The 57671-nt window shown below is 70.8% G+C and carries 45 protein-coding genes, 1 tRNA gene and 2 pseudogenes; 26 read left to right on the top strand and 22 right to left on the bottom strand.

Annotation, left to right across the window (positions count from 1 at the left end; all coding sequences use genetic code 11):
* Window positions 1-260 precede the first annotated feature (260 nt).
* The 7 genes and pseudogenes from AB0C46_RS04750 to ssd all read right to left on the bottom strand — a co-directional run.
* A pseudogene (locus tag AB0C46_RS04750) lies at window positions 261-494 on the bottom strand (Rv3654c family TadE-like protein); the annotation flags it as partial.
* A gap of 13 nt (window positions 495-507) precedes the next feature.
* Window positions 508-903, bottom strand: coding sequence for a TadE family type IV pilus minor pilin (locus AB0C46_RS04745; protein ID WP_362825661.1), 396 nt, complete (start codon window positions 901-903; stop codon window positions 508-510).
* The gene (locus AB0C46_RS04740; RefSeq protein ID WP_362825660.1) at window positions 890-1105 is read right to left on the bottom strand and encodes a DUF4244 domain-containing protein; all 216 of its coding nucleotides are present in this window, start codon (window positions 1103-1105) and stop codon (window positions 890-892) included. Before AB0C46_RS04740 ends, AB0C46_RS04745 begins: the two co-directional genes overlap by 14 nt.
* Before the next feature lie 239 nt (window positions 1106-1344).
* Window positions 1345-2187: a type II secretion system F family protein gene (locus tag AB0C46_RS04735; RefSeq protein WP_362825659.1), complete on the bottom strand. Its 843-nt coding sequence runs from the start codon at window positions 2185-2187 to the stop codon at window positions 1345-1347.
* Window positions 2188-2200: 13 nt separating this feature from the next.
* Window positions 2201-3121 carry a type II secretion system F family protein gene (locus AB0C46_RS04730; RefSeq protein ID WP_362825658.1) on the bottom strand — a complete coding sequence of 307 codons (921 nt, stop codon included), beginning with the start codon at window positions 3119-3121 and terminating at the stop codon, window positions 2201-2203.
* On the bottom strand, window positions 3118-4284 hold the full coding sequence (locus AB0C46_RS04725) for a TadA family conjugal transfer-associated ATPase (protein ID WP_362825657.1): 1167 nt from the start codon (window positions 4282-4284) through the stop codon (window positions 3118-3120). The genes AB0C46_RS04730 and AB0C46_RS04725 overlap by 4 nt, the downstream gene beginning before the upstream one ends.
* On the bottom strand, window positions 4281-5528 hold the full coding sequence (gene ssd / locus AB0C46_RS04720; protein WP_362825656.1) for a septum site-determining protein Ssd: 1248 nt from the start codon (window positions 5526-5528) through the stop codon (window positions 4281-4283). The genes AB0C46_RS04725 and ssd overlap by 4 nt, the downstream gene beginning before the upstream one ends.
* A gap of 459 nt (window positions 5529-5987) precedes the next feature.
* Between ssd and AB0C46_RS04715 the strand changes: the two genes are divergently transcribed.
* Window positions 5988-6896, top strand: coding sequence for an HAD-IB family hydrolase (locus AB0C46_RS04715; RefSeq protein WP_362825655.1), 909 nt, complete (start codon window positions 5988-5990; stop codon window positions 6894-6896).
* Window positions 6897-7264: 368 nt separating this feature from the next.
* Here the strand turns inward: AB0C46_RS04715 and AB0C46_RS04710 are convergent, their stop codons facing one another.
* Window positions 7265-8149 (bottom strand): oxidoreductase, encoded by an 885-nt coding sequence (locus tag AB0C46_RS04710; RefSeq protein ID WP_362825654.1) that lies wholly within the window; start codon window positions 8147-8149, stop codon window positions 7265-7267.
* Window positions 8150-8250: 101 nt separating this feature from the next.
* Here AB0C46_RS04710 and AB0C46_RS04705 point away from each other — a divergent pair, with 101 nt between their 5' ends.
* From AB0C46_RS04705 to AB0C46_RS04675, 7 genes and pseudogenes are all read left to right on the top strand, one after another.
* A complete protein-coding gene (locus tag AB0C46_RS04705) occupies window positions 8251-9237 on the top strand; it encodes an ATP-binding protein (protein ID WP_362825652.1) in 987 nt (328 codons plus the stop codon).
* Between the two features lie 532 nt (window positions 9238-9769).
* Window positions 9770-12100, top strand: a complete 2331-nt coding sequence (locus tag AB0C46_RS04700; protein ID WP_362825651.1) for a SulP family inorganic anion transporter — start codon at window positions 9770-9772, stop codon at window positions 12098-12100.
* Between the two features lie 153 nt (window positions 12101-12253).
* Window positions 12254-14253 (top strand): annotated as a pseudogene (gene acs / locus AB0C46_RS04695) (acetate--CoA ligase).
* Between the two features lie 399 nt (window positions 14254-14652).
* Window positions 14653-16047: a Na+/H+ antiporter NhaA gene (nhaA, locus tag AB0C46_RS04690; protein WP_362825650.1), complete on the top strand. Its 1395-nt coding sequence runs from the start codon at window positions 14653-14655 to the stop codon at window positions 16045-16047.
* 44 nt (window positions 16048-16091) lie between these two features.
* Window positions 16092-16550, top strand: a complete 459-nt coding sequence (locus AB0C46_RS04685; protein ID WP_362825649.1) for a phage holin family protein — start codon at window positions 16092-16094, stop codon at window positions 16548-16550.
* Complete coding sequence (locus tag AB0C46_RS04680) at window positions 16547-17485, top strand: alpha/beta hydrolase (protein WP_362825648.1); 939 nt, start codon at window positions 16547-16549, stop codon at window positions 17483-17485. Before AB0C46_RS04685 ends, AB0C46_RS04680 begins: the two co-directional genes overlap by 4 nt.
* Before the next feature lie 246 nt (window positions 17486-17731).
* Window positions 17732-17929, top strand: a complete 198-nt coding sequence (locus AB0C46_RS04675; protein WP_362825647.1) for a hypothetical protein — start codon at window positions 17732-17734, stop codon at window positions 17927-17929.
* Window positions 17930-18063: 134 nt separating this feature from the next.
* On the opposite strand, the gene AB0C46_RS04670 is transcribed toward AB0C46_RS04675, so the two are convergent.
* Genes AB0C46_RS04670 through nth form a run of 3 tightly spaced genes read right to left on the bottom strand, consistent with a single transcriptional unit; the run spans window position 18064 to window position 21099 of the window.
* A complete protein-coding gene (locus tag AB0C46_RS04670) occupies window positions 18064-19263 on the bottom strand; it encodes a MarP family serine protease (protein WP_362825646.1) in 1200 nt (399 codons plus the stop codon).
* Between the two features lie 13 nt (window positions 19264-19276).
* The gene (locus AB0C46_RS04665) at window positions 19277-20005 is read right to left on the bottom strand and encodes a CoA pyrophosphatase (protein WP_362825645.1); all 729 of its coding nucleotides are present in this window, start codon (window positions 20003-20005) and stop codon (window positions 19277-19279) included.
* A gap of 53 nt (window positions 20006-20058) precedes the next feature.
* Window positions 20059-21099 carry an endonuclease III gene (nth, locus tag AB0C46_RS04660; RefSeq protein ID WP_362825644.1) on the bottom strand — a complete coding sequence of 347 codons (1041 nt, stop codon included), beginning with the start codon at window positions 21097-21099 and terminating at the stop codon, window positions 20059-20061.
* 445 nt (window positions 21100-21544) lie between these two features.
* Here nth and AB0C46_RS04655 point away from each other — a divergent pair, with 445 nt between their 5' ends.
* On the top strand, window positions 21545-22219 hold the full coding sequence (locus AB0C46_RS04655; protein WP_006604164.1) for a Crp/Fnr family transcriptional regulator: 675 nt from the start codon (window positions 21545-21547) through the stop codon (window positions 22217-22219).
* A gap of 156 nt (window positions 22220-22375) precedes the next feature.
* A complete protein-coding gene (locus AB0C46_RS04650; RefSeq protein WP_362825643.1) occupies window positions 22376-23185 on the top strand; it encodes a nucleotidyltransferase in 810 nt (269 codons plus the stop codon).
* Window positions 23186-23260: 75 nt separating this feature from the next.
* Here the strand turns inward: AB0C46_RS04650 and AB0C46_RS04645 are convergent, their stop codons facing one another.
* The 4 genes from AB0C46_RS04645 to AB0C46_RS04630 all read right to left on the bottom strand — a co-directional run bounded on the left by AB0C46_RS04645 (window position 23261) and on the right by AB0C46_RS04630 (window position 25784).
* On the bottom strand, window positions 23261-24097 hold the full coding sequence (locus AB0C46_RS04645) for an MBL fold metallo-hydrolase (protein WP_362825642.1): 837 nt from the start codon (window positions 24095-24097) through the stop codon (window positions 23261-23263).
* On the bottom strand, window positions 24094-25041 hold the full coding sequence (locus AB0C46_RS04640) for an NUDIX hydrolase (RefSeq protein ID WP_362825640.1): 948 nt from the start codon (window positions 25039-25041) through the stop codon (window positions 24094-24096). Before AB0C46_RS04640 ends, AB0C46_RS04645 begins: the two co-directional genes overlap by 4 nt.
* Window positions 25042-25164: 123 nt before the next feature.
* On the bottom strand, window positions 25165-25629 hold the full coding sequence (locus AB0C46_RS04635; protein WP_362825638.1) for a RidA family protein: 465 nt from the start codon (window positions 25627-25629) through the stop codon (window positions 25165-25167).
* The gene (locus AB0C46_RS04630; RefSeq protein WP_003967454.1) at window positions 25626-25784 is read right to left on the bottom strand and encodes a DUF4177 domain-containing protein; all 159 of its coding nucleotides are present in this window, start codon (window positions 25782-25784) and stop codon (window positions 25626-25628) included. Before AB0C46_RS04630 ends, AB0C46_RS04635 begins: the two co-directional genes overlap by 4 nt.
* Window positions 25785-25992: 208 nt before the next feature.
* On the opposite strand from AB0C46_RS04630, the gene AB0C46_RS04625 reads away from it, so the two are divergent.
* Together AB0C46_RS04625 and AB0C46_RS04620 are read left to right on the top strand one after the other, a co-directional pair.
* Window positions 25993-27051 carry an ArsA-related P-loop ATPase gene (locus AB0C46_RS04625; RefSeq protein ID WP_362825637.1) on the top strand — a complete coding sequence of 353 codons (1059 nt, stop codon included), beginning with the start codon at window positions 25993-25995 and terminating at the stop codon, window positions 27049-27051.
* Window positions 27048-28442 (top strand): ArsA family ATPase, encoded by a 1395-nt coding sequence (locus tag AB0C46_RS04620; protein WP_362825636.1) that lies wholly within the window; start codon window positions 27048-27050, stop codon window positions 28440-28442. The genes AB0C46_RS04625 and AB0C46_RS04620 overlap by 4 nt, the downstream gene beginning before the upstream one ends.
* 277 nt (window positions 28443-28719) lie before the next feature.
* Here AB0C46_RS04620 and AB0C46_RS04615 read toward each other — a convergent pair whose 3' ends face one another.
* Window positions 28720-29061: a WhiB family transcriptional regulator gene (locus tag AB0C46_RS04615; protein ID WP_362825634.1), complete on the bottom strand. Its 342-nt coding sequence runs from the start codon at window positions 29059-29061 to the stop codon at window positions 28720-28722.
* Window positions 29062-29443: 382 nt separating this feature from the next.
* Here AB0C46_RS04615 and AB0C46_RS04610 point away from each other — a divergent pair, with 382 nt between their 5' ends.
* Window positions 29444-31642, top strand: coding sequence for a transglycosylase domain-containing protein (locus tag AB0C46_RS04610; protein ID WP_362825632.1), 2199 nt, complete (start codon window positions 29444-29446; stop codon window positions 31640-31642).
* A 92-nt stretch (window positions 31643-31734) separates the two neighbouring features.
* Here AB0C46_RS04610 and AB0C46_RS04605 read toward each other — a convergent pair whose 3' ends face one another.
* Complete coding sequence (locus AB0C46_RS04605; RefSeq protein ID WP_362825631.1) at window positions 31735-32199, bottom strand: GatB/YqeY domain-containing protein; 465 nt, start codon at window positions 32197-32199, stop codon at window positions 31735-31737.
* A 127-nt stretch (window positions 32200-32326) separates the two neighbouring features.
* Here AB0C46_RS04605 and AB0C46_RS04600 point away from each other — a divergent pair, with 127 nt between their 5' ends.
* The 7 genes from AB0C46_RS04600 (at window position 32327) to AB0C46_RS04570 (ending at window position 43292) form a co-directional block, all read left to right on the top strand.
* Complete coding sequence (locus tag AB0C46_RS04600; RefSeq protein ID WP_362825630.1) at window positions 32327-33253, top strand: metallophosphoesterase; 927 nt, start codon at window positions 32327-32329, stop codon at window positions 33251-33253.
* Between the two features lie 221 nt (window positions 33254-33474).
* Window positions 33475-34203, top strand: coding sequence for a Pr6Pr family membrane protein (locus AB0C46_RS04595; protein WP_362825629.1), 729 nt, complete (start codon window positions 33475-33477; stop codon window positions 34201-34203).
* A gap of 12 nt (window positions 34204-34215) precedes the next feature.
* A tRNA-Pro gene (locus AB0C46_RS04590) sits at window positions 34216-34289 on the top strand.
* 736 nt (window positions 34290-35025) lie between these two features.
* Window positions 35026-39027 (top strand): AAA family ATPase, encoded by a 4002-nt coding sequence (locus tag AB0C46_RS04585; RefSeq protein WP_362825627.1) that lies wholly within the window; start codon window positions 35026-35028, stop codon window positions 39025-39027.
* A 479-nt stretch (window positions 39028-39506) separates the two neighbouring features.
* Entirely contained in the window at window positions 39507-40295 is a 789-nt protein-coding gene (locus AB0C46_RS04580) for a GntR family transcriptional regulator (RefSeq protein WP_362825626.1), read from the top strand.
* 5 nt (window positions 40296-40300) lie between these two features.
* On the top strand, window positions 40301-41059 hold the full coding sequence (locus AB0C46_RS04575) for a glycosyltransferase (protein ID WP_362825624.1): 759 nt from the start codon (window positions 40301-40303) through the stop codon (window positions 41057-41059).
* Between the two features lie 595 nt (window positions 41060-41654).
* Complete coding sequence (locus AB0C46_RS04570) at window positions 41655-43292, top strand: glycosyltransferase (RefSeq protein ID WP_362825622.1); 1638 nt, start codon at window positions 41655-41657, stop codon at window positions 43290-43292.
* Between the two features lie 30 nt (window positions 43293-43322).
* Here the strand turns inward: AB0C46_RS04570 and AB0C46_RS04565 are convergent, their stop codons facing one another.
* The gene (locus AB0C46_RS04565; protein ID WP_362825621.1) at window positions 43323-44246 is read right to left on the bottom strand and encodes an FkbM family methyltransferase; all 924 of its coding nucleotides are present in this window, start codon (window positions 44244-44246) and stop codon (window positions 43323-43325) included.
* A 242-nt stretch (window positions 44247-44488) separates the two neighbouring features.
* Here AB0C46_RS04565 and AB0C46_RS04560 point away from each other — a divergent pair, with 242 nt between their 5' ends.
* Window positions 44489-45016: a hypothetical protein gene (locus AB0C46_RS04560; RefSeq protein ID WP_362825619.1), complete on the top strand. Its 528-nt coding sequence runs from the start codon at window positions 44489-44491 to the stop codon at window positions 45014-45016.
* Window positions 45017-45124: 108 nt separating this feature from the next.
* Here the strand turns inward: AB0C46_RS04560 and AB0C46_RS04555 are convergent, their stop codons facing one another.
* Window positions 45125-46342: an amidohydrolase family protein gene (locus tag AB0C46_RS04555; RefSeq protein ID WP_362825618.1), complete on the bottom strand. Its 1218-nt coding sequence runs from the start codon at window positions 46340-46342 to the stop codon at window positions 45125-45127.
* 189 nt (window positions 46343-46531) lie between these two features.
* Between AB0C46_RS04555 and AB0C46_RS04550 the strand changes: the two genes are divergently transcribed.
* Window positions 46532-46981, top strand: coding sequence for a DoxX family protein (locus AB0C46_RS04550; protein WP_362825617.1), 450 nt, complete (start codon window positions 46532-46534; stop codon window positions 46979-46981).
* 93 nt (window positions 46982-47074) lie between these two features.
* Entirely contained in the window at window positions 47075-47641 is a 567-nt protein-coding gene (locus AB0C46_RS04545; protein ID WP_362825615.1) for a hypothetical protein, read from the top strand.
* Between the two features lie 129 nt (window positions 47642-47770).
* Here the strand turns inward: AB0C46_RS04545 and AB0C46_RS04540 are convergent, their stop codons facing one another.
* Both AB0C46_RS04540 and AB0C46_RS04535 read right to left on the bottom strand, forming a co-directional pair.
* The gene (locus AB0C46_RS04540; protein ID WP_362825614.1) at window positions 47771-49048 is read right to left on the bottom strand and encodes an LCP family protein; all 1278 of its coding nucleotides are present in this window, start codon (window positions 49046-49048) and stop codon (window positions 47771-47773) included.
* Between the two features lie 225 nt (window positions 49049-49273).
* Complete coding sequence (locus tag AB0C46_RS04535; protein ID WP_362825612.1) at window positions 49274-51370, bottom strand: bifunctional polysaccharide deacetylase/glycosyltransferase family 2 protein; 2097 nt, start codon at window positions 51368-51370, stop codon at window positions 49274-49276.
* 606 nt (window positions 51371-51976) lie between these two features.
* Here AB0C46_RS04535 and AB0C46_RS04530 point away from each other — a divergent pair.
* Both AB0C46_RS04530 and AB0C46_RS04525 read left to right on the top strand, forming a co-directional pair.
* Complete coding sequence (locus AB0C46_RS04530) at window positions 51977-52750, top strand: helix-turn-helix domain-containing protein (protein WP_362825611.1); 774 nt, start codon at window positions 51977-51979, stop codon at window positions 52748-52750.
* 282 nt (window positions 52751-53032) lie between these two features.
* Window positions 53033-54322, top strand: a complete 1290-nt coding sequence (locus tag AB0C46_RS04525) for a cytochrome P450 (RefSeq protein WP_362825610.1) — start codon at window positions 53033-53035, stop codon at window positions 54320-54322.
* Window positions 54323-54591: 269 nt separating this feature from the next.
* Here the strand turns inward: AB0C46_RS04525 and AB0C46_RS04520 are convergent, their stop codons facing one another.
* Window positions 54592-55425, bottom strand: coding sequence for a class I SAM-dependent methyltransferase (locus AB0C46_RS04520; RefSeq protein ID WP_362825608.1), 834 nt, complete (start codon window positions 55423-55425; stop codon window positions 54592-54594).
* A 246-nt stretch (window positions 55426-55671) separates the two neighbouring features.
* On the opposite strand from AB0C46_RS04520, the gene AB0C46_RS04515 reads away from it, so the two are divergent.
* Window positions 55672-57498 (top strand): prolyl oligopeptidase family serine peptidase, encoded by a 1827-nt coding sequence (locus tag AB0C46_RS04515; protein ID WP_362825808.1) that lies wholly within the window; start codon window positions 55672-55674, stop codon window positions 57496-57498.
* Window positions 57499-57671 lie beyond the last annotated feature (173 nt).

Genomic DNA, 57671 nt, shown 5'->3' with positions numbered 1-57671 from the left:
CGGGCACCGGCCGGGGCCAGAGCCGGGGCCGGGGCCAGGGCCGGGGTCGGGGTCGGGGCCGGGGCCGGGGCCGGGGTCAGAGCCGCGGCCGGGGTCAGGGTCGGGGCCAAGGCAGGGGTCAGGGTCGGGGCCAAGGCAAGGGCCCGGGTCGGGGTCGGGGTCGCCGCGGCTCGGGCCCGCGCCGGGTCACCGCGTCCCGGCGGTCCGGCCCGCGCCCGTACCCGGGAGGTGAACGGGCGGCTGCCCGCCTCGGCCGAGACATCCGCGACCGGCCCGGTCACCACGCAGCGCACCAGACGGGTGTGCTGCGCGGCCGCCACCCGGCGGGCCGCCGCGCAGGCCACCGGCGGGCCCCGCAGGGCATGATCCGCGGCGGCCAGCGCCGCCAGGTCCGCGGCGCCACCCGCCCGGTGCCGTGCCGTGACGGCCTGGCCCACGCCGATCAGGGCCACGAAGACCGCACAGAGCGCCGCCGCGGCGAAGACCGTCCACACCGTCGCCGAGCCCTCATCGCCGCACCGTCTCCTCCGCAAGAGCCACCGCCTCCCCCGTGACCTGCACCGTCAGCCGCCCCACGCCGGGCAGCTCGGCCGCGACCCGTACACGCACCAGATCGCCCTCCCGTGCCAGGGCGATCCGCGCGCGCCGTGGAGCCGCGCCCCGGGCTGCCGAGATCACCGCCGCCCGCGGCTCCGACCGTGCCGCGGCACGCGCCCCGGCCCGCGCCGCGTCCACACACTCGATACGGGCACAGACCGCCATCAGCCCCCAGATGAGCGTCGCCACCACCGCCACCAGGACGGGTAGGGCCACGGCCGTCTCCGCCGTCACGAATCCGGCGTCGCGAGTCCGCGGGGTGCCCCGGGCCCGCAGGCCCGGGGCACCGCCGTCAGAACTGGACATTGATCGCCCGCTCGAGCGTCGACCGCAGCAACGCCTGCACCGGTCCGCTCGTCACGACCTTGTAGAGCACCGCGGCCAAGGCACACGCCGCGAGCGTCCCGACGGCGTACTCCGCCGTGGTCATCCCCCGGTCGTCGGCCCCGATCGCGCGCAGCTCCGCCCACCACCGTCGCAACCCTCCGCACCTTGCACCCCGAAACATTCGAACCCCCTTTGAACGGCCCTGATCCATGGCCTCTGATGAATTGACCTCTGATCCATTACTTCTGGTGAATGGCTTGGTGAATTGGCTTCTGACATGCCGGTTGAACTGGCCTCCGGCATGGCTTCCGGCATGGCCCCTCGCATGGCCGGTGAGCCGGTCCGTCCGTCGGCCCCGTTCCGGTCCACGGGCCTCGCCGCGATCTCCGCAACGGCCCGCGAACGCGCTGTGTCCGCCGCTCAGTTACGTCCCAGCAGGCCGCTTGCCAGGCCGATCAGCACGGGTGCCACCCCGAGCGTCAGGAACGCCGGCAGGAAGCACACCGACAGCGGCAGCGTGACCAGCACCCCGGCCCGCCGGGCCTGCGCGGTTGCCGCCCGGGCCTGCTCCGCCCGGAGTTCGGCGGCGATCCGGGACGCCGACTCGACGGCCGGTACCCCGGATATCCCGGCGCGCTCCATACAGCGCGCCAGTCCTTCGGCGCCGGGGAGAGCCGCCAACCGTGGCCAAACGGCCGCCGGTTCACCGCCCAGGCGCAGTTCCGCCGCCACCTGGCGCAGCCGCTGTGCGACCGGCCCGTCGAGCGACCGGCCCACCGCCTCCGCCGATTCCCGTGGTCCGGCCCCGGCCGCGAGGCAGGCCGCCAGCAGATCGCCGGCCGGGGCCAGCTCCGCCCGTACCTCCGCGACCGCCGAACGCACCGCCTCCGCACCCCGTTGGCGGGCCAGGTAACGCTGCGCGCCGTAGCCCACGGCGAGTCCCACCAGGATCCCCGCCATGCCACCGACGAGGATGACCACGAGGCCGGCCGCCCCCAGGGGCCCGGCCCACTCCCCCAGCCGGCCGTTCCGTGGCGCGCCGTCCCTCACCGTCCCTGCTCGCCGACGCCACCGGACACGGGCGAAGGATCCGGTCCGGGCCCCGTCCCTCCCGCCCCGGTCCTGTCCGGTGGCCCACACCGCCGGGACCCGTCTCCGAACGGCGCGTCCGCGGTGTGCCTCCCGCACCAGCGCCACGGCACACAGCACCGCTGCCATGGCGGCGACCGCCATCCCCACCCTGTGGACAACTTCCGCGCTCACACCGATCCCCTCCCTACGCGTCTTCCGCGGCCGCGACGATCCGCGCCGTCCAGGCCACCCCGCCCCACTCCAGAAGCCCGCCGACCACCAGGCAGCCCCACCCGACCGGGGTGTGCAGCAGCACCCGCAGTGGGTCGGCTCCCAGGGCGCTGCCCATCAGGAGCCCGGCCGCCGGCAGCAGTGCGAGCATCAGCGCGGTGGCCCGGGGACCCGCCAACTGGGCACGCAGCTCGTCGCGCTGATCCCGCTGCGCCCTGAGCCCGGCCGCGATCCGCTCCAGCCCCGAGGCCAGCCCCGCGCCGCCCTCCACGGCCACCTGCCAGCAGGCGGCCATGCCGGTCAGTCCCGCTGCCCCCGGCTGCCGCGCCGCCGAACGCAGCGCCTGGGGCACATCCCCGCCGTACCGCGCGGCCGCCAGCACCGCCGAGCCCGCCGCTCCCAGGCCCGGCGCCCCCGCGGCGAGCAGGGCCTGGGCGGGCTGCCGCCCGGCCCGCAGCTCGCCCGCCACCGCCGCGCACAGCCCGATCACCGCGGCGGCGCGCCGTTCGCGCACACGCCCCGCGCCACGGGTGACCAGCCACCGGCGGACAAGGAAGACGGCGACCACGGAAGCGACCGCCGGGAACACGGATCCGCCCAGCACCCCCAGCGCCAGACCCGCGGGCAGACACCAGACCTCCGGCCCCAAGTCCCCCCAGCGGCCGATGCTCCAACGGCGCCCCGCTTCCCCCTCGACCAGCCGCCCCGCGCACCACTTCCGTGCCCCCTCACCCCGCAACCAGGCCCGCCATCCCCCTGCCGACTCCGCCTCTCCGCGGCCCCCGAGCAGCGCCCGGGCCCGCCGCCTTACGTCCTCCGGCCGGCCACCCGCCGACCGGAGGGCAGCGCCCGCGCAGAGCACCGCGACCACCAGCGCCACCCCGGCCACACTCATCGGGACACACCCCCGCCCCGCTCACACAGCTGCCTCAACCGCCCCCAGCCGCGCCCCTCTTGGAAGCCGCACGGGCCCCAGACGGCAGCCGGCACGGTCACCACGAACCCCTCGCGGTCCCGCTCCAGGACATGCAGCTCGGCGATCCGGCGCCGCCCCGTCCGGTCGCGTACGAGATGCAGGACGACCGCGAGCGCGGCCGCCAGCTGGCTGTGCAGCGCGGCGCGATCCAGTCCCGCGGTCGAACCCAGGGCCTCCAGGCGGGCGGGGACATCACATGCGGCGTTGGCATGGACCGTGCCGCAGCCGCCCTCATGGCCCGTGTTCAGGGCCGCCAGCAGGTCCGTGACCTCAGCACCGCGCACCTCGCCGACCACCAGCCGGTCCGGGCGCATCCGCAGCGCCTGGCGTACGAGGTCCCGCAGCGTCACCCGGCCGACGCCCTCCTGGTTGGCGGGCCGGGTCTCCAGCCGCACCACATGCGGATGGTCCGGCCGCAGCTCCGCCGAGTCCTCGGCCAGGACGATCCGCTCGGCAGGGCCGACCAGGCCGAGCAGCGTGCTGAGCAGAGTCGTCTTGCCGGAGCCCGTACCGCCGCTGATCAGGAACGACAGCCGGGCCGCCAGCAGCGCCCGGAGCAACCGGTCGCCGCCCGGCGGGACCGTGCCGGCCGCCACCAGCTCCGCGAGGCCGAAGGCCCGCGGCCGCAGCACCCGTAGGGACAGACAGGTCCCGGCGACGGCCACCGGGGGCAGCACGGCATGCAGCCGGGTGCCGTCCGGAAGGCGGGCGTCCACCCATGGCCGGGCATCGTCCAGCCGCCGGCCGGCCACCGCCGCCAGCCGCTGGGCGAGTCTGCGTACCTCTGCCGCGTCCCGGAAGCGGACGTCCGTACGCTCCAGCCCACCACCGCGGTCCACCCATACCTCGTCCGGCGCGGTGACCAGAACGTCCGTGACATCGGGCGCGGCCAGCAGCGGCTCCAGCGGCCCGCTGCCCACCATCTCGGACCGCAACGCGGCCACCACGCCCAGCACTTCGGCGTCCCCCAGCAGCCGCCCCTGCTCGCGCAATGCCACGGCCACCCGGGCGGGTGTCGGCTCCGCCCCGGCCTCGGCGAGCCGCCGGCGCACCACCTCCAGCAAGTCCTGTCCCTGGCTCATGGCCGGCCTCCGCCCCGGCCGGCCACACGGAATGCCACCGGGTCGACCGCAGGGCCCTTCGCGCCGGTGCGAGGTCCCGTGCCCCGCCCGGGGCCGCCGCCCGGTCCTGGCTCCGGGGCGGCCGGCGGCCCGCCGCCGTCGCCCCCGCTCTCCGTCAGCCGCTCCCAGAACGCCGTGCAGAACCTCGCCAGCGGTCCGCGCACCTGCGCCCCCGGTGGCACCCCTCGCGACAGATCCGCCAACAGGCCCGCCTCCCAGGGCACTTCACCGGCCAAGGGCAGCTCCATGAGGCGGGCGATCTCGTCGGGCGGCAGGCCGTGCCCATGGCGTCCGGGAGCCCCGCGCGCCACCACGCGCAGATCGCCGAGCACCTTCTGCACCCCGGCGGCCACCCGCTGCGCCGCCGCGACCGCGCGCAGCTCCGTAGGGACGAGCAGCAGACCCATGTCCACCTGGACCAGGGCCTCCATCACCGACACGTCGACCCTGCGCGGCAGGTCCACCACCACGACACCGCCGCGCCGGCGCGCCGCGGCCATGACCGCGCGCATGGCCGGGGGCGGGATGGTGACATCCGAGCCCCGGTCCCAGCTGAGGACCCGGAACGAGTGCAGCCGCGGCAATGACTCGGCCAGGGCGCCGCAGGCCACCCGGCCCCGTGATTCGGCGAAGGCGGGCCAGCGCAGGCCCTTTTCCTTCTCACCGCCCAGCAGGACGTCCAGCCCACCGCCCAGCGGGTCCCCGTCGACGAGCAGCGTGCGCCGTCCCGTGCGGGCCGCGGTGACGGCCAGCGCGCCGGCCAGGGTGCTCGCGCCGGCGCCGCCGCAGCCGCCGATGACGCCGACCGTCAGGGCCGGCGGTCCGACGCCCTCGACCGCATCGGCGATCCGGTCCGCCAGCCAGCGCTCGCCGTCGGGGAGCGCCAGCACCCGCTCGGCGCCGAGGGCGACGGCCAGCCGCAGGACGGCCGGATCGTCCGCATCCCGCCCCGTGAGGATGACGCCCGCCCGGCGTCCGGCACCGCGCAGTCGGTGCGCGCAGTCCGCACCGATGATCACCAGGGGCGGCGCTTCCCAGTCCCCTTTGCGGGCAGGCAGGCCGTGCGCCACTTCGGGCAGCGCCCCGGCCGCCGCACACAGCCGCAGAAGATCGTCGAGGAGTCTTTCGTCCTCGGTGATGATCAGCGGACCGCCCCGCTCCTCGCCGGTGTGGACCGGCCGTTCCGATGGCGTGATTCCGGCCACGTTCCGTCCCCCCTATCGCTACGCGGCTCGCACCTCCGCGAACTCGCGGACTTTTACGTTGCAGCGATCGGGAAAATCTTGTGGATCTTGAACCAAATTTGTGGACAACTCCGCGGCTGTGAATATCCCTGTCACCTATTCCAGCGACGGACGGCCACTTCTGGGGCGCAAGGTGAGCCTTCCTCAGAGCAGTCCCTTGACTACGGTGCGTAAGGGCGCGGGAGCGTCGGGACCGCGGGTGCCGCGCGGGCAAGGGGAAGTGCGGATCGGCGTCCGGTGACGGAAAATGCGTCCGGACATGCGACGACCCCCGCCGGGGGGGAGAGCGGGGGTCGTCCCCACGGCCGACTCGGGGGGGGAGGAGCCGGACCGGGTTAGCACGGTCGCGAACGATCCGTGACTTCCATGGTGTACCCGAGAGCCTTCTCAGGCAAACCCACGCGCCAGACCTTACGCCGAATGGTGGGCGCCTATGCTCGCCCCGTGGAAAACCACTCCGTGCCTCACTCGACTCCCCGTACTGCCGCGTTCTTCGACTTGGACAAGACCGTCATTGCTAAGTCGAGCACGCTGACCTTCAGCAAGTCGTTCTACCAAGGCGGCCTGATCAATCGGCGGGCTGTACTGCGCACTGCGTACGCCCAGTTCGTGTTCCTGGCGGGCGGCGCCGACCACGACCAGATGGAGCGGATGCGCGAATATCTCTCCTCACTGTGCCGCGGCTGGGACGTGGCCCAGGTGCGGGAGATCGTCGCCGAGACGCTGCACGACCTGATCGACCCCATCATTTATGACGAGGCGGCCTCGCTCATCGAGGAACACCATGCCGCGGGGCGGGACGTCGTGATCGTCTCCACCTCGGGCGCCGAGGTCGTCGAGCCGATCGGTGAACTCCTGGGAGCGGACCGGGTGGTGGCCACCCGTATGGTCGTCGGCGAGGACGGCCGCTTCACCGGAGAGGTGGAGTACTACGCCTACGGCCCGACCAAGGCGGAGGCCATCCAGGAGCTCGCCGTGTCCGAGGGCTACGACCTCGAGCGCTGCTACGCCTACAGCGATTCGGCCACCGACGTCCCGATGCTTGCGGCAGTCGGCCACCCCTTCGCCGTCAACCCGGACCGGGCGCTGCGCCGCGAGGCGGTCGCGCGGGGTTGGCCGGTCCTCTCCTTCAATCGGCCGGTCCCGCTCAAGCAGCGGCTGCCGGCGCTGTCGATGCCCTCGCGGCCGGTGCTCGCCGCCATGGCCGCGGTGGGCGCGGCGATGGCCACCGCGACGCTGGTCTGGTACGCGAGCCGGCGGAAAACCGCAAAGCCACGCCTCGGCCTTATTGGCCGGAGCGGGCGCGCCACCCGCAATGACCGCGTTTGAAGTCAAACGTAAAGATCTGGGGCGTGGGGTTCCGCTTGCCCCGCCCGAGTAGTACAAAGGACTTAACGGCCCGCGAGACCAAGGACATCCGAGAGGAACACCTTTAACGCAGGAAGTGGCCCACGGACCGATGCATGAATGTCGGGCACCCACGCGACGTCGACCCGTCGATTGCGGGCCAGCCGCACCAGGTAACCGGACGAAGATTCCGACCTGATGGGCACATATTCGAGCACGCTTGGTAACCCGGCAGACATGCCAGCGGCGGTACCACAATTTGGTACCGCCGCATCCCTTGTTCAGGGGCGAATGAAGCAATCCTTCCGGAATTCTCCGAGCCCTGCCCAAAGTTTTTCGTCCGTCGCTCCTTATGCCGCGCCGCGCTGCAGCGCCTCACAGACGGCAGTGCTCTCCCGTACGCCGAGTTCCACCGCGCGTCCGCAGTGCGCGATCCACGCCGCGACGCCCTCCGGGGTACCCGAGACATAGCCCTCCAGGGCCGCGACATACGCCGCGCGCCCCAGTTCGGCGTGCCCGACCTCGGCGGGACAGATCGACTTCGGGTCCAGTCCGCTGCCGATCAGCACGATCCGCTCCGCTGCCCGCGCGACCAGCCCGTTGTACGTGGCGAACGGCCGCAGGGCGAGCAGCTCACCGTGCACCACCGCCGCGGTCACCAGCGCCGGCGCCTCGCTGCCCGCGAGGAGCAACCGCGCCAGCCCGTCCAGCCGCCCGGCCACCTCCCCGGCGTCCGGCAGCGGCAGCTCGATGAGCGGTTCGTCCACCGGCTCGGCGCCCAGCCGGGGCCGGCCCACCGTCTCGTCAGCGGCACGGCCGGACTCATCGGCGCTTCGGCCCCCGCCCGACGCGGCCACCAGATGGAGCCGCGCCAGCACCCGCAGCGGCGACTGCCGCCACACGCTGAGCAGCTGCCCGGCCTCGGCGGTCAGCCGCAAGGCTGCACCGACCGTTCGCGGGTCACCCTCGACGCCGAAGTCGGTGCGGCGCCGGACCTCTTCGAGCGCCCAGTCGGCCCCCGAGAGGGCCGCGGAACCGCGCGCTCCGCGCAGTGCCGCCTCGGACGTCACCTCGTTGCTGCGGCGTCGCATGACCCGGTGCCCGTAGACCCGGTCGACGCCCTTGCGTACGGAGTCCACGGAGTCGGCGACTCCCGGGAGCGAGGCCAGGGTCACGAGCGGGTCGTCGCTCGCCTGCGGGGGTTCGGGGGACGTCCCCCGGGAGTTTCCAGCCATGGGTACGACCCTACGCACCACCGGGCCGGGCCCCTCGAAGGAGTGGTCTTCCTCACGCAGGCCTCTCACCCAGAGCGAGATCAAGATTACCCTTGGTGAACATGAAGATCGCTTTCGTAGGCAAGGGCGGCAGTGGCAAAACCACCCTGTCCTCCCTGTTCATCCGGCATCTCGCCGCTTCCCGGGTCCCCGTGATCGCCGTGGATGCCGACATCAACCAGCACCTGGGCGCCGCCCTCGGCCTCGACGAGGCGGAGGCCGCCGCACTTCCCGCGATGGGTGCTCATCTGCCGCTGATCAAGGACTACTTGCGCGGCAGCAACCCCCGTATCCCGTCCTCCGAGTCAATGATCAAGACCACCCCTCCCGGTGAGGGCTCGCGACTGCTGCGGGTCGGCGAGGGCAACCCCGTCTACGACGCCTGCGTCCGGGCGGTGGACCTCGACGGCGCCGCCGTGCGGCTGATGGCGACCGGGCCGTTCACCGAGGCCGACCTCGGTGTGGCCTGCTACCACTCCAAGGTCGGCGCCGTGGAGCTGTGCCTGAACCACCTGGTGGACGGCCGCGAGGAGTATGTCGTCGTCGACATGACGGCCGGTTCCGACTCCTTCGCCTCCGGGATGTTCACCCGCTTCGACATGACCTTCCTGGTCGCCGAGCCGACCCGTAAGGGCGTGGCCGTCTACCGCCAGTACAAGGAGTACGCACGGGACTTCGGCGTCCCCTTGAAGGTCGTGGGCAACAAGGTGCAGGGCCCGGAGGACCTGGCGTTCCTGCGCGAGGAGGCCGGCGACGATCTGCTGGTCACCGTCGGCCACTCCGACTGGGTGCGCGCCATGGAGAAGGGCCGCCCGGCCCGCTTCGACCACCTGGAGGAGGCCAACCGGCACGCCCTGGAGACGCTGCACCACACGGCCGACGCCGCCTACGGGCGCCGCGACTGGGAGCGCTACACCCGGCAGATGGTGCACTTCCACCTGAAGAACGCGGAGAGCTGGGGCAATGCGAAGACCGGGGTCGACCTCGCCGCTCAGGTCGACCCGTCCTTCGTGCTCTCCGAGGGAGCAGCCACCCCACAGCCCGCCTGACCTGACAGGCGGCGCATGGCGGGTGCCGCCGGCGCGGCCGGTTCTGCCCGTCGGTACGGACAGGGCCGACACAGACGGGGCCGGTGCGGACGGGCCCGGAGAGGCGTGGGGGAGGTGCACCGCCCAGCCGCCCTTCGGCGCCCGCCCCACCGGCAGCACCCGCCCCTGATGCCGGGCCGCAGCCCTTTCTGCGTCGCGGCTGAGCAGCCGACCCGCTCATTCCCGGTGCCGGTGAGCCCTCCCCGAGCGATTCAGCGAAATCACCGCGCACAAGCCTCCGTACGCCAAAAAGAGCGGAAAACCACAAGACGAAAGCCATCTCGTTCACCTGATAGGGGGATGGATTGCGGCGAATGCCCGCAAAGACTTCTCCTTACCTTTACCTCTCATTACTGTTCATTTACCGATGCTTGAGAGTCACCGGAACCGTCACCCAACAGCGACGACCACCGGTCGGCTCACGTCCCGCCGCAGTACACCGCCGCCCCACGATCGCGCCCCGCGCGACCGCGTCGCCCCGGAGGAGACGGGAATGTCGCAGACCGAGAAGTCGCCGCCGCAACCGCCGCGCACACCGCACCGCACCGAAATCCCTCCCGACCCCCGTTTGTCCTCGGGGCCCGGATCCCGTCCAAAGAAGGACCGGGCGGTCCGCCGCGACCTCTCCGCCTCGGCCGTCGTCTTCCTGCTCGCCGTCCCGCTGTCCCTGGGCCTCGCCCTGGCCACCGGCGCCCCGCTCCAGGCCGGTCTGGTCGCCGCGGTCGTCGGCGGGATCGTCGCCGGTCTGCTCGGCGGCGCCCCGCTCCAGGTGAGCGGCGCGGCAACCGGCCTCCTGGTGGTCACCGCCGATCTGGTGCAGCGCTACGGCTGGCGCGCCACCTGCGCCATCACGGTGCTGGCCGGACTCGTCCAACTCGCCCTGGGCGCCCTGCGCGTGGCCCGCGCGGCGCTTGCCATCAGTCCGGCGATCGTGCACGGCATGCTGGCCGGCATCGGGGCCACCATCGCCCTCGGCCAACTCCATGTGGTGCTCGGCGGCAGCCCGGACAGCTCGGCCCTGGACAATGCCGCCGCGCTGCCCGGCCAGTTGGCCCACCCACACGCCGCCGCACTGCTGATCGGCGCCCTCACCGTCGCCGTGCTCCTCGGCTGGGGACGGCTGCCGGGCCGCGCCGGACGGTGGGCGCGGGTGCTGCCCGCCCCGCTGGCCGCCGTGCTCGCCGCGACGGCCGTCGGCATGGGGACGGAGGTGGCGCGGGTGGAGCTGCCGTCCTGGCGGATGCCCGAGCTGCCCGTGCTTCCGGATGCCTCCCTGCCGGCCCTTGCCGCCGCGGTGCTGACCGTCACCCTCGTCGCCAGCATGGAGTCGCTGCTGTCGGCGGTGGCCGTGGACCGGCTGGCGGCCGAGCGGCCGGACGTCCCCATGGGGCGCGCGCAGCTCAACCGTGAGCTGGCCGGCCAGGGCGTGGCCAATACCGTCTCCGGGCTGCTGGGCGGGCTGCCGATCTCCGGGGGCGCGATGCGCGGCTCGGCCAATGTGCGGGCCGGCGCGGCCACCCGCCGCGCCACGGTGCTGCACGGCGTATGGGTGCTGCTGTGCGCGGGCCTGCTGGCCACGGCGCTGGAGCTGATTCCGCTGGCCGCGCTCGCCGCGCTGGTGATGGTCGTCGGCGTACGGATGGTGAGCTTCGCGCACATCCGGCATGTGCAGCGCCACCGCGAATTCCCGGTGTATGCCGCCACCTTGAGTGGCGTGGTGCTCTTCGGGGTGCTCCAGGGTGTGGCGACGGGCATCGCGGTCGCGGTCTTCCTGGCGCTGCGCCGGCTGACCCACACCCGTATCACGGTGACGGAGGGGGAGGACGGCCACCGGGTGCGGGTCAGCGGGCAGTTGACGTTTCTGGCGGTGCCGCGGCTGACCCGGGCGCTGGCGCAGGTGCCGGCGCACACCGATGTCGTCGTCGAGCTGTGCGGGTCGTTCATGGATCATGCCGCCTACGAGGCGCTGCAGTCCTGGTCGGCCACCCACCAAGCACACGGCGGCCGGGTGACCCTCGGCGGCAGCCCGGGGCGGCCGCTCGCCGCGCAGGCCGGTGCGCACTCCTGCCGGCCGTGGACGCCCTGGCGCAACCATCACTGCACCCGGCCCGCCCCGGACCGGGCGGCGGTCCCGGAGAGCAGCGGCAGCCAACTGCTGGGCGGGGTCTCCGCATTCCAGCGCCATACGGCTCCGCTGGTGCGCGAGGAGCTGTCCCGGCTGGCGCGCGAGGGGCAGCGGCCCACCCAGCTGTTTCTCACCTGCGCCGATTCCCGCCTGGTCACGAGCATGATCACGTCCAGCGGGCCGGGTGATCTGTTCACCGTGCGCAATGTCGGCAATCTGATGCCGCCACCCGGCTCGGACATTTCCTGCGACTCCGTAGGGGCGGCGATCGAGTACGCGGTGGAGGTGCTGCGGGTCGGCTCGATCACGGTGTGCGGGCATTCGGGGTGCGGTGCCATGGGGGCGCTGCTGGGCGCCGCCGCACCGGAAGACGCCGAGCCGACCCCGCTCGCCCGCTGGCTGCGGCACGGCCGGCCGAGTCTGGCGCGTATGCAGCGCATCGGACGGCTGGGCCGCGGCGAAGTCGCCCTCAGCGGGCGGCCGGTGAGCGACGACCAGGAGCGGCTGGCGCTCGTCAACGTCATGCAGCAGCTCGACCACCTCCGGGCGCACCCGTGTGTGGCGCGCAGGGTGGCGGAGGGCACGCTGGCCTTGCACGGCATGTATTTCCATGTCGGGGAGGCCCAGGCATATGTGCTCGACGAGGCCGCCGGGAGGTTCTGCGCGGTGCACGGCGAACCGGCGCCAGTCACCGTCTGACCTGCACGGCATCCACTCAACAGCCCTGGCACAGATAGGTCTACACCAATAATTGTCCACAGCCCTTGTCAGGGCCGGGCGCGGGCTGATGAGCTATGACCTGGGGACACATCGGACGCCCTGGGATTGGGAGATGTTGTGAGCAACGAAAGCCTGGCCAACCTGCTTAAGGAGGAGACGGGAGCATGAACGAGCATCCTTCCCTCTCCAACCTGCTCAAGGAGGAGCGGCGGTTCGCGCCGCCCGCCGATCTGGCCGCGAACGCCAACGTCACGGCTGCCGCGTACGAACAGGCCGCGGCAGACCGGCTGGGCTTCTGGGCCGAGCAGGCCGAACGCCTGTCGTGGGAGACCGCGCCCACCGAGACCCTCGACTGGTCCAACGCGCCCTTCGCGAAGTGGTTCGCCGACGGCAAGCTCAATGTCGCCTACAACTGCGTGGACCGGCATGTGGAGAACGGCCTGGGCGACCGGGTCGCCATCCACTTCGAGGGCGAGCCCGGCGACACCCGCGCGATCACCTACGCCGAGCTCCAGCGCGAGGTCTCCAAGGCCGCCCATGCGCTGACCGAGCTGGGCGTGCGCAGCGGCGACCGGGTCGCCATCTACATGCCGATGATCCCGGAGACGGTCATCGCCATGCTGGCCTGTGCACGCCTGGGCGCCCCGCACTCGGTCGTCTTCGGCGGCTTCTCCGCCGACGCCCTGGCGACCCGTATCAATGACGCGGACGCCCGCGTGGTGATCACCGCCGACGGCGGCTACCGCCGCGGCAAGCCCTCCGCCCTCAAGCCCGCCGTCGACGCCGCCCTGACCAAGCCCGGTACGGAGAACGTGCGCAGCGTCCTCGTCGTGCGCCGCACCGGCCAGGAGGACATCGACTGGCACGAGGGCCGGGACGTGTGGTGGCACGAGATCGTCGAGCGGCAGAGCGACCAGCACACGCCCGAGGCTTTCGACGCCGAGCACCCGCTGTTCATCCTCTACACCTCCGGCACGACGGGTAAGCCCAAGGGCATCCTGCACACCACCGGCGGCTACCTCACCCAGGTGTCGTACACCCACCACGCGGTCTTCGACCTGAAGCCGGAGACCGACGTCTTCTGGTGCACCGCCGACGTCGGCTGGGTGACCGGCCACTCCTACATCACCTACGGCCCGCTCTCCAACGGCGCGACCGAGGTGCTCTACGAGGGCACGCCCGACACCCCGCACCAGGGCCGCTGGTGGGAGATCGTGCAGAAGTACGGCGTGACGATCCTCTACACCGCGCCGACCGCGATCCGCGCCTGCATGAAGTGGGGCGACGACATCCCGGCGAAGTTCGATCTGTCGTCGCTGCGTGTCCTCGGGTCGGTGGGCGAGCCGATCAACCCCGAGGCGTGGATGTGGTACCGCAAGCACATCGGGGCCGACAAGACACCGATCGTCGACACCTGGTGGCAGACCGAGACCGGCGGGATGATGCTCAGCCCGCTGCCGGGCGTCACGACGACCAAGCCCGGCTCGGCTCAGGTGGCACTGCCCGGTATCGCCGCGACCGTCGTGGACGACGATGCGCGCGAGGTCCCCGACGGCGCCGGCGGCTACCTCGTCCTGACCGAGCCCTGGCCGGCCATGCTCCGCACCATCTGGGGCGACGACCAGCGCTATCTCGACACGTACTGGTCGCGCTTCGAGGGCAAGTACTTCGCCGGCGACGGCGCCAAGAAGGACGACGACGGCGACATCTGGCTGCTCGGCCGGGTGGACGATGTGATGCTGGTGTCCGGCCACAACATCTCCACGACCGAGGTCGAGTCGGCGCTGGTCTCGCATCCGAAGGTGGCGGAGGCCGCGGTCGTCGGCGCCGCCGACCCGCAGACCACCCAGGCCATCTGCGCCTTTGTCATCCTGCGCGGCGGTGCGGCGGAGGACGAGGGCCTGGTCGAGGAGCTGCGCGCCCATGTCGCCCAGCAGCTCGGCCCGATCGCCAAGCCCAAGCGGATCATGCCGGTCGCGGAGCTGCCCAAGACCCGCTCCGGCAAGATCATGCGGCGGCTGCTGCGCGATGTCGCCGAGAACCGCGACCTCGGTGATGTCACCACCCTCACGGATTCCTCGGTCATGGACCTGATCCAGGCGAAGCTGCCGAGCGCGGCCAGCGAGGACTGAGCGGAACGGCGGACGTAGGGGGCATCCGGCCGGCACTGCCGGGTGCCCCCTTGCCGTGGCCCCGGCAGCCCGCCCGGCGACCGCGCGACGGGGAGCGCCCCGGCCGTGGGCCGCTCCTCCAGCGCTCCGACGGCGGCCGTTCCTCCAGCGGCCCGGCGCCCGAATTGACCGTAAAGTGAGGTCGCCGGACAGCCACTTACGCCCGCCAGGTAGGGTGGGGGACACGCGTCAATGACACGCTAAAACTCTGGGTGCGCCGGGAAGTCTGGTCGGCAACTGCAACAGCCGTACACAGCTGCCGAAAGCCGGAGGTCACCGAGTGATCGCGCGAAGCGAGCAAACGATCAAGAAGTGTGTGCTGCGCGCATACCGCCCCGCCGAGCGCACCGAGGCCGGCGCATGAGCGCCCCCCAGAACCGCCGCGCCCCGTTCCTCGGTCGGCTGTCCCTGCCCGAGCGGAACTTCATCGCGGATGCGCTCCGCGCCGAAACCGTCGGCGGCATCCTCCTCCTCATCGCCGCCGTAGCCGCTCTGATCTGGGCAAACACCCTCGGCGGGAGCTACGAGGCGGTCCGCGGCTTCCATCTCGGACCGGCCGCGCTGGGCCTGGACCTCTCCCTCCAGCACTGGGCCGCCAACGGGCTGCTCGCGGTCTTCTTCTTCGTCGCCGGTATCGAGCTCAAGCGCGAACTGGTCGCCGGCGAGCTCCGTGACCCCAAGGCCGCCGCCCTCCCCGTGGTCGCCGCGCTCTGCGGGATGGCGATGCCGGCGCTCGTCTACTTCACCGTCAACGCCATCGGCGGCGGCTCGCTGCAGGGCTGGGCGGTCCCCACCGCCACCGACATCGCCTTCGCGCTCGCCGTACTCGCCGTCATCGGCACGTCCCTGCCCGCCGCGCTGCGCGCCTTCCTGCTCACCCTCGCCGTCGTCGACGACCTCTTCGCGATCCTGATCATCGCGATCTTCTTCACCTCGAAGATCAACTTTCTGGCGCTCGGCCTCGCCGTCGCCGGCCTGGTGATCTTCTATCTGCTGCTGCGCAAGGGCGTCCGCGGCTGGTACGTCTACGTCCCGCTCGCCCTGGTCATCTGGGGCCTGATGGAGAACAGCGGGGTGCACGCCACCATCGCCGGCGTCGCCATGGGCCTGATGCTGCGCTGCACCCGGCGCGACGGCGAGACACAGTCCCCGGGCGAACACATCGAGCATCTGGTCCGCCCGCTGTCGGCCGGCCTCGCCGTGCCGCTGTTCGCCCTGTTCTCCGCGGGTGTGTCCATATCCGGCGGTGCGGTCCATGAAGTCTTCACCCGGCCGGAGACGCTCGGGGTCGTGCTCGGCCTGGTGGTGGGCAAGGCGCTCGGTATCTTCGGCGGCACATGGTGCACCGCCCGCTTCACCCGGGCCGAGCTCAACCCCGACCTCAAGTGGCCGGATGTCTTCGCCGTCGCCGCCCTGGCCGGCATCGGCTTCACGGTCTCCCTGCTCATCGGCGAACTCGCCTTCTCCGAAGACCTGGTGCTGGCCGACGAGATCAAGGCGTCGGTGCTGATCGGCTCACTGCTGGCGGCCGTCTTCGCGGGCATCCTCCTCAAGGTCCGCAACACCAAGTACAAGAAGCTGTGCGAGGACGAGGAGCGGGACGACGACCAGGACGGCATCCCCGACATCTACGAACTCGACAAGCCGGAGTACCACCTGCGGATGGCGGCAATCCACGAAGCCAAGGCCGCCGAGCACCGGCGGCTTGCCGAAGTGGCCTCCAGCACGCATGCCGGAGACGATGGTCCGGCATGATCTGAGAGGCTTTGCATCCGGGTGAAGAGAAGAGGGAGACGGCGATGAGCGCAGTGCACGACGGCACGGACCGCAGCCTCGGGCAGCTGGTGGCCACGGCCACGGCCGAAATGTCCGCACTGGTGCACGACGAGATCGCGCTGGCCAAGGCGGAGTTCCGGCAGGACGCCAAGCGCGCGGGCATCGGCAGCGCCGCGTTCATGGTGGCCGGCGCACTGGCGCTGTTCGCGCTGCCGGTGCTGAGCTTCGCGGCGGCGTACGGCATCCACAACCTCGGCCTCGGGCTCGCCTGGTCCTTCCTGATCGTGGGCGGCGCCTTCCTGCTCCTCGCCGGACTGCTGGCCCTCATCGCGCTGGCCAAGATGAAGAAGATCAAGAAGCCGGAGAAGTCCATCAGCTCCGCCAAGGAGACCGCGGCCGTACTCCAGAGGGCCAAGCCGCACCCGCGCGTGGCGCCCGTGGAGCACCCGGTGCTGGAGTCTGTGACACGCTCATCGGTATGACAGCCCCCGACAGCACCGCTTCGGTCGTACGCCTTGACGTCCCCGGCGGGCACGAGGTGTCGCACCGTGACGTCGCGGCCAACGGCGCCCGCTTCCACATCGCGGAGATGGGCGACGGCCCCTTGGTGCTGCTGCTGCACGGCTTTCCGCAGTTCTGGTGGACCTGGCGGCATCAGATGCCGGCACTCGCCGAGGCGGGCTTCCGGGCGGTCGCGATGGATCTTCGGGGCGTCGGCGGCAGCGACCGCACGCCGCGCGGCTACGACCCGGCGAACCTCGCCCTGGACATCACCGGCGTCATACGGTCCCTGGGGGAGCCGGACGCCGCGCTCGTCGGGCACGATCTGGGCGGCTATCTCGCCTGGACGGCGGCGGTGATGCGGCCCAAGCTGGTGCGCCGGCTGGCCGTGTCCTCGATGCCGCATCCGCGGCGCTGGCGCTCGGCGATGCTCGCCGACGTCCGGCAGAGCGCCCGGAGTTCGCACATCTGGAACTTCCAGCGCCCCTGGCTGCCGGAGCGCGCGCTGACGGCGGACGACGCAGCGCTGGTGGGCCGGATGATCCGTGACTGGTCCGGTCCCCGGCTGCCGGACGACGACGCGCTGGCGGTCTACCGGCGGGCGATGAGCATCCCCTCGACGGCGCACTGCTCGATCGAGCCGTACCGCTGGATGGTGCGGTCGATGGCCCGCCCCGACGGTCTGCAGTTCAACCGCCGGATGAAGATGCCCGTACGGGTCCCGACGCTGCATCTGCACGGCTCGCTCGACCCGGTGATGCGCACCCGCAGCGCGGCCGGCTCCGGCGAGTACGTCGAGGCGCCGTACCGCTGGCGGCTGTTCGACGGCCTGGGGCACTTCCCGCACGAGGAGGACCCGGTGGCGTTCTCCACAGAGCTGATCAACTGGCTGAAGGACCCGGAACCGGACCGGTGACGGGCCGCGGCCCGGGTGCGTCACGGAGCAACGACGCCCCCGGGGCGGACCGTTGACCCCGTCAAGCGGAACCGGTTCGTCCGCACCCCCGCCGGACCGCTGAGCGGGCTTTCCGAACCGCTCAGCGGAGCCCCTCCCCGTCAATCTCGAACGTGCGTATGACGAACAGCCACTTGCCCGGCGCATAGGCCAATTGGCGGTCCCCGGGGCGGTTACGGACCTTGGGCCACGGGCAGAGTCGAGGGTATGGGCTGGACGCACGACTACCGTGACGTGGCACGCAACCGCCGCAGCAGTGCCGCTGCAGTGGGTACGCAGGAAAGGGGAACCCCGGACCTCAGGTCCGGCGCATCCCCCGACCCGACGCACCCGATGGGGATCCCGCGGATCCTGCGCCGCAGAGCGCGCTGGATGAGCGCGCGGCTACGCCATCCCCGCACCTGACTCCTCGGCCCGCCGACGGAGCGCGGATACCTTCTCCCCCGCGCCGCCCGCCGACGGGCCGGCAGCGATCGCTGAATCGCCGGATCGCCGGATCGCCGGATCGCCCAGTGTCTGTCCGACCCCTCGGACAGGCCCTAGATGGCGCAGCCTTGGCTGTCGACCTGCTGCTGGGCCGTACGCCCCCTGGTGACGTCCTCGCGGACCTCGTCGGCGGTCAGCGCATAGCCGGTGCGTGAGTCGTCCAGCGACTTCGCGAAGACGACGCCGTAGACCTTGCCCTGCGGGGTGAGCAGCGGGCCGCCGGAGTTGCCCTGCCGGACCGTGGCGTAGAGGGAGTAGACATCGCGGCCGACCGTGCCGCGGTGGTAGATGTCCGGGCCGGTCGCCTGGATACGGCCGCGGACACGGGCGGCGCGGACGTCATAGCCGCCGTTCTCCGGGAAGCCGGCCACGATGGCGCTGTTGCCGCTGCTCGCGTCCCCGCCGGTGAACTGCAGCGCCGGAACCTCCAGCGAGGGCACGTCCAGGACCGCGATATCGCGCCGCCAGTCGTAGAGCACGACCCTGGCGTCGTACGTACGGCCCTCGCCGCCCACCTGGACGGTCGGCTCGCGCACCCCGCCGACGACATGGGCGTTGGTCATCACGCGGTGCCGGCTGAAGACGAAACCGCTGCCTTCGAGGACCTTGCCGCAGCTGGGAGCCGTACCGACGACCTTGACGATGCTGCGCCGGGCATGCGCCGCCACCGGGCTGGTGGCCAGCTGGGGATCGGGCGCCGGCACATTGGTGATCGGTTCGTTGGAGAACGGCGTGAAGACCTGCGGGAAGCCGTTCTGCGCGAGGACCGAGGAGAAGTCCGCGAACCATGTGCCGGCCTGCGGGGGCATCACCCGGGACACCCCGAGCAGCACCTTGGAGTTACGGACCTCCTTGCCGAGCGTCGGCAGGGACGTACCGGCCAGCGCCGAGCCGATCAGCCAGGCGACCAGCAGCATCGCCAGGACGTTGACCAGCGCGCCGCCGGTCGCGTCCAGCGCTCTCGCCGGTGACCACGTGATGTGGCGGCGCAGTTTGTTGCCCAGATGGGTGGTGAGCGCCTGGCCCACGGATGCGCACACGATCACGATGGCGACGGCCGCGATGGCCGCAAAGGAGCCGGGTGTCGCATCCCCGGTGATCTCGTTCCAGATCACGGGCAGCAGATAGACCGCGATCAGACCGCCTCCGAGGAAGCCGATCACGGACAGGATGCCGACGACAAAGCCTTGCCGATAGCCGATGATGGCGAACCACACGGCCGCGACCAGCAGCAGGATGTCCAGGACGTTCACGCCGGACACAGTCTCACGAGCGCCAGTCGAGCGGGACCGCCTTGTCACGGTCCCACGGAATCTCCCAGCCCGTGTAATGCAGGATCCGGTCGATAACCCCGGCCGTAAACCCCCAGACCAGGGCGTTCTCGACAAGGAACGCAGGTCCGATGTGGCCGCTGGGATGGCGCGTTGTCACCCGATGGGCCGGGTCCGTGAGATCCGCCACGGGAACCGTGAACACCCGGGCGGTCTCCGCCTGGTCGACCGCACCGACCGGGCTCGGCCGGCGCCACCATCCCAGGACGGGCGTCACCACGAAGCCGCTGACGGGGATGTAGAGCCGCGGCAGGACGGCGAAGACCTGCACACCGGAGGGATCGAGACCGGTCTCCTCCTGGGCCTCGCGCAGCGCCGCCCGTACCGGACCGGGGCCCTCCGGGTCGCCGTCCTCCGGGTCGAGGGCGCCACCGGGGAAGGAGGGCTGGCCGGCGTGTGAGCGCAGGGTGCCGGCGCGCTCCATCAGGAGCAGCTCGGGGCCGCGGGAGCCAAGGCCGAAGAGGATCAGCACGGCGGACTGCCGACCACCGCTCTCGGGCGGCAGAAAACGGCTGAGCTGCGGCGGCTCGATCGTGGCGGCCACCCGGGCCACCGGGTCCAGCCACTCGGGCAGGCCCTCGGCCGTGACCGTCGCCTCCCGGCCGGACGCCGGCTCTCCGGCGTCCGCCTCCTTGCCGTACTGCTGCTCCCGTGCACTCCGCATACGCGCCCCCTCAGGCCTGGCGTCGATCGTCGGTCACCTCTGGGCGGCGGTCGTCATGAAGCGGCCACCGGGGGCGCCATCGGTGGCGCGGGCTGCCCCGGATAGTCGGCCGGGGGCTTCAGCCGCTGCCCCGGCTGGCCGCCCAGCTCGTACTTCAGCAGCTTCCTGGCCTTCTCCGGGTCCGTCTCGCCCTCGCCGTACGCGGGGCACAGCGGGGCGATGGCGCAGGCTCCGCAGGCGGGCTTGCGGGAGTGGCAGACGCGGCGGCCGTGGAAGACGACCCGGTGCGAGAGCATCGTCCACTCGCTCTTGGGGAAGATCTCGGCGACATCCGCCTCGACCTTCTCGGCATCCTCGGCGGTGGTCCAGCCGAAGCGGCGCGCCAGACGGCCGAAGTGGGTGTCGACGGTGATGCCCGGGACGCCGAAGGCGTTGCCCAGCACCACATTGGCGGTCTTGCGGCCGACCCCGGGGAGCGTGACGAGGTCCTCCAGGCGGCCCGGCACCTCACCGCCGAAGCGGTCGCGGAGCGCCGCCGACAGACCGAGGAGTGACTTCGTCTTGGCCCGGAAGAAACCGGTCGGCCGGATCAGCTCCTCCAGCTTCTCCGGGGGCATCGCGGCCATGTCCTCGGGCGTCGGGCAGACCGCGAAGAGGCGCGGGGTGGTCTGGTTGACCCTCAGATCGGTGGTCTGCGCGGACAGGACCGTCGCGACCAGCAGCTCGAAGGGGTTGGTGAAATCCAGCTCGGGGTGGGCGTACGGATACAGCTCGGCCAGCTCGCGGTTGATCCGGCGGGCCCGCCGCACCATGGCGACCCGGGACTCGGGCTTGCGTGCGGGGGCCTTCTTGGCGGGGGCCTTCCCGGCGGCCGTCTTTGCGGCCGTCTTCGCGGCCGTCTTCGCCGCCGCGGTCTTGGCCGTCGACGTCTTCGCCGTCGCCTTCTTGGCCGGGGCGGTCTTCCTGGCGGCCGCCTTCTTGGCGGGGGCCTGCTCGGCGGCCGCGGTGGCCTTCTTCGTGACGGCCTTCTTCGCGGCAGCCGTCTTCGTGACGGCCTTCTTGGCCGCCGCCGGCTTCTCGGGGGTTGCGTTCACGGAGCGGCCTTCTTCCCTGCCGAGGTCTTGTCTGCCGGAGTCTTCCTCGCGGAGGTCTGCACGGTCGTGCTCTGCGCCGACGGTCGCGACGCGCCGGAATTCCGGACGGGCGGCTTCCGGCGGAGCGTCACCCCGGAGAGCGATTTGTTACTTTTATCCGAATACGATGTGTGGCCGGACGGCTGTTCGCCCACAGCGGAATCGCGCCCTGCGCTCACTCGTCCGGCCCCCCAGTCCTCTGCTCTCACCGGCGTATTGGACACTCGGCCAGACTAAGGCCAGCCACTGACATCCGGCTTGATCGCTATGATTCCTGACCCCAATCGGCCCCCTGCCTTATGGCTCGGGGCACCGGTCCGGCAAACTTGTGATTGATCGCACTGTTTTGCATTCCGGCATGATGGGGACCACAGTCCCCCGGAGCATGTCGACAAGGAGAGATCTCGTGGACGACGTTCTGCGGCGCGCACCGCTCTTCGCGGCGCTCGATGACGAGCAGGCGGCCGAGCTGCGCGCCTCAATGGGAGAGGTCACGCTCGCCCGCGGCGACGCCCTGTTCCACGAAGGGGACCCCGGCGACCGCCTGTACGTGGTCACCGAGGGCAAGGTGAAGCTGCACCGCACTTCCCCCGACGGGCGGGAGAACATGCTCGCCGTCCTCGGCCCCGGAGAGCTGATCGGTGAGCTCTCGCTCTTCGACCCCGGCCCCCGTACGGCCACGGCTTCCGCCCTCACCGAGGTCAAGCTCCTCGGCCTGGGCCACGGCGACCTCCAGCCCTGGCTGAACGCCCGGCCCGAGGTGGCCACGGCCCTGCTGCGTGCCGTCGCCCGACGGCTGCGCAAGACCAACGACCAGATGTCCGACCTGGTCTTCTCGGACGTACCGGGCCGCGTGGCACGCGCCCTGCTCGACCTGTCGCGCCGCTTCGGCGTGCAGTCCGAGGAAGGCATCCACGTGGTCCACGACCTGACGCAGGAGGAGCTGGCCCAGCTGGTCGGCGCCTCCCGCGAGACGGTCAACAAGGCACTGGCGGACTTCGCGGGCCGCGGCTGGCTGCGCCTGGAGGCGCGCGCCGTGATCCTGCTGGACGTCGAGCGGCTGGCCAAGCGCTCGCGCTGACCCACTCGCAGTCAGCCTGGAAGGGCCCCGCTCCGGCGGGGCCCTTCGTCATGGCGGGGACCTTCGTCATGGCCGCGCGGGGCCTGCGGCAGGCCCATGGCCCCGCGGCCCGTAATGGGCTCGCCGGACCGCCGCCGCCCTCGCCATAGTGACGCCATGACCCACGGCACTGGACTGGACCGGGACGGCTACTTCCTCCGGGAGGGGTCCCTGGACCGGGTGTCCGCGCAGTTCGCGCCCGTCGTGGCGGAGCTGGGCGCCCGGCTCGGCGACCACTTCGGCCCCGGCCGGCTGCACAGCAGCTACCTCTACGGCAGCATTCCGCGTGGCACCGCCGTCCCCGGCGTCTCCGACCTCGATGCGCTGCTCGCCCTGCGGGACGAACCCACCGAGGCCGACCGGGCCGCCGCCCGCACCGTCGAGGACGGCCTCGATGCGGCCTTCCCCCAGGTCAACGGCGCCGGAATCCTGCTGGTCGGCGTGGACCGGGTGCTGAGCGAGCCGGAGCGGTACGACCTGGCGTGGTTCGTGGCCTGCCTGTGCACCCCGCTCAGCGGCCCCGATCTCGCCGCTCGGCTGCCCCGCTACCGCCCCACCTCGCTCCTCGCCCGCGAGACCAACGGCGACCTCTTCCGCAGCCTGCCCGGTCTGCGCGCGAAGGCCGCGGCGGCCACCACGGAAGCCGAGCGCACCCGGCTGACCAGGGGTGTGGCGCGCCGGCTCGTCCGCACCGGATTCACCCTGGTCATGCCGCGCTGGGGCGGCTGGACGAGCGATCTCACCGAGTCCGCCGCGGCGTTCGGCCGCTGTTACCCGGCGCACGCCGAGCAGATGCACGCCGCGGCGCGCGCCGCCCGGACGCCCGGCGCGTACCCGGAGCTGCTGGACGAGCTGCTCTGTGGCCTCGCCCCCTGGCTGGCCGACGAATATCTGGCCGTCCACGGGGCGAAGGCTCCCCGCCCGTAGGCGCGCTGACGGAGCCTCTCGGCGACCGCGCGGACCGGCCCCGGGGTCGGTCCCGGCGGCCGGTCCGCGACGCCGTCAGCCCTCGATCAGCCCGTGCTCGCCCAGGTAGTCCAGCTGCGCCCGCACCGACAGCTCGGCGGCCGGCCACAGGGAGCGGTCGACATCGGCGTACACGCTCGCGACGACCTCGGCGGGGGTGCGATGGCCGGCCTCGACCGCGGTCTCCACCTGGGCGAGCCGGTGCGCCCGGTGCGCCAGATAGAACTCCACCGCCCCCTGGGCGTCGTTCAGCACCGGCCCGTGGCCCGGCAGGACCGTCGCCACCCCGTCGTCGACCGTGAGGGAGCGCAGCCGGCGCAGCGAGTCCAGGTAGTCGCCCAACCGCCCGTCGGGGTGGGCGACCACGGTGGTGCCGCGCCCCAGGATCGTGTCGCCGGTGAGCACCGCGCGGTCGGCCGGGAGGTGGAAGGAGAGCGAGTCCGCGGTGTGGCCCGGTGTGGGCACCACCCGCAGTTCCAGGCCTCCGGTGGTGATGACATCGCCCGCGTCGAGGCCCTCGTCGCCCAGGCGCAGCGCCGGATCCAGCGCCCGTACGGACGAACCGGTCAGCTCGGCGAAGCGCGCGGCGCCGTCGGAGTGGTCCGGGTGACCGTGGGTCAGCAGGGTCAGCGCGATGCGCCTGCCGGCCCGCTCGGCGGTGTCGATGACGGTACGGAGATGGGCCTCGTCGAGCGGCCCCGGGTCGATGACGACGGCGAGATCGGAGTCCGGCTCGGCCACGATCCAGGTGTTGGTGCCGTCCAGCGTCATCGGCGACGGGTTCGGGGCCAGTACGCATTGGGCGCGCGCGGTCGCGGGCCCCGAGATCACTCCGCCGCGGGGCTGACCGGGGAGGGCGGCTGCGTCGGTCATGTGGAGGTCCCTCCCGAGGGGCCGGCGCTGTCCGTGGGCCCGTCGGGCTCGCCGCCCCCAGGGGCACCGGTATCGGCGTCCGTCCGTGTGATGTGCTTGGTGAACTCGTCGTGCCCCGGCCAGCTCAGCTCGATCTCGCCACCCACGAGGCGGGCCCGGGCCAGCACCGGCGTCAGGTCCTGGGCCTCCGCGGCGGCCAGCGCGTCCGCAGCGGAGGCGTACGGCTGGAGCCCGCGCAGTGTCGCGATGGTCGGCGGCATCATCAGCAGCTCACCACGGTCGTAGCCGGCCGCGGCCTCCGCCGGCCGGATCCACACCGTACGGTCCGCCTCGGTGGAAGCATTCCTGGTGCGCTGGCCCTCGGGCAGCGCGGCGACGAAGAACCAGGTGTCGTAGCGCCGTGGTTCGAACTCCGGGGTGATCCAGCGGGCCCAGGCACCCAGCAGATCGGAGCGCAGCACCAGGCCGCGGCGGCCCAGGAAGTCGGCGAAGGACAGCTCATGGGCGACCAGGGCGGCGCGGTCCGCCTCCCAGTCCTCGCCCGTGGTGTCCGCGACGACCGTGTCAGCCGAGGCACCGGCGAGCAGCACCCCCGCCTCCTCGAACGTCTCACGGACCGCCGCGCAGACGATGGTCTGCGCGGTGGCCGGGTCGACGCCCATACGGACCGCCCACTGGGCACGTGACGGGCCGGCCCAGGCCACCGGCCGCTCGTCACGGGGATCGACGGACCCGCCCGGATAGGCGTACGCGCCTCCGGCGAAGGCCATGGAGGCGCGTCTGCGCAGCATGTGGACGGCGGGGCCGCCGGCGGCGGAGTCCCGCAGCAGCAGGACGGTCGCGGCCCGCCGGGGCTCGGCGGGGGTCAGCTCGCCGTTCGCGAGCGCCCGGATACGGTCCGGCCACTCCGGCGGGTACCACTGGCCATTGGTCGTGGACGACATGGCCGGATGTTATGCGCTCGCGCGCGGATGTTCGAGGGCCTCTTTCGCGCCGGAGGGCCCCTGCTGACGAGGGGCCCTCCGGCACACGGCATGCACTACGGGTGCCGGCATCCCTACGGCTGCCTATTCGGCGATCTCGACCTGGATCTCGACCTCGACCGGCGCATCGAGCGGCAGCACCGCCACGCCCACCGCGGACCGGGCGTGCACGCCCTTGTCGCCGAGGATCTCGCCCAGCAGCTCGCTGGCGCCGTTGAGGACACCCGGCTGGCCGGTGAAGTCCGGCGCGGAGGCCACGAAGCCGACGACCTTCACGACCCGCTGGATCTTGTCGAGGTCGCCGATGACGGACTTCACGGCGGCCAGCGCGTTGAGCGCGCAGGTCGCGGCGAGTTCCTTGGCCTGCTCCGCGCCGACCTCGGCGCCGACCTTGCCGGTGGCCGGCAGCGCGCCGTCCACCATCGGCAGCTGGCCGGAGGTGTACACATAGGCGCCGGAGCGCACCGCGGGCTGGTACGTGGCCAGCGGCGGCACGACCTGCGGCAGCTTGAGGCCGAGCGCCGCGATCTTGTCCTCCGCCGCGCTCACGCCTTCTCCCGCTTCAGGTAGGCCACCAACTGCTCAGGGTTGTTCGGGCCGGGGACGACCTGGACCAGCTCCCAGCCGTCCTCGCCCCAGGTGTCCAGAATCTGCTTCGTCGCGTGCACGAGCAGCGGCACGGTCGCGTATTCCCACTTGGTCATGGGCCGAGCGTAATACCTGTCCACGGCTGTGGTGGACGCCGTCCACCACAGCCCGCCCACAGCCTTCCCGGACAGCCTTCAGCGGCCCGGTCACCGGGCCCCTACGGATCATCCCTGATCCGTCCCGGAGGGATCAGGGACAGATATCCGGGGCTTGTCAGGCGTATCCCGTGCGTAGCCGGGACGCGGACTGGTTAGGCTCCTTGGCGTGAGCAGGCTCCATGTCGTCAGCGGCAAGGGCGGCACCGGCAAGACCACGGTCGCCGCTGCCCTCGCCCTCGCCCTGGCCACCGAGGGGCGCCGTACCCTCCTGGTCGAGGTCGAGGGCCGGCAGGGCATTGCCCAGTTGTTCGAGACCGAAGCGCTTCCCTACGAGGAACGCAAGATCGCGGTGGGTCCCGCATCGGAAGGTGCCTCACCGTGGGGGACACCCCGCGCGGAATCCGGCGGGGATTCCGCCCGCGGCGGTGGCGGGAGACGGGCCGGCGGCGAGGTCCACGCCCTGGCCATCGACGCCGAACGCGCCCTCCTGGACTACCTCCAGATGTTCTACAAGCTGGGCAGCGCGGGCCGGGCGCTGAAGAAGCTCGGCGCGATCGACTTCGCCACGACCATCGCGCCGGGCCTGCGGGACGTCCTGCTGACCGGCAAGGCGTGCGAAGCGGTGCGCCGCAAGGACAAGAACGGCAAGTTCGTCTACGACGCGGTCGTGATGGACGCCCCGCCGACCGGCCGCATCACCCGCTTTCTGAACGTCAATGACGAGGTGGCCGGTCTGGCGAAGATCGGCCCGATCCACAATCAGGCGCAGGCCGTGATGCGGGTCCTCAAGTCGCCCGAGACCGCGGTGCATCTGGTGACGCTCCTGGAGGAGATGCCCGTCCAGGAGACCGCCGACGGGGTCGAGGAACTGCGCGCCGCCGGCATCCCCGTGGGCGGCATCGTCATCAACATGACCCGCCCGGCACTGCTGGACAACGGCGATCTCGACATCGCCGCCCGTGGCGCCCGTGCGGGCGTCGCCAAGGCGCTCTCCCAGGCCGGTCTGGGCGGCGCCCGCCGCGGCGGCCTGGCGGACCGGCTGATCGACCCCCTGCTGGAGCAGGCACGCGAACACGCCGAGCGGGTCGAGCTGGAGCGCGCGGAGCACGCCGAGCTGACCGCAATCGGGCTGCCCACCTACGAGTTGGAGCTGCTCCCCGAGGGAGTGGACCTCGCCGGGCTCTACCACCTGGCGAGAGATCTGCGGAAACAGGGGCCCATATGACCTCGGACACCACGACGCTGGACGCCTCGGCCCCGCGGCTCGAGGTCGACACACTGATCGACGACCCGCACACCCGCATCGTGGTGTGCTGCGGCTCGGGCGGCGTCGGCAAGACCACGACCGCCGCGGCGCTGGGCGTGCGCGCCGCCGAGCGCGGCCGCAAGGTCGTCGTGCTCACCATCGACCCGGCCCGGCGGCTGGCGCAGTCCATGGGCATCTCCGAGCTCGACAACGTCCCGCGTCAGGTCAAGGACGTCGACGAGACCGCGGGCGGCGAACTGCACGCGATGATGCTGGACATGAAGCGCACCTTCGACGAGATCGTCGAGGGCCACGCGGACGCCGAACGGGCCCGCGCGATCCTGGAGAACCCCTTCTACCAGTCCCTGTCGGCCGGTTTCGCGGGCACGCAGGAGTACATGGCCATGGAGAAGCTGGGCCAGCTCCGCGCGAACGACGAGTGGGACCTGATCATCGTCGACACCCCTCCGAGCCGCTCCGCGCTGGACTTCCTGGACGCGCCCAAGCGCCTGGGCTCGTTCCTGGACGGCAAGTTCATCCGGGTGCTGATGGCGCCGGCGAAGGTCGGCGGCCGGGCCGGCATGAAGTTCCTCAATGTCGGCATGTCGATGATGACCGGCACCCTCAGCAAGCTCATGGGCGGTCAACTGCTGCGCGATGTGCAGACGTTCGTGGCCGCGATGGACACCATGTTCGGCGGCTTCCGCACCCGCGCGGACGCCACCTACCGACTGCTGCAGGCGCCCGGCACGGCATTTCTCGTGGTGGCCGCGCCGGAGCGGGACGCACTGCGCGAGGCGGCGTACTTCGTCGAGCGGCTGGCCGCCGAGCAGATGCCGCTGGCCGGTCTGGTGCTGAACCGCGTGCACGGCAGCGGCGCCGCCCAACTGAGCGCCGAGCGCGCACTGGCCGCCGCGGAGGCCCTCACGGACCACATGGCAGAGGACACCCACGCGGACGCCGACCCGGAGGCAGCGGCGGCCCCGGACGCCGCGGCCGATCCCGCCCCCGACCGCACAGAAAATAATCTTGAAGCCACCGGCATTGTGGATCTCGACGGCGGGAAGGCTGGATCACGTACCGCTGGCGGCCACTCCCCCGCCGCCGCGGCGGAGCAGGTGACACCCACCTCAGCCTCAGCGGCGCAACTGGCCGCCGGGCTGCTACGGCTGCACGCGGAACGTATGCAGGTCCTCGCGCGCGAACGGCGCACGCGGGACCGCTTCACCGCGCTGCATCCCGAGGTTCCGGTGACGGAGGTCGCCGCGCTGCCCGGCGATGTCCATGACCTCGCAGGGCTGCGTGCCATCGGCGACCGCCTGGCGCTGGAGCCCACGGCCACCGACGACCCCACGAACACCGACAACTGAGCCGTACGCACGGCCGACTCAGCCAGCCGCCCAGCTCAGCGCCAGCCGCCCAACTCAGCCACCCGCCCACCGGGCGAAGCGCTCTTCACCACGCACTCGCGGGGCGCCTCACTACGACTTCACGGGGCGCGCTGAATCAGCACGCCCGCCCCCCATCCATGCCTCCAACTCCGGCGGGATTCACCGTCACTGACGGCACGTTGCGTCTGTCTGACCGATCAGACCGCGCCATCAACCGAACCTTCTCGGCCGACTTTCTCCCGGCCGCTGCCCGCGGCTACCCCACCGCCGCCAGCTCATCGAAGGCCTCGTCGTCACAGTCCACCGGCAGAATGCCCGTGCTGCGCTCATATTCCGTACGCGCTGTCTCCAGCAGCCGGCGCCATGACGTCACGGTCGGGCGGCGACGCAGCAGCGCCCTCCGCTCGCGTTCGGTCATCCCGCCCCACACGCCGAACTCCACCCGGTTGTCCAGGGCATCGGCCAGGCACTCCGTGCGCACCGGACATCCGGTGCACACCGCCTTGGCGCGGTTCTGCGCCGCCCCTTGCACGAACAGTTCATCCGGATCGGTGGTGCGGCACGCTGCCTGCGTACTCCAGTCGGTTACCCAGCCCATGCTGGCGCCGTCCTCTCCCGAATCGAGGCTCCCCCACGGCGGCAAGCGGCATATTCACCGTTGCCAGTTGAGGACGTTACGGAAGGCAGGCAGGGCGCAACACCCCCTTCGGGCCCAATCTTGGATGGCCCGAACGGACTATGCGTATGCGGCAGATCACCCAACGGAGTGACCGTGCGGCATACGTCACTTTGCGCACAAGGCAGGACAGTTCACCGTCCTGACACGGGCTTTTCCTCGACACCTGCGGGCACGTGGGGGCGCGTACCGCAGGGAGTAGGGGTTGACGAACTGAGGCGTAACCGTTCGGCTGTGGTAGCTGAGGACAGGCTAAACGAACAGGTGCGCCCCTGTCCGGCGATTGAGAACGTAGGCTGCTCTCATGCCTAAGAAGCGCGATGGCGGAGGTCTGTCCAAGACGCAGCAGGCCGCCAAGTTCCTCGGTGTCAGCGTCCTGGCCGGAGCGGTACTCGCCGGTCTTGCGCTCCCGGCGGCCGGGGCGCTCGGCCTGACCGCCAAGGGGTCGGTCGAGGGCTTCGACGACATCCCGGCGAACCTCAAGACGCCGCCGCTCAGCCAGCGGACCAGGATTCTGGACGCGAAGGGCGGCGAGATCGCCAAGGTCTACTCCCGTGACCGCACGGTCGTCGGCCTCAAGGACATGTCGCCGTACATCCGGCAGGCGATCGTCGCGATCGAGGACGCACGCTTCTACGAGCACGGCGCCATCGACCTGAAGGGCATCCTGCGGGCGGTCAACAAGAACGCCCAGTCGGGCGGCGTCTCCGAGGGTGCCTCGACGCTGACCCAGCAATATGTGAAGAACGTCTTCGTCGAGGAGGCCGGGGACAACGCGGACAAGGTTGCGCAGGCCACCCAGCAGACCCTCGGCCGCAAGGTCAAGGAGCTCAAGTACGCGATCCAGGTCGAGAAGGAACTCGGCAAGCGGAAGATCCTGCAGAACTACCTCAACATCACGTTCTTCGGGCAGCAGGCCTACGGCGTCGAGGCGGCCGCCCAGCGCTACTTCAGCAAGCACGCCAAGGACCTGAACCTGGAGGAGTCGGCGCTGCTGGCCGGCATCGTCCAGTCACCCACCCGCTACGACCCGGTCAACGCCCCGCAGGAGGCCACCCGGCGGCGTAACACCGTCCTCCAGCGGATGGCCGACCTGAAGAACGTCACCCAGGCGCAGGCCGACGCGGCCGCCAAGAAGCCGATCAAGCTGGCGGTCAGCCGCCCCAAGAACGGCTGCATCACCGCCACCGACGGCGCCGGCTTCTTCTGCGACTACATCCGCAAGGTCTTCCTCAACGACAAGCACTTCGGCAAGGACCGGAAGGTCCGCCTGCAACGCTGGAACGAGGGCGGAATGACCATCCGCACCACCCTCGATCCGCAGTCCCAGAAGTCGGTCCAGGCCTCGCTGAAGGACCACGTCTACGAGGACGACCCGGTCGCCGGCGCCGCCACCATCGTCGAGCCCGGCACCGGCAAGATCCTCGGCATGGGCCAGTCGCGCCCGTACGGCTTCGGCGAGAACCAGACCGTGATCAACCTCTCGGTCGATCACAACATGGGCGGCGGCGCCGGCTACCAGCCCGGGTCGACCTTCAAGCCGGTGATCGCGGCGGCCGCGCTGGAGCAGGGGACGAACCCGGAGCAGGAGTACCCCTCGCCGTACCGGATGCCGTACCCGAGCCCGGTGCAGACCTGCGACGGCGAGTGGCAGGGCAGCGCCATGACGCAGAACGAGAACAGGGCAGAGGTCGGCCCGTACGCCATGAAGGAGGCGACCGCGAAGTCGGTCAACACCTACTTCGTGCAGCTGATCAGCGATATGGGCGTCTGCCCCGCGGTGAAGATGGCCCAGAAGATGGGCATCGAGCGGGCGGACGGCAAGCCGTTGGAGCAGGTCCCGTCGATGACGCTCGGCGTGCAGGAGATGTCGCCGCTGACCATGGCGGCCGGGTACGCCGCGTTCGCCAACGGCGGCGAGTACTGCTCCCCCGTCGCCATCGGGTCGATCACCGACGCCCGGGGCCGGGCGCTGAAGGTCCCGCAGACCAGCTGCCGCAGCGCGATGTCCAAGAGGACCGCCGACACGATCAACACCCTCCTCAAGGGCGTCGTCGAGGACGGCACCGGCAAGGAAGCCGGTCTCCAGGGACGCGACAGCGCCGGCAAGACCGGCACCAGCGACAGCCGGTACGCCGCCTGGTTCGTCGGCTACACCCCGAACGCGGCCGGTGCGGTCTGGGTCGGCGACCCGCTGCACAAGCGCAAGATGTACGACATCAGCATCGGCGGGGTCCCCCACGACAAGGTCTACGGCGCCGACACCCCCGGTCCCATATGGCGCGACGCGATGTCCGGTGCCCTCGCCGACCGGCCCGCACCCGAACTGCCCACTGTGCCGATCGACGATCCGGCCAAGGACAGGAACCGGGGCGACGAAGGCGACAAGGGCCGCGGCCAGCACAAGCCGGGCCGGGGTCACGGCGGCGACAACAAGCCGGGCGGCGGCTGGGGCATCCCGGGCTTCCCCGACATCCTGGGCGGCGGCAACGGCGGCTGGTAGGCGGCCGATTGGCCCGTACGACAACGGCTGAGGGGCGCCCCCACACCACGGGGGCGCCCCTCAGCCGTCCTTCAAGAACTCCGTCCGGCCGCTCAGCCGGCCAGCAGCTTCTTCACCGCCGCGGCCACCCGGCCGCCCTCGGCGCGGCCCGCCACCTGAGGGTTGACGATCTTCATGACGGCGCCCATCGCCCGCGGGCCCTCGGCACCGGCACCCTTGGCCTCCGCCACGGCCGCCGCGACCAGCTGCTCCAGCTCGTCGTCGGTCAGCTGCTTGGGCAGATAGTCCGCGAGCAGTTCGCCCTCGGCGCGCTCCCGCTCGGCCTGCTCGGCACGGCCGCCCTTCTCGAAGGCGTCCGCGGCCTCCCGGCGCTTCTTCGCCTCCCGCGCGATGATCTTCTCGACCTCGCCGTCGGACAGCTCACGCGCCTCGGTGCCCGCGACCTCCTCCTTCTGGATCGCGGTCAGCGTGAGACGGAGGGTGGAGGAGCGCAGCTCGTCGCGCGCCTTGATCGCGACGGTGAGGTCGTCCTGCAGCTTGGACTTGAGCGTGGTCATGACGTTGAGTATGCCTCCCCCCACCGACAAACACCGCGCCTTTTCCTCCCGGCCCCGCGACACCCACCACACGACCGGGCCGTTCCTCCGCTGCATCCACCCCTCGCACTCTGCGACGATGGGACGCATGCGCGCGCGATACGGAGTACCCCTGACCCTGACCGCAGTCGGCGCGGCCGGCCTGGCCTACGCCGCCGGCTTCGAAGTCCGCTCGTTCCGTCTCCGGCGCGTCACCGTGCCCGTACTGCCCCGCGGTATGCGGCCGTTGCGCGTCCTGCAGGTCTCCGACATCCACATGGTCGGCGGGCAGCGCAAGAAGCAGCGCTGGCTGCAGTCGCTGGCCGGGCTGCGCCCCGACTTCGTCATCAACACGGGCGACAACCTCTCCGACCCCGAGGGCGTCCCCGAGACGCTGGACGCGCTCGGCCCGCTGATGGAGTTCCCCGGCGCGTACGTCTTCGGCTCCAACGACTACTACGGCCCCAAGCTCCGCAACCCGGCCCGCTACCTGATCGAGCGGGCCCAGGGCCGGCACGGCCTCAACGGCAACGCCCCCGCCGTGGGCGTCGTCCACAACCCGTGGGAGGAGCTGCGTGACGCGTTCGACGCGGCCGGCTGGGTCGGCCTGTCCAATTCCCGTGGCCGCCTGAAGCTGGAGGGCATCGAGATCGCCCTGACCGGTCTGGACGACCCGCACATCAAGCGTGACCGCTACGCCGAGGTGGCCGGCGGCCCGGAATCCGGCGCCGATCTCTCCCTGGCCGTCGTCCACGCCCCTTATCTGCGCTCGCTGGATGCCTTCACCGCCGACGGCTACCCCCTGGTCCTGGCCGGCCACACCCACGGCGGCCAGCTCTGCATCCCCTTCTACGGCGCCCTCGTCACCAACTGCGACATCGACACCGACCGCGTGAAGGGCCTGTCCACCCACACCGCCGCGGGCCGCACCTCCTACCTCCATGTCTCCGCCGGCTGCGGCACCAACCGCTACACCCCGGTGCGCTTCGCCTGCCCCCCGGAGGCGACGCTGCTGACGCTCACGACGCAGGGCTGAGAGGCGCAGGGCTGAGAAGGGCCCGGGGCGGGGCCGGGGGCTGAGGCCGGACCCGCGAGGTGTGGGGTCTCGGAGAGGCGGGCTCGGTCCGGGGCTCGCAGGCTCGGGCCGGGGTCTCACGTGCTGAGGCCGGGGCGCAGTGGTGTGGGCCTCGGGCCGGGCCCGGGGTTTTGCCGGTTCGGGTCTCCCGCACCCACTGATCATCCCCCTAATGTGGAGGAATGTCCGACCCCACCCGGACCTCGCAGTCCACGCGCCATGCCACCGACCCCGCCGCTGCCGCCGCCCGCACCCCGGCCGCAGCCGTCGCCCCCACGATCCGCCGCCCCCTGGCAGCCGCCTTCCGCATCCTCCTCGCCGCGGCAGCCCTGACCGGCCTGCTGCTCGCCGCCCTCGGCTCCCCCGCCCCGGCCCACCTCGTCACCCGCTTCACCGTGCAGGCCAACCTCGCCGTGGCGCTGGTCTCCGCCTGCTCCGCCCACCGCGCGTGGACCGGCCGCCGCCCCGTGAGCCCCCGCGTCACCGGCGCCCTCCTCTCCTTCCTCGCCCTCCCCGCCCTCGTCCACTACGCCCTCCCCGCAGGGGGCACCACCGCCTTCACGCTGCCGGAGGCCGGCACCCCCACCGCCGCCCAGACGATCGGCCACCAGCTCCTCCACGCCCTCATCCCGCTCGCCGCCCTCGCCGACTGGCTGCTGCTCACCGGCCCCCGCGGCTTCCGCCTGGCCTACGCCTGGCAGTGGCCGGCCTATCCCCTCCTCTACCTCGCGTTCACCCTCGCCTTCCCCACCACCGCCGGTGCCCCGCCCCCGACCGTCACCACCGCCCTCACCCTCGCCCTGGTGATCTGCCTGCTCCCCTTGATCGCCGTCGGGATCGACCAGGTCAGGCCCTCTCCCCGGCTCCACCACAACCGGATTTCACCTACAGGGATCAGTCCGCTAAAGTAGAGCTCGTTGCTTCGGGGTGTAGCGCAGCTTGGCAGCGCGCTTCGTTCGGGACGAAGAGGTCGTGGGTTCAAATCCCGCCACCCCGACTGAGAAGTAGCAGGTCAGGCCCGGCTTCCGGAAACGGAAGCCGGGCCTGATGCGTACGCGATGCGCACTCCGAGCCGTCCCGGGAGCGATCAGGGAATGGATCTTGAATTCGTGCCCGCCTCCCAGGCGCCGCCTACTGACGCCCCTTCAGGCACTTCCCCTTGCTCGCCGAGCCCGGAACGTGAAGTGATCCGGGCCACATTCGGCGGCGCGGCACGGCGCCGGCTCCCCCGGCGGGGCAGGTCTCGGGCTCAACTCACCCTCGGTCCGGTGGGCGAAGCCGCCCGGACCGCATGTATGGCCCGGGTCGGCAGAACCAACGCCGCGCCGTTCGCCACCGGTCCCTCCCCTCGTGGGGACCGGTGCCGAACGGCGCGGGCGGCGTCGATCCGCGCCCCCCGTACCGGCGCGGATCCGGAAAGGGCCGGACCCGTGGTCGACGCGGCAGCAGTCCGGATGGGACGGTTCCACAGTTCCCTCGCGCTCATTGCGCCGAGTCCGTCACGACCGCTCGTGACTCCGACAGAAGGTGACCGCATGCGTCAGGAGTTGTCTCCGAGCAGTGAGCTGGTGGCCTGTCCGGGCAACGCCCGGATGCTGCGCCGCTGCGAGGTGATCCTGTCAGCTGTGGCTCCCGCCGAGGAGGTTCCGGATCCGAACCAACGGCTTAACCACAGGTCAGCCAGCTAAGGTGAGTTTTCCGGTCCGGATGTCCAAGTGCGGGGGACGTAGGGGGTGGAGACCTTGAGTCCCGACTCAGGGGCGCGCAGAGCCTTCGCAGAACGTCTCGCGCTGCTGTACAAGGAGGCCGGCAACCCTCCTCTCAAAAAGGTGGCCGAGGCGGTCGTCCGGCTTCAGCGGGTCGACGAACGAGGGCGGCCCGTACGGGTGTCCGTGCAGCGGATCAGCGACTGGCGACGGGCCAAGAACGTGCCGGCGCAATTCGCCGCTCTCGCCGCGGTGCTGCACATCCTGGTCCCCCAGGCGCGACGCCTGCGGCCCGCGCCGGTGTCCACGGGCCTGTACGACCTGGCCCAGTGGCAGCGGCTGTGGGAGCGAGCGGTCGACGACCGCGCCGCGGCATCCACGCCGGAGGAGGAACACCCGCCTGCCGAAGCCGCGCCCCTTCCCGGTGTGTGCCCGTACCGGGGACTGGCGTCGTACCGTCAGCAGGACGCCCGGTGGTTCTTCGGCCGGGAGCGGAGCACGGATGCCCTCGTCGCTCAGCTCCGGGCGGCGGAGAAGACGGGCGGCCTGGTCATGCTCGTGGGCGCCTCAGGGGCCGGAAAGTCCTCCCTGCTGAACGCCGGCTTGGTGCCCGCACTGCAGAACGGCGCGCTGGGCGACGGGAACCGCCCGGAGCGGGAGGTCCTGCAGCTCGTGCCGGGAGGCGATCCTCTCGCGGAGCTGACCGGCCGGATCCCCGGGCTTGCCCATGTCGTCGCCGCCGCGGAGGAGTCGGCGGCGAAGGCGCCCGGTACTCCGCAGTTCGCGCACGCGGTGAGGGAGGCGGCCACGGCATGGGCGGGGCGCGGGACGTCCTCGGCCGCCCGTCCGGTCGTGATCGTGGACCAGTTCGAGGAGGCCTTCACCCTCTGCTCCAGCGAGACGGCCCGGCGCACCTTCCTCCAGCTCCTCCACGCCGCGTGCACGCCCTCCGGTTCGGGTGACCCGGCCCCCGTCCTCGTCATCCTCGGCATACGCGCCGACTTCTACGAGCAGTGCCTCGGGTATCCCGAACTGGCCGACGCGCTGCAGCACCGGCACATGGTGCTCGGGCCGCTGACCACCACGGAGCTGCGCGAAGCGGTGACCGGCCCGGCCAAGGCCGTGGGGCTGGAACTCGAACCGGGGCTGGCGGAACTGATCGTCCGGGAAGTGAGCGCCGACGGTTTCAGCGGGGCGCACGACGCAGGGGTGCTGCCGCTGCTCTCCCACGCCCTGCTCGCCACCTGGCAGCGGCGGAAGGCGGGACGGCTGACGCTGTCCGGCTTCCGCGCGGCGGGGGGAATCCAGGGAGCGGTGGCGGCGACCGCCGAGCGGGCCTGGTCCGGCCTCGATCCGACGGCACGCACGGCCGCGCGACTGCTCCTCCTCAGGCTGGTCCGGCTGGGCGAGGACACCCAGGCCACCCGTCGGCGGGGGACGCGGCGCCAGCTGGCGGACGAGTCGACGGACCCGAACAAGACGAGGGAATCGCTCGAAGCGCTGGTGCACGCCCGTTTGGTGACACTCGACGCGGAGGCTGTGGAGATCACCCATGAAGCGCTGCTGCATGCCTGGCCGCGCCTGCGCGAATGGATCGACGAGGACCGGAACGGCAACCTGCTGCGCCAGCGGCTGGAGGAGGACGGCAGGGCCTGGGAGGGCTCGAACCGCGACACGTCCCTCCTCTACCGGGGTTCCCGTCTGGAGCAGGCCCGCAACTGGACCGAATCCGCCGGTGACACCTTTCTGACCCGCAGCGCGGTGGAATTCCTGGCCGCCTCGGTCCGGCTGCGCAAGCGCACCGTCCTGCTCAGCCGTGGTGCGGTGGCGGCGCTGGTCGTCATGGCGATGCTGGCTGTCGGTTCCGCGGTGGTCGCCCGGCAGCAGCGGGACGACACCGTTTTCGCTCAGGTGGTCGCCCAGGCCGACCGCGCGCAGTACACGGACCCCTCGTTGTCGGCCCAACTCGATCTGGTGGCACACGGCTTGCGGCCCGACGACGAGGGCACGAACAATCGCTTGATCTCGATGGTGAACGCGCCGCTGGCCACACCGCTGCTGGGCCACACCGGTGCCGTCTACCTCACCTCGTTCAGCCCGAACGGCCGGGTCCTGGCCACCGCCAGCTATGACCGGACGGTGCGGCTGTGGGACGTGGCGGACCCGACTCGTCCCCGCCCCCTGGGCAAGCCCCTCACCGGCCACACGAGCTGGGTGAGCACCGCTGTCTTCAGCCCGGACGGAAAGACCCTCGCCAGCGCCGCGGACGACGGCACGATCCGGCTGTGGGACGTGCGGGATCCCCGCCACCCGCACCGGATCGGGGCGCCCTTGACCGGCCACGACGGCACGGTCTTCCTGCTCGCCTTCAGCCCTGACGGGCGCACTCTGGCCACCGCCAACGAAGATCACTCCGCCCGCCTGTGGGACCTCCGCGACCCGCGCCGGCCGAAGACGCTCGGTGCCCTGACCGGCCACACCGCCGCGGTACGCGCCGTGGCGTTCAGCCCCGACGGGCGGACGCTGGCAACCGGTGGCGACGACAACACGATCAAGCTGTGGGACGTGGCCGACCGGCGCCGCCCGACGCCGGTCGGCACGGAGCTGGCCGGCCACACGGACACGGTGCACTCCGTGGCCTTCAGCCCGGACGGCCGCACGCTCGCCAGCGGCAGCGACGACAACACCATCAGGCTCTGGAACGTGGCCTCGCCGCGTCACGCGGCGCCGCTCGGCGCGCCGCTCACCGGCCACACCGGTCCCCTGTGGTCCGTGGCCTTCAGCCCCGACGGCAATATGCTCGCCGCCGGCAGCGCGGACAGCACGGCGAGCCTGTGGAACGTCAGCGATCCGGCATACCCGTCGCAGGTCGGCGAGCCCCTCGCGGGCAGCAGCGGGGAGATGTACGCCGTGGGCTTCAGCCCCGACGGGCGGACGCTGGCCACGGGCAGTGGCGACAGCAAGGTCCGTCTCTGGTCGATTCCGACATCGAACATGGTCGGCCGTATAGGAGCGTTCCGTCCGGACGGGCGGGTGCTTGCCACGGGGGCCCGCGACCGAAGGGTGCGGCTGTGGAACGTACAGAAGCCGCACCGGCCCGTTGTGCTGGGCAAGCCGTTCACGCCCGGGAAGGGCGATGTGCGGGCGCTGGCATTCTTCCCCGGCGGCCGCACCCTCGCGGTGCTGATGGGAAACCAGACGGTGGAGCTGTGGAACGTCTCCGACCCGGCTCGTCCGGTCTCCTACGGGCCGCCCGCCGCGCTGCGGACACGGTTCGTGGGCCCCGACTCGCTGGCCATCAGCCCGGACGGGCGCACGCTGGCATCCGCCTATGACGACCACACCATTCAGTTGTGGGACGTCGCCGACCCGTCCCGCATCCGCCGGCTCGGCGCACCGCTCACCGGCCACAAGGGCTACGTCAACTCCCTCGTCTTCAGCCCGGACGGACGCACGCTGGCCAGCGGCAGCGCGGACGACACCGTCCGGCTCTGGGACACCGCCGACCCGCGTCATGCCGCCCTGTTCGGCGCGCCCCTCACGGGGCACATGGGACCGGTCAACGCCCTCGCCTTCAGTCCGGACGGCCATACCCTGGCCAGCGGCAGCGACGACGACACCGTCCGGCTCTGGAACACGGCCGACCCCCGCAGGGCAACCCGGCTGGGCTCCCCTCTCACGGGCCACACCGAAGCGGTCGTGTCGCTGACGTTCAGCGAGGACGGCCGCACCCTGGCGAGCGGCGGCAACGACAACACGGTCCGGTTCTGGCGCGTCACGCACCCGTCCGAGGCGGCTCCTATCGGTCAGTCGACGAGCCCCAATGCCAAGACGGGCAATTTCTTGTCGTTCAGTCCCCAGAGCCACATGCTCGGAGTATCGAGCGGCGCCGGAACCGTCCGGCTGTGGAACCTGGACCCCGACAAGGCCATTCGCCGCATTTGCTCGACCACTCGGGGCGTTCTGACGCCGGAGAAATGGCGCGAGTATCTGCCTCTTCTCTCGTACGAGCCGCCGTGCGGCGGGTAGCGAAGTCGCCCCGCCGAACGGCCCGGATCCGCGCATCGGGCGGGACGCCCCCGGCCGTCTCTGCAGCGAATTCGGCCCTTCGTTTCCACCGCTGCCGTACCGCGCTACGTGACTCCAACCACAACTCTGTATGGCAATGCAGCAGTTGACTCCCACTGCGCGGTCAGCCTTGCTAGTCTTGGCCACAGCCCGATCGCTGGTGCATCCCCCGTCGCCAGCGATCGGGCGTTTTCGCGCCCTGTGCAGAACGTGAACACCGTGAACAGGGAAACGCGCACCGATACCGTCCGGCCTCATGCGGGACGAAATCGTCGTGAGTTCACACACCGCCCCCTTGCCGAAGAATGGCGCTCCGTGCGTCACGCCGACCCTGGCGTCCGGCCCTGCTCCACTCGTCAACACCTCTTGAGGAGTCATAAGGTGGAGCCGTCCGGCCGACGAGCCGACCGGGACGCCAGGAAACGGAACGGTGAGCACCCATGGCAGTGGCGTACGAGCGGATCGCGGACGAGCTCCGCGAGGCCATCCGTGCAGGTGAGCTGAAGCCCGGGGACAAATTGCCGGCGGAGTCGAAGCTCGCCGAACGGTTCAGGCGCAGCGTGCCGACCATCCGCGAGGCGCTCCGCGCCCTCCGCGACGAAGGCCTCATCGAGAAACACCATGGGCGCGGCAATTTCGTCCGCCGGCAACGCACCTCCGCGCTGCGCACGAACCGCCGCCACCAGTGGGAGAAGGACCGGGCACGGGTGCCGCTGGCGGAGCGGGCCCGGACCGGCGCCACCGAGCACGACACCGGCCTGACGGTCGACGACCTGGTCTTCACAGCGTCCTACCGCAAGGTCGAGGCGAGCCACGGCCTCGCGCAAGCCTTCGGGCTCCCCGAAGGCACAGCCCTCCTCGAACGCACCTACCGCACCAGGTACGCGGCCGAGAGCGCGCCCTTCAGCCTGGTGACCTCGTACCTCGTCCACGGCCTGGTCGCGAAGAACCCGGATCTCCTGGACGAGTCGAAGGAGCCCTGGCCCGGGGGCTCACAGAGCCAGCTCTACACCGTCGGCATCGAGCTGGACCGCGTCGAGGAGCGTGTCACCGCCCGCCCGCCGACGCCGGAGGAAGCAGCGGAGCTGGAGCTGCCGCCCGGCACGTCGGTACTCGCCCTCCGCAAGACCTCGATCGACATCAACGACCAGGTGGTCGACGTCTCCGACGTCATCCTGCCCGGCGACCGCACGGAAATGCTGTTCACCACTCCCCTGGAAAGGTGGTGAGTGCCGTGCGCCGGCGCATCATCATCGTCACTGCCGTGCATGCGCCGTCGGCGCACTTCCTGCCGGAGGCCTACGCGTCGCTCTGCCGGCAGGAACTCCCCGACGGGTGGGAATGGCACTGGGTCATCCAGGAGGACGGAAGGAGCGATGAGGTCGCGCCGCACGTCCCCGATGACGAGCGGGTGACGTTCCGGCAGGGGCGGCCCGGTGGTCCCGGCGTCGCGCGCACCATCGCCCTCGCGCACGCGGAGGGTGAGTACATCAAGGTCCTGGACGCCGACGACCAGTTGCCGCCCGGCGCGCTGGCCCGTGACCTGGCCGCCCTCGAAGGCGAGCGCAGCCTCGGCTGGGCGACGTCACGCGTCCTCGATCTGCTGCCCGACGGCTCCACCGCCGGCTTTCCCGGGGACCCCGAGCCGGGGCCGATCGAGCGTGGAGCCGTGCTCGACTTCTGGAAGGCGAACGGTTTCCGCGCCCAGGTCCATCCGGCGACCCTCTTCGTCCGGCGCGACCTGCTCCTCGCCCTTGGCGGATGGATGGCCCTGCCCGCCTCGGAGGACACCGGGCTGCTGCTCGCGCTGAATGCCACGAGCCGCGGCTGGTTCTCCTCCGAAGTAGGCCTCCACTACCGCAAGTGGCCCGGCCAGGTGACCGGCCAGGCCTCCCACACCGACACCGCCGAGCGCGACGCCCGCATGGCGGTCGTGGAGGCCAGGGCACGACAGCTCGCCGACCTCAAGTGGCGCTACCCGGCGGCGGATTGATCGGTGGCGGATTGATCGGCGCCACCGTCGGCACTACCGATTGATCTGCACCATCGATGGACCGGCGCTACGGATCGGCCGCCTGAAAACGGCCAACAATGGGACACTCCGCTTATTGCCTCTTCAGGGGAAGTGCCCGGTATTTCCGGGTCTATTGAGACTTATCGCCCTCCTGGCGCATATCAATTCCGGACACCAGTTCCCCACGTTGCTTGTCTGTACAGCCTGAGAGTCCCTACCTTGTGGCGCGATCAAGAGGGCGAGGCAACAGGCCAGAGCCCCTGTCAGGGGAGGGCTCGCAAGATGCTCCCGGTCGCTTCCGCAGGTGCCGATGCTCCGGGTGCCGAATGGCTCGTAGGGGCCAGGGAGTCCGCTGCGCACGGCACGTGGTGGGGTGCAAGAGCCGCAGTACGCCAGTCGAGCCGGTGGCGTCCCTATGGCGAATGACATACCGCCGCCTCACGTCCCAAGGACGGCAGTCGGCTCCACTGCACGGAACAGCGCTCACCGCACCATTCCCCGCCAACGGGACAAGCGGGATCGTCCCCCTCTCCTGCAAACCACCCCGCTACAGCGCACGGCCTTCCGTATCGCTGTGACGCTGACCGCGGCTGCCGCCGTACAGCAGGTGCTCCTCGCCATCGGCCTGGGCGGCTGGCTGCCGGGCTGGCAGCCGTGGCCCTTTCTCCTGGGTGCCGCACCGGCCTGGCTGATCGCTCGGCGGTACTGGCCGAGAGTCCTCGGCTCATGGCCGCTCTGGTCGAAGTCCGTGGAGCTGCTGCGGAGGGTGCCCGTATGGGCGTTCGCCGCGGCGGTGCTGGCGTTGACCGCGGGCGTGTGGGCAGCACTGCAGGACGACGAGCCCTACATCGGGCACGAAGAAGCGGTCTACGCCAACAAGGCACGCTCTTGGCAGGACGGCACACCTGATGCGGGGTGGGGGGTCTACCGGCCCGTAGGCCTTCCGGCCCTCGGACGCATTGCCCTCGCGCTGCACGGCGACGTCGGTGCGCTGCGGGCCACCACACTCGTCCTGGCACTGTTCACGCTGAGCGTGACGTACCTCGTGGCGAGCCACTGGACCACTCCGCGCCAGGGCGTTGTCACGATGCTGCTTCTGCTCAGCGGTCTCGGCTTCCTACGCCGCGTGCCCGAGTTTCTCAACGACATCGGCAGCACCGGCCTCCTGCTGATCGTCGTACTCCTCCTCATACGCGCCCAGGAGAAGGCGGAATCACGCGCCCTGCTGGTCGTTCCGTTCGTGATCCTCGCTGCCTTTTACCTTCGTTACGGTGTCGTGGGTAATCTCCTGGCGATAGCCGTCGCAGCAGTCCTCGTATACGGCCCTCGGGCATGGCTCACTCATGGGCGGCATCTGATCGTCGCCGGCACCACCCTCCTCGCCGGCCTCGTGCCCCACTTCCTCTACGCCCTGCACGTCACCGGCTCGCCCCTCGGCGTCATTCTCTCTGCGACCGAGCAAGCCGAACGCGACTTCATCGGTGACGGGCTCATCTACTACCTGGCGATCTTCCCGTACCGATTAGCCGGCGACCTCGGCGCCGTCGTCATGACAGCGGGCCTTGTCGTCACTTGGCTCGCCCTCCGCAGAATCCGCCGTGCTCGTCAGGAACATCGCGGTACGCCACTGCGGGACGACCGGCGGCGCGCTTTTCTTGGCACCGCGTCTCTGTTCATCTTCGTCGTCCTGGGCATCGCGACCGACGGCGAGCCGCGCTTTGTCTACCTGCCGGTCATTCTGCTCACCACGCTGGGCGTGCAATACATCGCCGAAATGACCACTCGCTGGGCCCCTCAGGCCCTCTTGGCCATTGCCTCTCTGGCCGGTATCACGATCTTCGGTACCACCCAGGTGGTCGCTCACGGAGCAATGCCCGGCCCCACGAGCCTGAGCCACTCCACCGTCCCCGTAGCCCGGCAGCTCTCCTCCAAGGGCCCATGCCTCCTGGTCACCGGGTACGAACCCGAGGTCGGCTGGTACTCGGGCTGCGACGCAGTCACCTACGCCCAGTACGGCCGGATGACTCCGCCCCGCGACACAAAGATCAGCTTCATTCTCTTCGAACATGGCCGTCTTCAGCCGGACGCGGCCGGTCTGCAGCGCCTGATCGGCTCCCGGCCTCATACCAGCCGCACCATCCCGACCGACGGCCCGCTCGGCACAAGCACCGTGATCACGCTGACACCGGAGGTCCGTGAAGACCCTCGATAGCCCTGCTCGCCCCGGGGGTCCAGGCCCACGTCACGGGAGTCGTTCGGCATCGACCCGGGAGAAGATCAGGTCGCTTTCCCCGGCAATCCGCCCCGTCCAGCGCACCGGCACCCCTGTGGGGCGGTGCAGCGCCGCGGGGTAGCTCCCCGGGGCGTAGCTGTTCGCGAGTCGGTAGACGTGGAAACCGTGGTCTCGCATGATCGCCAACAGCTCGTCGGCCGAGTCCCCCAATTTCTCCATCCGGTCAGGGGTCACCTCGACGGTGATTTCCGCATCCGGCCGCAGCTTGTCGAGCAGGGGCGCCAATCCCCGTATGACGGACCCCTCAGCGCCTTCCACGTCGATCTTGATCACGCGGGCGGACGCGATCTCCTCCGGGTCGAGGATTTCGGGAAGCGGAGCCGCCTCGACCTCCATGGCTGCCTCCGCCGGACCGCCGTACGGGACGATGCTGGCCGCGCCCATATTGCTGGAGCTGGCGAGGATGAGGGTGACCGTCTTCCGCTCATCGGAGACAGCGGTGTGGACGGCACGGACGTTCGTTAACCCGTTGATCCCGACGTGCCGCAGAATGCCGCGGTGGAAGGTCGGCGAAGCCTCCACCGCCACCACCCGGCCCTCCTCCCCCACGAGCTGTGCGGCGAGCAGACTGAAGTAGCCGACATTGGCGCCGACGTCGATGTAGGTGTCCCCCGGACGGAGCCGGCGCTGCAGCCAGTGCGTCATGTGCGGCTCCCACACGCCGAACAGGTAGACATAGCGCTGGATGAGGTCCTGCGTATCCACGGCCATGGCGGCGCCGAATCGGGTGCGGACGACTCGCCGGCGAGGGTGATGCCGCAGCCATGGGTTGAGGTACCGCGTGGCAAGGGCTGCCTTGCCCCAGGTGCCAGGAGCGTCCCTCAGATACCCGCGCCCGAGAGTCACCAGAGTCTCACTTACGGCGTTGCTCATCCGCTCACCCTCCGTCGGCTTCTCCCGGAACCGTAGCGCGCTCGGCCGGCCCCATACGGCGTGGCCTCCGCGGCCCCCAGTGCCTCCGTGCGGACGAGGGGATCGGGCGCCGCTCTGGTCTGTTGCGGCCCGGCGTGCCACCCTGCGCGACACCCGCCGCGCGGCCCCGGCCGTCGCCGGCCGAGGCCGACAAGGGATTTCCATGACGCAGCGCTGTCGCTCTGACAGACAAGGAGACGGCAATGAGCGAGTCCCACGGAGATGAGCAACAGAGCGCCCCGAAAGCCCCCGTCACCCTGATCCAGGACACGGTGACGCCGGGCACCGAAGAAGCCCTCAGGGAAAGGCACACCGCCCGCGCACAAAGCGCCGCCGAGCGCACCAAGGCCGCCTGCCGCCATGCCGGCGTCGAGGCGGACCCGGCCGCCGTCATCGCCGTACCGACCGAGGCCGCCGCCAAGGCCGCCAACGCCCTTCGCCTGTCCGCTGACGCGCTTGCCGCGCTGGCCAAGGGCGCACCGGACCCCGCGGCCGACGCCCGGCACGCCCGGAACGCCGCCGCTGCCGCCGTGCTCGCCGCCCTCATCGCCCGGTCCCAGGGCGCCGACGAGCTCTCCGGCGCCGCGCACCACGCCGCCCTCAAGGCATCTCAAGCTGCCGGAACGGCCGCGGGGAGGGAGGGCATGGGCAGGAGCGAGGTGCTGAACGCTGAGGCGGACGCGGCCGAGGCAGCCGCCGTCGCCGCTGCCAGGGCTGCGGGCTGGATGTAGCGCTCACCGCCACCTGTCCGGCACCACCGGACCACGGTGTGGACGGTGGTGCCGGACCACGGCGTGGACGGTGGTGCCGGACCCGACCGGTGCGCGTGGGGCAGCCGGTCAATCCTGGTCGAAGGAGAGATCCAGCATCCGGATGGCATTGCCGCGCAGGATCTTGTACGTCACGTCGTCGGAGAGGCCCGCCACATGCTCGGCCGCCACCTGCTTCGTGTGCGGCCAGGTCGAGTCGACGTGCGGGTAGTCGGTCTCGAAGGTGGCGTTGTCGACGCCGACCGTCTCGATCGATTCGATGCCGTGCCTGTCACGGAAGAAGCAGCAGAAGATCTGCCGGTAGTAGTACGACGACGGCGGCTCGGGGATCAGGTCCTTCACCCCGCCCCACGCCCGGTGCTCCTCCCAGACGTCGTCGGCGCGCTCCAGGGCGTACGGGATCCACCCCATCTGGCCCTCGCTGTAGGCGAGCTTCAGCCGCGGGAACTTCACCAGGACGCCGCTGAACAGGAAGTCCATCATCGAGGCCATCGCGTTGTTGAAGCTCAGGGATGCCTGCACAGCGGGCGGTGCGTCCGGTGACGCCGCCGGCATCTGCGACGACGAGCCGATGTGCATGTTCACGACGGTGCCCGTCTCCTCGCACGCGGCGAAGAACGGGTCCCAGTAGCCGGAGTGGATGGACGGCAGCCCCAGGTACGTAGGAATCTCGCTGAAGGTCACCGCCCGCACCCCGCGAGCGGCATTGCGCCGGATCTCGGCGACCGCCAGATCGATGTCCCACAGCGGGATGAGGCACAGCGGAATCAGGCGGCCGCCGCTGTCCCCGCACCACTCCTCCACCATCCAGTCGTTGTACGCCCGCACACAGGCGAGCCCGACCTCCTTGTCCTCGGCCTCGGCGAACGTCTGCCCGCAAAAGCGCGGGAACGTCGGGAAGCAGAGCGACGCCTCCACGTGATTGAGGTCCATGTCCGCCAGCCGGGCCTTGGGGTCCCAGCACCCGCGCCGCATCTGCTCCCGGGTGATCCCGTCCAGCGTCATCTCGTCGCGGGAGAAGCCCACGGCGGCAATGATGCGTTTGTACGGGAAGATCAGCCCCTCGTACTCCCACCAGTCCGTGATCTGGCCCTCGGGGTCCGTCGTGAACCGGTACTTCCCACCGACGTACTCCAGCTCGCCGATACCGGCGGTGAAGGGCTTCGGCCCCCTGTCCTGGTACTTCTTCGGAAGCCAGCTCTTGAAGAGGTGCGCGGGCTCGATCACGTGATCATCCACGCTGATGACCCTGGGAAGCTCCGCCGTGCCGCTCTCGTTGCTGATCACGCTGTACCCCCAACTGCCTGCCGGTGAGTCACGCCGCCGGGCCGGTATCTGACAACCCATCAGTTCGGAGGTTATGGGCTCGCCCTTGCGACTACAAGGCACGGCCGGGAACTCCACCCCTTGCGGGATCGCGCGGTGTCCGCTGAACTGACGAATCGTCAGTTCGGGTTGATGAGTCGAGGAGGCAGCATGCAGACGATCTGGCTCAGCGGTGCCGAGTGGTTCGCCGTCCTCCGTATCGGCCTCGGGCTGTGGTGGCTGGAGAGCTGGCGCCACAAGGACAAGAAGACCTGGTTCGCCGGCGGCGGCATCACCTGGGCGGCCGGCATCGCGGCCGACCACCGATGGCCCGCCGTCCGGAAGAGCTTCGACCGCTTCGTACGGCCCCACCCCCGCCTGATGGCGTACCTCGTCGCCTACGCGGAGCTGGCTCTCGGGCTCGGACTGATCGTGGGCTTCCTGACGCCGATAGCCCTGGCCGCCGGGGCGGTGCTCAACCTGATCTATCTCGCGCTGATGATCCACGACTGGGCGGAGCAGGGACAGAACCTGATGATGACGCTGATCTCCGTCGCCGCGCTGTGCGCCATGAGCTGGCAGAGCTGGTCGCTCGACGGGGCCTGGGGGCTGTTCCTGTAGCCGGGTGAGCAGCTGCCCCGTCCGTGGGCCGGCGGACGGCCTGCACTTGTATGATCGCCCGGTCCTTTTCAGGAATGCGTGGACGGGGGGCGCATGGACGCCGGCGAGCAATGGGCAACGATCGCCGCGGTGTTGCTGGGATCGATTTCCACGCACCTGACCACCTACGCGATGGAACGGCAGCGCAAGAAACACGAGTTGGTGACGCGCTGGGACAGCAAGAAGCTTGAGGCGTACGAGGGTTACGTCGACAGTATGCGGGCGTGCATCTTCCTCGCCGTGCAGCTCTATGAGCACAGGGAAGGTCTTCGGGTCAGCGAGACGAGCGAGCAGGACATGCTTGCGGAGATGTCGGTGGCAGGCCGCTTACGGGGGCGCGCCTTCGAGCGGGTCATGCTGCTCGGCGGCGACGACGTCGTGGAGGCGGCGCACGAACTCAGCGCCCTTGCTCTCACCGTCGACTGGCAGGCCAGCGGCAAGATCAACGGCACCTTGGAAGACTGGCGCGAACGGCATCGCGCCGTGTTCCGGGGCATCAACGACTTCCATGAAGCAGCCCGTTCGGACCTGGGCGTCGACGGCAGCGTCACGGGCGAGAAGCACCCTGAACGCGATCTCCTGCTTCCGCCCGCTCAGCGCGACGGCAGCGACACCCCCTGAGCGGATACCGGCCGACTCCCGGCGTGGGCTCCGGCAGGCCGTTCGGTGCGGGCTGTGTGCCTGCCGAGGGCCGGCGGGGACCGCGTCAGGCCGGATGCCGCGGGGCCGTGCCAGTGGCTGTCGGGGCGGTCACTTCTTCGCCCCGGCGGTCACCGGGCGGTCGTTGTTCAGCTCGGTGAAGAGTTGTTGTGCCTGGCGATCGTTCCACTTCACGGCGCTGCCCTTGGGGGTCTTGAAGCCGAGGCTCGACACGGGGACGTTGAGACGCTTGCCGTCGCCGTCCGTGACGGCCTTCATCGCCTCGAAGAGCGAGGTGAGGTTCGGCAGGCCGGTGTCCTTGTCCACGATGAGTGTGCCGAGGCCCGCGTCCATGGTCGGGTAGACCGTGGACGGGTCGAGCAGGACGTCCGGGCTGGCGGCCTTGCGGGCGAGTGCGGCCAGGAACTTCTGCTGGTTCTGGCTGCGGCCCAGGTCGCCCTTGGCCTCCTGGTGGCGCTGGCGGACGAAGGCGAGCGCGGTACGGCCGTCCAGCGTGTGGCAGCCCTTCTTCAGGTTCGCGCCCGACTTCTCGTCCTTGATGTCCCGGTCCAGGCACATCGGCACGCCGCCGACCGCGTTGACGATGCCGACGAAGCCGGCGAAGCCGATCTCCGTGTAGTGGTCGATGTGCATGCCCGTGTTGTGCTCGATGGTCCGGACGAGCAGGTCGGGGCCGCCGAACGAGAACGCCGCGTTGAGCTTGTTCTTCGACGCCCGGTAGTGCTTGCCGGTCTCGGGGCGGATGTGTGACGGGATGGTGACCCACGAGTCACGCGGCAGGCTCACCATCGTCGTTCCGTGGGCACCGGTGTGCAGCAGGATCATCGAGTCGGTGCGGCGGCCGTCGTCGGCCGAGCCGCCGGTGTGCAGATTCTTCCTGGCGCGGTCGGAGAGGCCCACCCGGCTGTCGGAACCCACGATCAGATAGTTGGTTCCCCCGCCCTGCGACGGGCGGTCCGCGATCTCGCCCAGGTCGACCTCGCGGTTGAGCTTGGTGTCGGCCCAGACGTAGGTGCCCACGGAGCCGAGGGCCAGCACGGTGGACAGGACGATCAGCGCCCGCGTGATCCGGCGGCGCTTGCGGGGAGGGGCCGCGGCGCGCCGGCCGCGGCCGGTGTTGCCGCCGCCCGGGCCCGTACGGCCGGTGTGGACCGCGGGCCTGCCGTTGCCGGTGCGACCGTTTAAGCGGGGTGGTGGCAGCGGCGCCTGTGGGGCGGCGCCGTGCACGCCGGGATTCGGTGGCGGTGCCTGGTGTACCTGAGGCGGGGGGTCGCCCGGGCGCCATATCTGCCCGGTGCTGATGTGCTCCGCCTGCGCTTCGCCGCCGCGCCACTGTCCCTCGTGCGGCCCCTCCAGCCAATCAGTCATGCGCGGCAGTCTGCATGCTCATCTGCTCTTCACCAAATGGTGCGCAGATCTGCACAAGCGAATGGGGTGAATGCGGTGAATGCACGGTCCGGCGACGGGGTATGAGAGCCCGTTCCGGCTCGGGGGCGCAGGCACGGCGGCGGGTGGGGAGCGCCCGGCCGCGCCTCTCGGGGCGTCCGCCCGGTCCTGAGGCGGGCGGACCCCCTGGGGGCACGGTGCGGACGCTCATCTCGACGGCAGGCTCTCGTACGCGACCGGCTGGCCGATGTGCTGCGCGGCGGTACCGGAGCGGTGCATGCGCTGCCACTTCAGCCGGGTGCCGAGCAGGAAGGCCACCACGGACTGGATGACCACCAGGTACATCAGCTGCCGGTAGACGAAGAGCTGGAACGGCATCGCCCACAGCTCCCGCACCGGCTCTCCGTCGAGCCGCAGGGCGTATCCGGCGCAGGCCAGCTGGAGGGCGAGGAAGCCGACCCACACCCCGGCCGAGAGCACCGGCCCCTGGAAGAGCGCCCCGTACAGGGCGAAGACGTCGACGATCGGTGCGAACAGTGGCAGAGCGACCTGGAAGAGGGTGAGGTAGCTCAGCCCGCGGCGTCCGAAGCGGCCGGCCGGGCCCACTTCGAAAACGGCACGGCGGTGCTTCCACATGGCCTGGAGCGTGCCGTAGCACCAGCGGTACCGCTGCCGCCACAGCTGGCTCAGCGAGGTGGGCACCTCGGTCCAGGCGATCGCGGACTCCTCGTAGACCACCCGCCAACCTGCCTGCCACAAAGCCATGGTGAGGTCGGTGTCCTCGGCGAGGGTCTCTTCGCTGACCCCGCCGACGCCCATCAGCGCGTCCCGGCGGAAGGCGCCGATGGCGCCGGGGACCGTCGGCATGCACTCCAGCACCTCGAACATCCGCCGGTCGAGGTTGAACCCGAAGACGTACTCCAGGTGCTGCCATCTGCCCAGCAGGCGGCGCCGGTTGCCGACCTTGGTGTTTCCGCTGACCGCGCCCACGGCCGGGTGCGCGAGCGGCTGGACGAGCCGGTAGATGGCGTCCGGCTCGAAGACGGTGTCGGCGTCGACCATGACCACGATGTCGTACCGCGCATGGGCCAGACCGGTGTTGAGGGCGGCCGCCTTGCCCGAGTTGGGCTGGCGGATCACCTCCACGCGGGGATCGTCGATCCAGGTGGCGATGTCCGCGGTGTCGTCCGTCGACCCGTCGTCGATCACGATGATCTGCAGATACCGGTGCGTGGAGGCGAGCAGCGAACGGACGGTGGATTCGATGCCCGCCGCCTCGTTGTAAGCGGGCACCAGGACCGTTACCGGGTCGGTGATCTCGCGCAGCCACGGTGAGCCCGGACGGAAGCGCACCAGCCGCCGGACATGGGCGCGGGCGAAGAACACGAGCGAGGCCAGCCGGAGCACACCCAGGCCGCCGGCGATGCCCAGCACCCAGGTCATACCGTTCACAAACGCATGCCCGAGGGCCTTGGTCCACACCAGGGCCGTGCCCAGCCATCGCTCAGGGGCGGGCGCCGGCGTATCGGCCGCGGGCAGTCCGGCCCCGAACGAGACCGTGGTGAATTTGTCGACCCTGCGGTTGTTGAGCAGCTTTTCGGTGTCGCTGTAGGCGACGTCGTTCTGACTGAACTGCCGGATCACACCCTGTGACGGCTTACGGAACCACCGGTCCGCGGCCACCAGCGTGTAACCCTCCGCACCGGCCTGCTGGGCCGCCTTCCACTCCGCGCCGCACATCGTGTCGACCGCGGTGGTCTGCGGCAGTCTCAGCAGGTCGGTGTGGATGCCCGCGGTGCCCGCCAGCGCCTTCTGCGTCAGCGACAGCTCCAGCCGGGACCGGAAGGACGAGGCCGAGCCCATGGCCGCACCGGTGTAGGTGTTCGACCCGATCTCATGGCCCTCGGCCTGGATCCGCCGTACCAGGTCCGGATGCTGGGCGGCCTGGGCGCCGCGCAGGAAGAAGGTGGCGTGCGCATGGTGCTTGCGCAGCAGATCGAGCAGGCGTGGCGTCCATACGGGGTCGGGGCCCCCGTCATAGGTGAGCGCCACGGTGCGGGCGGGCATCCCGGCGGACTTCACCTTGTCGCCGTTGAGGCGCACCACCGGGCCGCCCTTGTCCACCGCCTTCGGCACCGGTGTGGTGCAGTCGCTCCGGGTCTTCGCGGCATCGACCTCGTGGGTGGTCCAGCCCTCGAAGAGCAGGGCGCCGAAGGCGAGGGGCAGCACGAGCATCAGCAGCAGCCAGTGACCACGCGGATCACGGGACTGCGCGTGCCGGCCACGGTTCGAGCCGCGCTTCACGTCGCTCCCGCGGTGACCTCGGCCACAGTGAAGACGGGGAGTCTTCGGGCGGGGGCGCCGGCAGCTGTCACCGGAGCTGCCGCGACGCGGGTGAGGAACGTCGGGACGTCATCGGCAGCCGCGGCGGACGCCCGGCGGGGGGCGTGTCCGACGGCGGCGACCGGGTTCCGCAGCACCTTTGCGTGCCGGACGGAAGGATCGGCACATGACTGGGAAACACGTATTTTCTGCCGTTTTGCGTTCCGGCTGGCCTCACACATGGTCGGCGAGTGTACTCATCACCGATCTCGGGTAGCGGGCCGCTTCCAAGATCCCTTACCTCGGTGACAAGGCTCCGGACCGGCGGTCCGGCCTCTGCACCCCGAGGACATTTGCCCAGGTCAGACGGTTAATTGCGGTGAACTTTGCCCGGTATTGCGACCTCCGCAACGCGGCGTTCACCCGCGTCTGCCTGAGAGTGTTCTAACACCTGGCCTCGTCGCGGCGCCGAGGCCGCCGTCCCGGCCGGTGACTGAAAACACCCTTATCCCCCGGCTCTGCCCGACCTAACTTTGACTGTGTGACCAGATTCGAAATCTGGTCATGGAGTCGGAGGGGGGCCACGACGTGGAACGAGCGCAGCGCGCTGACCGCATCCTGGAAGCGGCAGGTGAGTTGCTGCTCGCCTGGGGCTACGGGCGGGTGACGATCGACGAGATCGCCCGCCGCGCCAAGGTCGGCAAGGGCACGGTTTATCTGCACTGGAAGACCAAGGACTCGCTGCTCCTCGCCGTCATGCTGAAGGCCCAATACCGAATGCACCACGTGCAGTTGGCGCGCATGCGGGCGGACCCGGTGGAGATTCTGCCGAGCCGGATGATGAGCCGGCAGTTCCTCGAATTCCAGACCAAACCGGTATTGCGCGCGCTCTACACCGATGACGCCGATATCCTCGGCCGGCTCAACGACACCGCCAAGAAGGAGTTCGCGGAGCTGATGGTCCAGCGCGACCGGCATCTGTGCCGCCATCTGGAAGTGCTCCGCGCACACGGTCTGGTCCGCCGCGACATCGACGTGCAGCACCAGCAATACGCCTTGCTGGCGACGTCCACCGGCTTCTTCCTCTCCGAGGCGTTGCTCGCGGACCGCGCCCCGGAAAGCGTGGAGGTACGCGCCGAAATTCTCGCCCGCACCCTCCGCAGCGCGCTGGAGGTGCCGGCCGACGCCGACGCCGATGACGGCTCCGGCCCCGCCGCTGACCTGGACTCCGGCTCCGGGCCGGACGCCGCTTCCGCCCGGATGCGCGTCGCCGCGGCGTCGGCCGCTCCCGAAGTCATCGCCATCCACGAGCATTTCACCGAACTCTGCGCCCAGGAGATGCGCCGGCAGATACGTGACTGAAGCTGCACAGTGGATTCCTTGGGGCGGATGCATGCGGTGGATACGTGTGATGGCCTCATACCGCTTCAGATTCGCGCAGCGGGCTCCCTGCGAGTGACTGCATCACGCCGACTCCACGAATCGGAATCCCCCTGACTCCACCCGCCTGACTCCGTCCGACGGACATCCGGCCACGACTGCTCAAGCGCCTTCCGCGAAGGAAAAGATCCACGTCCCAGCCCTGGCCCGACCGGGTCCCACCCGGACTCGCGGGCCGACTCCCAACCCGGAGGAGATCGAAAGATGTCGGAATTAACCAGCTCCCCGTTCGCCGCGCATATCGGGAAACACCCGGGCGAGCCGAATGTGATGGAACCGGCGCTGATCACCGACCCGTTCGGCGGCTATGGCGCACTGCGCGAGAAAGGACCGGTCATACGGGGCCGGTTCATGGACGACTCACCCGTCTGGCTCGTGACGCGCTTCGAGGAGGTCCGCCAAGTCCTGCGCGACCAGCGGTTCGTGAACAATCCGGCCGCGCCGTCCCTGGGGCACTCGATCGACGAGAGCCCCCTGGCCAGGCGGCTGGACATGATGGGGTTGCCCGAGCGTTTCCGGCCGTATCTGCTCGGATCGATTCTCAACAACGATGCCCCCGACCACACCCGGCTCCGCCGTCTGCTGTCGCGCGCCTTCACAGCACGTAAAATCACCGACCTGCGGCCGCGGGTCGAGCAGATCGCCGACGAGCTGCTGGCCCGGCTGCCCGAGCACGCCGAGGACGGCGTGGTCGACCTCATCAAACACTTCGCCTACCCCCTGCCGATCACCGTCATCTGCGAACTGGTCGGCATACCCGAAGCGGATCGTCCGCAATGGCAGAAATGGGGTGCCGACCTCGTTTCGCTGCAGCCCGACGGCAGCACCACGTTCCCGGCGATGATCGAGCACATCCATGAGCTGATCCGCGAGCGGCGCGGTGCGCTCACCGACGATCTGCTCAGCGAGCTGATCCGTGCCCATGACGACGACGGCAGCCGGCTCAGCGACGTCGAGATGGTCACCATGATCCTCACGGTCGTGCTCGCCGGCCACGAGACCACCGCCCATCTCATAGGCAACGGCACGGCGGCGCTGCTCACCCACCCCAACCAGCTGCGCCTGCTCAAGGATGATCCGGCTGTGCTTCCGCGTGCCGTTCACGAGCTGATGCGCTGGTGTGGGCCGCTTCACATGACCCAGCTGCGGTATGCGTCCGAAGATGTCGACCTCGCCGGGACGCCGGTCCGCAAGGGTGACGCCGTACAACTGATCCTGGTATCGGCCAACTTCGACCCCCGCCACTACACCGAACCCGAACGTCTCGACCTGACCCGTCACCCCGCCGGCCATGCCGAGAATCATGTGGGGTTCGGCCACGGGATGCACTACTGCCTGGGCGCCACCCTCGCCAAACAGGAGGGCGAAGTCGCGTTCATGAAGCTCTTCGCGCACTACCCGGAGGTGTCGCTGGGCATCGCACCGGAACAACTGGAGCGGGCACCACTGCCCGGCATCTGGCGGCTCGATTCCCTGCCGTTGCGGTTGGGGTGACGATCCCGTCCGGAGAGCGCGCGGCCGCTCCGCCGTGCACGCACCGACGCAAACAAGGGCCCCGTGCGGGACAGTTCTCCGCACGGGGTCCCGGTCTGCCGTCGCTACTTTCCGTCGTCCAGGCAGTCGGCGGCGGCCCTGGCGGGTCCGGGTCCGCCGGCATCGACATCGGCGTCAGGGGCGGGGCCGGGGGCCGGGGCCGGGGCCGGGGCCGGAGCCGGGGGCATACAACCGGACCGTGGGCGGGTGGTCGGCCCGCCCGGCCGTCATCAGCGCGGGCGGCCGGCCCGCAGCGAGTACATGAGGGGGATGCGGGGGCGGTCGCCGGGGAAACGGTGGTAGCCATCGTCGTTGCGGCGCAGGGCGGTGAAGCGCTGGAACATCGTCTTGTCGTGTTCGTGCAGGAAGTCGATGCGCAGACCGGTGGCGGCCAGGGCGGAGACGACATCGCCGAGCGTGTGCTGCCATTCGACGCTGCGGTTGTGGACCGTCGGTGCGCCGAAGTCCGTGTAGGTTCCGGGGACTTCGTCCACCCATGCGTCGCGGCTGAAGTAGTCGTGGACGATGCGCGATCCGGTCTCGTCGTCCAGGGCGTCGCAGAGCGGATGGAATTCGGCGAGGTAGAGGAAGCCGCCGGGGGCGACGAGGGACGCGGCGGTGTCGGCCCAGCGTTCCACGTCCGGGAGCCAGTTCAGGGCGCCGATGCCGGTGTAGACGATGTCGTACGCGGCGTCGGGGACGGCTTCGGCGGCGTCATAGACGTCGGCGGCGACGAACACCGCGCGGTCGGGGCCGTAACCGAGCTCGGCGGCGAGTTCGCGGGCGGTTTCGATGGCCGGTTCGGAGAAGTCCAGGCCGACGACGCGGGCCGCGCCGCGGTGGGCCCAGGAGAGGGTGTCCTGGCCGAAGTGGCACTGGAGGTGGAGGAGGGAGCGGCCGGTGACGTCGCCGACCTCGGCGACCTCGAAGTCACGGAGCACGTCCCGGGCCCGGCGGAATCCGTCCTGGTCGTAATAATCACTCGCGGTGTGGAGGGCGACGCGCTCGTCCCACCTCGCACGATTGGCCTCCCGCCAGTCCTCAGGACCCGAAATTCTTCGCATTCGGCGAAGTTATCCACAGCCTTGTGGCCCTCGCCAACGGATTTCCGGCACCGGGCGCAGAATGGGCCCATGACTGACGAGACGACCCCAGCCCCAGGCCCCGACGCCACCACTCCACCTCCTTCGACGACCGACATCCGGCACACGGCCGGGACGAGGACGGGCTCGGCCGGCCCGATAACGGGGTCGGACGGGTCGACGACGGGCGCGACAGGCTCGGCGGACCCCAGTGGTGTGGACTCCGCGATGCCGGACTGGGAGAAGCGCTTCCGCGCGCCGCGGATCGGGCTGCCGGACTGGGCCGAGGACGCCCCGGACCGTTCCCTGTTCGTCTCGAACGCCACCGGCACCTTCGAGCTCTATACCTGGGACCGGGCCACCGGCAAGCAGCGGCAGGCCACGGACCGTCCGAACGGCACGACGGACGGGACGCTGTCGCCGGACGGCCGGTGGATCTGGTGGTTCTCGGACACCGACGGGGACGAGTTCGGCGTCTGGATGCGGCAGCCGTTCGAGGGCGGCCCGGATGAGCCGGCGACCCCTGGTCTCACCCCCTCGTATCCGGGAGGACTGGCGATCGGCCGGGACGGGACGGCGGTCGTCGGGTGCTCGACGGACGAGGAGGGCTCGACGGTCCATGTCGTCCGGCCGGGGGAGCCGCCGGTGGAGATCTACCGGCACCGCGAGTCCGCGGGCGTCGGCGATCTCTCGCACGACGGCTCGCTGGTCGCCCTTGAGCACACCGAGCACGGCGATGCGATGCACTCCGCGATCCGCGTCGTACGGCCCGACGGCTCGACGGTCGCGGAGCTGGACGACACCAAGGGCGGGACCGAGGAGCTGGGCCTGTCGGTGATGGGTTTCGCACCGGTGGACGGGGACGCCCGGTTGCTGGTCGGGCATCAGCGGCGGGGTCGTTGGGAGCCGATGATCTGGGACCCGCTGACCGGCGTGGAGACGGCCCTGGACATCGATCTTCCCGGAGATGTGGGTGCCGACTGGTATCCCGACGGGTCGGCGCTGCTGGTGGAGCACGAGTACCAGGCCCGGAGCGAGCTGTGGCGTTACGCGCTGGGCACACCGGGCGGCAGCGGAGCCCCGGCCGGTACCGGTGATGCGGCCGCTGCGGCCGATGGTCCGCTGGCCCGGGTCGAGACCCCGGCCGGCACGGTCTCGGGCGCCACGGCGCGGCCGGACGGCACGGTGGAGTTCCTGTGGTCGTCGGCGGCACAGCCCCCGGAGGTGCGGTCGACGAGCGGCGAGGTCGTGCTGGACCCGCCCGGTATGAAGGCGCCGGGCTCGGTGCCGGTGCGGGATGTCTGGGTGGAGGGCCCCGGTGGCCGTATCCATGCGCTGGTGCAGCAGCCGGCGGGCGAGGGCCCCTTCCCGACGGTGTTCGACATACACGGCGGCCCGACCTGGCACGACAGCGATGCGTTCGCCTCGTCGCCCGCGGCCTGGGTGGACCACGGCTTCGCGGTCGTACGCGTCAACTACCGCGGCTCGACCGGCTACGGCCGCGCCTGGACGGATGCGCTCAAGCATCGCGTCGGCCTGATCGAGCTGGAGGACATCGCCGCGGTGCGTGAGTGGGCGGTCTCGTCCGGGCTGGCCGATCCGAAGCGGCTGGTGCTGGCGGGCGGCTCATGGGGCGGCTATCTGACGCTGCTGGGGCTCGGTACCCAGCCGGATGCCTGGGCCGTGGGCCTGGCGGCGGTTCCGGTCGCGGACTACGTCACGGCGTACAACGACGAGATGGAAGCCCTCAAGGCGATGGACCGGACCCTGCTGGGCGGCACCCCTGAGGAGGTCCCGGAGCGCTTCGAGGCGTCGTCACCGCTCACGTATGTGGACGCGGTGCGGGCCCCGGTCTACATCTCGGCCGGCGTCAACGACCCACGCTGCCCGATCCAGCAGGTGGAGAACTACGTCCAGCGGCTGGAGGGCCGCGGCCATCCGCACGAGGTCTACCGCTACGACGCCGGACACGGCTCCCTCGTGGTGGAGGAACGCATCAAGCAGGTCCGCCTGGAACTCGATTTCGCCCAGCGGCATGTGATCGAGAGGAGCTAGCGGCCGGCGGGGGCGAGCGCAGGGCCGGGGCGGGCGCTCAGATCCGCGGCGGGGGCGGAGCACGGGCGGCGGCCAGAGCACGGGCGGCGGCCAGAGCACGGGCGGCGGCCAGAGCACGGGCGGCGGCCAGAGCACGGGCGGCGGCCAGAGCACGGGCGGCGGCCAGAGCACGT

The sequence above is a fragment of the Streptomyces sp. NPDC048637 genome (genome assembly GCF_040650675.1).
Lineage (GTDB): Bacteria > Actinomycetota > Actinomycetes > Streptomycetales > Streptomycetaceae > Streptomyces.
The sequence above is the reverse complement of the archived record's forward strand: the minus strand, read 5'-3'. Positions and strand labels throughout refer to the sequence as shown.

Bases quoted from the DNA above. Each gene is read 5' to 3' on its own strand.
- AB0C46_RS04615 (WP_362825634.1), bottom strand. From the start codon at position 29,061: ATGGGCTGGGTAACCGACTGGAGTACGCAGGCAGCGTGCCGCACCACC.
- AB0C46_RS04580 (WP_362825626.1), top strand. From the start codon at position 39,507: ATGGCAGTGGCGTACGAGCGGATCGCGGACGAGCTCCGCGAGGCCATC.
- AB0C46_RS04610 (WP_362825632.1), top strand. From the start codon at position 29,444: ATGCCTAAGAAGCGCGATGGCGGAGGTCTGTCCAAGACGCAGCAGGCC.
- AB0C46_RS04605 (WP_362825631.1), bottom strand. From the start codon at position 32,199: ATGACCACGCTCAAGTCCAAGCTGCAGGACGACCTCACCGTCGCGATC.
- AB0C46_RS04685 (WP_362825649.1), top strand. From the start codon at position 16,092: ATGAGCGCAGTGCACGACGGCACGGACCGCAGCCTCGGGCAGCTGGTG.
- AB0C46_RS04710 (WP_362825654.1), bottom strand. From the start codon at position 8,149: ATGGCTGGAAACTCCCGGGGGACGTCCCCCGAACCCCCGCAGGCGAGC.
- AB0C46_RS04665 (WP_362825645.1), bottom strand. From the start codon at position 20,005: ATGCGGAGTGCACGGGAGCAGCAGTACGGCAAGGAGGCGGACGCCGGA.
- AB0C46_RS04640 (WP_362825640.1), bottom strand. From the start codon at position 25,041: ATGTCGTCCACGACCAATGGCCAGTGGTACCCGCCGGAGTGGCCGGAC.
- AB0C46_RS04560 (WP_362825619.1), top strand. From the start codon at position 44,489: ATGAGCGAGTCCCACGGAGATGAGCAACAGAGCGCCCCGAAAGCCCCC.
- AB0C46_RS04550 (WP_362825617.1), top strand. From the start codon at position 46,532: ATGCAGACGATCTGGCTCAGCGGTGCCGAGTGGTTCGCCGTCCTCCGT.
- AB0C46_RS04700 (WP_362825651.1), top strand. From the start codon at position 9,770: ATGTCGCAGACCGAGAAGTCGCCGCCGCAACCGCCGCGCACACCGCAC.
- AB0C46_RS04630 (WP_003967454.1), bottom strand. From the start codon at position 25,784: ATGACCAAGTGGGAATACGCGACCGTGCCGCTGCTCGTGCACGCGACG.
- AB0C46_RS04565 (WP_362825621.1), bottom strand. From the start codon at position 44,246: ATGAGCAACGCCGTAAGTGAGACTCTGGTGACTCTCGGGCGCGGGTAT.
- AB0C46_RS04680 (WP_362825648.1), top strand. From the start codon at position 16,547: ATGACAGCCCCCGACAGCACCGCTTCGGTCGTACGCCTTGACGTCCCC.
- AB0C46_RS04595 (WP_362825629.1), top strand. From the start codon at position 33,475: ATGTCCGACCCCACCCGGACCTCGCAGTCCACGCGCCATGCCACCGAC.
- AB0C46_RS04725 (WP_362825657.1), bottom strand. From the start codon at position 4,284: ATGAGCCAGGGACAGGACTTGCTGGAGGTGGTGCGCCGGCGGCTCGCC.
- AB0C46_RS04675 (WP_362825647.1), top strand. From the start codon at position 17,732: ATGGGCTGGACGCACGACTACCGTGACGTGGCACGCAACCGCCGCAGC.
- AB0C46_RS04650 (WP_362825643.1), top strand. From the start codon at position 22,376: ATGACCCACGGCACTGGACTGGACCGGGACGGCTACTTCCTCCGGGAG.
- AB0C46_RS04745 (WP_362825661.1), bottom strand. From the start codon at position 903: ATGTCCAGTTCTGACGGCGGTGCCCCGGGCCTGCGGGCCCGGGGCACC.
- AB0C46_RS04740 (WP_362825660.1), bottom strand. From the start codon at position 1,105: ATGTTTCGGGGTGCAAGGTGCGGAGGGTTGCGACGGTGGTGGGCGGAG.
- AB0C46_RS04620 (WP_362825636.1), top strand. From the start codon at position 27,048: ATGACCTCGGACACCACGACGCTGGACGCCTCGGCCCCGCGGCTCGAG.
- nhaA (WP_362825650.1), top strand. From the start codon at position 14,653: ATGAGCGCCCCCCAGAACCGCCGCGCCCCGTTCCTCGGTCGGCTGTCC.
- AB0C46_RS04715 (WP_362825655.1), top strand. From the start codon at position 5,988: ATGGTGGGCGCCTATGCTCGCCCCGTGGAAAACCACTCCGTGCCTCAC.
- AB0C46_RS04515 (WP_362825808.1), top strand. From the start codon at position 55,672: ATGCCGGACTGGGAGAAGCGCTTCCGCGCGCCGCGGATCGGGCTGCCG.
- AB0C46_RS04645 (WP_362825642.1), bottom strand. From the start codon at position 24,097: ATGACCGACGCAGCCGCCCTCCCCGGTCAGCCCCGCGGCGGAGTGATC.
- AB0C46_RS04520 (WP_362825608.1), bottom strand. From the start codon at position 55,425: ATGCGAAGAATTTCGGGTCCTGAGGACTGGCGGGAGGCCAATCGTGCG.
- AB0C46_RS04525 (WP_362825610.1), top strand. From the start codon at position 53,033: ATGTCGGAATTAACCAGCTCCCCGTTCGCCGCGCATATCGGGAAACAC.
- AB0C46_RS04600 (WP_362825630.1), top strand. From the start codon at position 32,327: ATGCGCGCGCGATACGGAGTACCCCTGACCCTGACCGCAGTCGGCGCG.
- AB0C46_RS04705 (WP_362825652.1), top strand. From the start codon at position 8,251: ATGAAGATCGCTTTCGTAGGCAAGGGCGGCAGTGGCAAAACCACCCTG.
- AB0C46_RS04540 (WP_362825614.1), bottom strand. From the start codon at position 49,048: ATGACTGATTGGCTGGAGGGGCCGCACGAGGGACAGTGGCGCGGCGGC.
- AB0C46_RS04730 (WP_362825658.1), bottom strand. From the start codon at position 3,121: ATGAGTGTGGCCGGGGTGGCGCTGGTGGTCGCGGTGCTCTGCGCGGGC.
- AB0C46_RS04545 (WP_362825615.1), top strand. From the start codon at position 47,075: ATGGACGCCGGCGAGCAATGGGCAACGATCGCCGCGGTGTTGCTGGGA.